Origin of the sequence: Paenibacillus lentimorbus NRRL B-30488 (genome assembly GCF_000411595.1) — a bacterium.
In the GTDB taxonomy this organism is placed as follows: domain Bacteria; phylum Bacillota; class Bacilli; order Bacillales; family Bacillaceae; genus Bacillus; species Bacillus velezensis.
The window spans coordinates 287584-345254 of sequence record NZ_ANAT01000005.1; the positions used below are offsets into that span (position 1 = coordinate 287584).

Annotated in this window: 45 protein-coding genes, 11 pseudogenes and 1 riboswitch (1 of these 57 running past the window's edge); of the genes and pseudogenes, 14 read left to right on the forward strand and 42 right to left on the reverse strand. The window is 45.6% G+C overall.

The window, feature by feature from the left end; all coding sequences use genetic code 11:
* Positions 1-60, forward strand: the 3' portion of a protein-coding gene (locus D368_RS02320; RefSeq protein WP_486129190.1) for an ABC transporter permease. 675 nt of this gene lie to the left of the window's left edge; the window shows 60 of its 735 coding nt (coding positions 676-735); the start codon falls outside the window, past its left edge; it ends in the stop codon at positions 58-60.
* Between the two features lie 318 nt (positions 61-378).
* On the opposite strand, the gene iolJ is transcribed toward D368_RS02320, so the two are convergent.
* The 10 genes and pseudogenes from iolJ to iolA all read right to left on the reverse strand — a co-directional run bounded on the left by iolJ (position 379) and on the right by iolA (position 11655).
* Positions 379-1251: a 6-phospho-5-dehydro-2-deoxy-D-gluconate aldolase gene (iolJ, locus tag D368_RS02325; RefSeq protein ID WP_071392486.1), complete on the reverse strand. Its 873-nt coding sequence runs from the start codon at positions 1249-1251 to the stop codon at positions 379-381.
* A 2-nt stretch (positions 1252-1253) separates the two neighbouring features.
* Entirely contained in the window at positions 1254-2096 is an 843-nt protein-coding gene (iolI, locus tag D368_RS02330; protein ID WP_012118841.1) for a 2-keto-myo-inositol isomerase, read from the reverse strand.
* An 87-nt stretch (positions 2097-2183) separates the two neighbouring features.
* Entirely contained in the window at positions 2184-3053 is an 870-nt protein-coding gene (locus D368_RS02335; RefSeq protein ID WP_014306128.1) for a sugar phosphate isomerase/epimerase family protein, read from the reverse strand.
* 17 nt (positions 3054-3070) lie between these two features.
* Entirely contained in the window at positions 3071-4105 is a 1035-nt protein-coding gene (iolG, locus tag D368_RS02340) for a bifunctional inositol 2-dehydrogenase/D-chiro-inositol 1-dehydrogenase (RefSeq protein ID WP_128574520.1), read from the reverse strand.
* Positions 4102-5421 (reverse strand): MFS transporter, encoded by a 1320-nt coding sequence (locus tag D368_RS02345; RefSeq protein WP_128574521.1) that lies wholly within the window; start codon positions 5419-5421, stop codon positions 4102-4104. Before D368_RS02345 ends, iolG begins: the two co-directional genes overlap by 4 nt.
* A 12-nt stretch (positions 5422-5433) precedes the next feature.
* Positions 5434-6330: a myo-inosose-2 dehydratase gene (gene iolE, locus D368_RS02350; RefSeq protein ID WP_004393234.1), complete on the reverse strand. Its 897-nt coding sequence runs from the start codon at positions 6328-6330 to the stop codon at positions 5434-5436.
* A 15-nt stretch (positions 6331-6345) separates the two neighbouring features.
* Positions 6346-8258: pseudogene (gene iolD, locus D368_RS02355) on the reverse strand (3D-(3,5/4)-trihydroxycyclohexane-1,2-dione acylhydrolase (decyclizing)).
* Between the two features lie 24 nt (positions 8259-8282).
* A pseudogene (iolC, locus tag D368_RS02360) lies at positions 8283-9274 on the reverse strand (5-dehydro-2-deoxygluconokinase).
* 23 nt (positions 9275-9297) lie between these two features.
* On the reverse strand, positions 9298-10113 hold the full coding sequence (iolB, locus tag D368_RS02365; RefSeq protein ID WP_128574522.1) for a 5-deoxy-glucuronate isomerase: 816 nt from the start codon (positions 10111-10113) through the stop codon (positions 9298-9300).
* Between the two features lie 73 nt (positions 10114-10186).
* A pseudogene (gene iolA, locus D368_RS02370) lies at positions 10187-11655 on the reverse strand (methylmalonate-semialdehyde dehydrogenase).
* A 437-nt stretch (positions 11656-12092) separates the two neighbouring features.
* Here iolA and D368_RS02375 point away from each other — a divergent pair.
* From D368_RS02375 to D368_RS02385, 3 genes are all read left to right on the forward strand, one after another.
* Entirely contained in the window at positions 12093-12848 is a 756-nt protein-coding gene (locus D368_RS02375; RefSeq protein ID WP_004393223.1) for a DeoR/GlpR family DNA-binding transcription regulator, read from the forward strand.
* Positions 12849-12925: 77 nt separating this feature from the next.
* Entirely contained in the window at positions 12926-13858 is a 933-nt protein-coding gene (locus tag D368_RS02380) for an aldo/keto reductase (RefSeq protein WP_071392494.1), read from the forward strand.
* A 118-nt stretch (positions 13859-13976) separates the two neighbouring features.
* On the forward strand, positions 13977-15365 hold the full coding sequence (locus D368_RS02385; RefSeq protein ID WP_065180357.1) for a sugar porter family MFS transporter: 1389 nt from the start codon (positions 13977-13979) through the stop codon (positions 15363-15365).
* Between the two features lie 42 nt (positions 15366-15407).
* Here D368_RS02385 and htpG read toward each other — a convergent pair.
* Positions 15408-17242, reverse strand: a pseudogene (gene htpG / locus D368_RS02390) (molecular chaperone HtpG).
* 215 nt (positions 17243-17457) lie between these two features.
* Entirely contained in the window at positions 17458-17706 is a 249-nt protein-coding gene (locus D368_RS02395) for a hypothetical protein (RefSeq protein ID WP_041482137.1), read from the reverse strand.
* A 128-nt stretch (positions 17707-17834) separates the two neighbouring features.
* Here D368_RS02395 and D368_RS02400 point away from each other — a divergent pair, with 128 nt between their 5' ends.
* The gene (locus tag D368_RS02400) at positions 17835-18656 is read left to right on the forward strand and encodes an SDR family oxidoreductase (RefSeq protein ID WP_071392495.1); all 822 of its coding nucleotides are present in this window, start codon (positions 17835-17837) and stop codon (positions 18654-18656) included.
* Positions 18657-18712: 56 nt separating this feature from the next.
* On the opposite strand, the gene D368_RS02405 is transcribed toward D368_RS02400, so the two are convergent.
* The 4 genes and pseudogenes from D368_RS02405 to D368_RS02425 form a co-directional block, all read right to left on the reverse strand.
* Positions 18713-19312, reverse strand: coding sequence for a response regulator transcription factor (locus D368_RS02405; protein WP_007407848.1), 600 nt, complete (start codon positions 19310-19312; stop codon positions 18713-18715).
* Entirely contained in the window at positions 19309-20445 is a 1137-nt protein-coding gene (locus tag D368_RS02410) for a sensor histidine kinase (RefSeq protein WP_004393210.1), read from the reverse strand. Before D368_RS02410 ends, D368_RS02405 begins: the two co-directional genes overlap by 4 nt.
* A 122-nt stretch (positions 20446-20567) precedes the next feature.
* A pseudogene (gene desA / locus D368_RS02415) lies at positions 20568-21618 on the reverse strand (Delta(5) desaturase DesA).
* 222 nt (positions 21619-21840) lie between these two features.
* On the reverse strand, positions 21841-22998 hold the full coding sequence (locus D368_RS02425; protein ID WP_015418578.1) for a TetR/AcrR family transcriptional regulator: 1158 nt from the start codon (positions 22996-22998) through the stop codon (positions 21841-21843).
* A gap of 141 nt (positions 22999-23139) precedes the next feature.
* Between D368_RS02425 and D368_RS02430 the strand changes: the two genes are divergently transcribed.
* Positions 23140-24477, forward strand: a complete 1338-nt coding sequence (locus tag D368_RS02430) for an aldehyde dehydrogenase family protein (RefSeq protein ID WP_015418579.1) — start codon at positions 23140-23142, stop codon at positions 24475-24477.
* Positions 24478-24508: 31 nt separating this feature from the next.
* Here the strand turns inward: D368_RS02430 and D368_RS02435 are convergent, their stop codons facing one another.
* Both D368_RS02435 and D368_RS02440 read right to left on the reverse strand, forming a co-directional pair.
* Positions 24509-25729, reverse strand: coding sequence for an outer membrane protein assembly factor BamB family protein (locus tag D368_RS02435; RefSeq protein WP_108490858.1), 1221 nt, complete (start codon positions 25727-25729; stop codon positions 24509-24511).
* 130 nt (positions 25730-25859) lie between these two features.
* Positions 25860-26279 (reverse strand): DUF5391 family protein, encoded by a 420-nt coding sequence (locus D368_RS02440; protein WP_046560162.1) that lies wholly within the window; start codon positions 26277-26279, stop codon positions 25860-25862.
* A gap of 142 nt (positions 26280-26421) precedes the next feature.
* On the opposite strand from D368_RS02440, the gene D368_RS02445 reads away from it, so the two are divergent.
* From D368_RS02445 to D368_RS02455, 3 genes and pseudogenes are all read left to right on the forward strand, one after another.
* Complete coding sequence (locus D368_RS02445) at positions 26422-26733, forward strand: ArsR/SmtB family transcription factor (RefSeq protein ID WP_007407855.1); 312 nt, start codon at positions 26422-26424, stop codon at positions 26731-26733.
* 78 nt (positions 26734-26811) lie between these two features.
* Entirely contained in the window at positions 26812-27978 is a 1167-nt protein-coding gene (locus D368_RS02450; protein ID WP_128574523.1) for an MFS transporter, read from the forward strand.
* Positions 27979-28047: 69 nt separating this feature from the next.
* Positions 28048-28502, forward strand: a pseudogene (locus D368_RS02455) (RDD family protein).
* 36 nt (positions 28503-28538) lie between these two features.
* On the opposite strand, the gene D368_RS02460 reads toward D368_RS02455, so the two are convergent.
* The gene (locus D368_RS02460; protein WP_128574524.1) at positions 28539-29225 is read right to left on the reverse strand and encodes a VOC family protein; all 687 of its coding nucleotides are present in this window, start codon (positions 29223-29225) and stop codon (positions 28539-28541) included.
* Positions 29226-29523: 298 nt separating this feature from the next.
* Between D368_RS02460 and ahpC the strand changes: the two genes are divergently transcribed.
* Complete coding sequence (gene ahpC / locus D368_RS02465; RefSeq protein ID WP_004393188.1) at positions 29524-30087, forward strand: alkyl hydroperoxide reductase subunit C; 564 nt, start codon at positions 29524-29526, stop codon at positions 30085-30087.
* Between the two features lie 13 nt (positions 30088-30100).
* Positions 30101-31629 (forward strand): annotated as a pseudogene (ahpF, locus tag D368_RS02470) (alkyl hydroperoxide reductase subunit F).
* A 42-nt stretch (positions 31630-31671) separates the two neighbouring features.
* On the opposite strand, the gene D368_RS02475 reads toward ahpF, so the two are convergent.
* The gene (locus tag D368_RS02475; RefSeq protein WP_102422106.1) at positions 31672-32904 is read right to left on the reverse strand and encodes a Fic family protein; all 1233 of its coding nucleotides are present in this window, start codon (positions 32902-32904) and stop codon (positions 31672-31674) included.
* Positions 32905-33042: 138 nt separating this feature from the next.
* Complete coding sequence (locus tag D368_RS02480; protein ID WP_128574525.1) at positions 33043-34389, reverse strand: amino acid permease; 1347 nt, start codon at positions 34387-34389, stop codon at positions 33043-33045.
* A gap of 145 nt (positions 34390-34534) precedes the next feature.
* Positions 34535-34615: riboswitch (glycine riboswitch) on the reverse strand.
* A gap of 298 nt (positions 34616-34913) precedes the next feature.
* Here D368_RS02480 and fbp point away from each other — a divergent pair.
* Positions 34914-36839 carry a fructose-1,6-bisphosphatase gene (gene fbp, locus D368_RS02485; RefSeq protein ID WP_070082638.1) on the forward strand — a complete coding sequence of 642 codons (1926 nt, stop codon included), beginning with the start codon at positions 34914-34916 and terminating at the stop codon, positions 36837-36839.
* 52 nt (positions 36840-36891) lie between these two features.
* Here the strand turns inward: fbp and D368_RS02490 are convergent, their stop codons facing one another.
* The 6 genes and pseudogenes from D368_RS02490 to D368_RS02515 form a co-directional block, all read right to left on the reverse strand.
* The gene (locus D368_RS02490; RefSeq protein ID WP_044052762.1) at positions 36892-37356 is read right to left on the reverse strand and encodes a (2Fe-2S)-binding protein; all 465 of its coding nucleotides are present in this window, start codon (positions 37354-37356) and stop codon (positions 36892-36894) included.
* Positions 37349-38191: an FAD binding domain-containing protein gene (locus D368_RS02495; RefSeq protein ID WP_128574526.1), complete on the reverse strand. Its 843-nt coding sequence runs from the start codon at positions 38189-38191 to the stop codon at positions 37349-37351. The genes D368_RS02490 and D368_RS02495 overlap by 8 nt, the downstream gene beginning before the upstream one ends.
* Positions 38178-40508, reverse strand: a complete 2331-nt coding sequence (locus D368_RS02500; protein WP_128574527.1) for a xanthine dehydrogenase family protein molybdopterin-binding subunit — start codon at positions 40506-40508, stop codon at positions 38178-38180. The genes D368_RS02495 and D368_RS02500 overlap by 14 nt, the downstream gene beginning before the upstream one ends.
* A 5-nt stretch (positions 40509-40513) precedes the next feature.
* Positions 40514-41133 (reverse strand): annotated as a pseudogene (locus D368_RS02505) (NTP transferase domain-containing protein).
* Complete coding sequence (locus D368_RS02510; RefSeq protein ID WP_128574528.1) at positions 41130-42146, reverse strand: XdhC/CoxI family protein; 1017 nt, start codon at positions 42144-42146, stop codon at positions 41130-41132. The pseudogene D368_RS02505 and the gene D368_RS02510 overlap by 4 nt, the downstream one beginning before the upstream one ends.
* A gap of 68 nt (positions 42147-42214) precedes the next feature.
* Positions 42215-43230, reverse strand: a pseudogene (locus D368_RS02515) (FUSC family protein).
* Between the two features lie 245 nt (positions 43231-43475).
* On the opposite strand from D368_RS02515, the pseudogene D368_RS19815 reads away from it, so the two are divergent.
* Positions 43476-43611, forward strand: a pseudogene (locus D368_RS19815) (hypothetical protein); the annotation flags it as partial.
* Between the two features lie 626 nt (positions 43612-44237).
* On the opposite strand, the gene D368_RS02520 reads toward D368_RS19815, so the two are convergent.
* The 10 genes from D368_RS02520 to D368_RS02560 all read right to left on the reverse strand — a co-directional run bounded on the left by D368_RS02520 (position 44238) and on the right by D368_RS02560 (position 52227).
* Positions 44238-45920, reverse strand: a complete 1683-nt coding sequence (locus D368_RS02520; RefSeq protein ID WP_128574529.1) for a hypothetical protein — start codon at positions 45918-45920, stop codon at positions 44238-44240.
* A 195-nt stretch (positions 45921-46115) separates the two neighbouring features.
* Positions 46116-46466, reverse strand: a complete 351-nt coding sequence (locus tag D368_RS02525; RefSeq protein ID WP_128574530.1) for a hypothetical protein — start codon at positions 46464-46466, stop codon at positions 46116-46118.
* 14 nt (positions 46467-46480) lie between these two features.
* Positions 46481-47803: an SIR2 family NAD-dependent protein deacylase gene (locus D368_RS02530; protein WP_128574531.1), complete on the reverse strand. Its 1323-nt coding sequence runs from the start codon at positions 47801-47803 to the stop codon at positions 46481-46483.
* A 338-nt stretch (positions 47804-48141) separates the two neighbouring features.
* Positions 48142-48621: a 23S rRNA (pseudouridine(1915)-N(3))-methyltransferase RlmH gene (gene rlmH, locus D368_RS02535; RefSeq protein ID WP_013354196.1), complete on the reverse strand. Its 480-nt coding sequence runs from the start codon at positions 48619-48621 to the stop codon at positions 48142-48144.
* A gap of 80 nt (positions 48622-48701) precedes the next feature.
* Positions 48702-48872: a CxxH/CxxC protein gene (locus D368_RS02540; RefSeq protein ID WP_004393147.1), complete on the reverse strand. Its 171-nt coding sequence runs from the start codon at positions 48870-48872 to the stop codon at positions 48702-48704.
* A gap of 153 nt (positions 48873-49025) precedes the next feature.
* Complete coding sequence (locus tag D368_RS19820) at positions 49026-49196, reverse strand: hypothetical protein (protein WP_007407875.1); 171 nt, start codon at positions 49194-49196, stop codon at positions 49026-49028.
* Between the two features lie 287 nt (positions 49197-49483).
* Complete coding sequence (locus tag D368_RS19825) at positions 49484-49819, reverse strand: hypothetical protein (RefSeq protein ID WP_486129191.1); 336 nt, start codon at positions 49817-49819, stop codon at positions 49484-49486.
* Positions 49783-50178, reverse strand: a complete 396-nt coding sequence (locus D368_RS19830; protein WP_486129192.1) for a hypothetical protein — start codon at positions 50176-50178, stop codon at positions 49783-49785. Before D368_RS19830 ends, D368_RS19825 begins: the two co-directional genes overlap by 37 nt.
* A 104-nt stretch (positions 50179-50282) precedes the next feature.
* Entirely contained in the window at positions 50283-51467 is a 1185-nt protein-coding gene (locus D368_RS02555; RefSeq protein ID WP_071392509.1) for a hypothetical protein, read from the reverse strand.
* A 10-nt stretch (positions 51468-51477) separates the two neighbouring features.
* The gene (locus D368_RS02560) at positions 51478-52227 is read right to left on the reverse strand and encodes a YiiX/YebB-like N1pC/P60 family cysteine hydrolase (RefSeq protein WP_101562594.1); all 750 of its coding nucleotides are present in this window, start codon (positions 52225-52227) and stop codon (positions 51478-51480) included.
* 180 nt (positions 52228-52407) lie between these two features.
* Between D368_RS02560 and D368_RS02565 the strand changes: the two genes are divergently transcribed.
* Positions 52408-53388, forward strand: coding sequence for an aldo/keto reductase (locus D368_RS02565; protein ID WP_128574532.1), 981 nt, complete (start codon positions 52408-52410; stop codon positions 53386-53388).
* A gap of 29 nt (positions 53389-53417) precedes the next feature.
* On the opposite strand, the gene D368_RS02570 is transcribed toward D368_RS02565, so the two are convergent.
* The 5 genes and pseudogenes from D368_RS02570 to D368_RS02585 form a co-directional block, all read right to left on the reverse strand.
* Positions 53418-53891 (reverse strand): GNAT family N-acetyltransferase, encoded by a 474-nt coding sequence (locus tag D368_RS02570; protein ID WP_017418509.1) that lies wholly within the window; start codon positions 53889-53891, stop codon positions 53418-53420.
* 37 nt (positions 53892-53928) lie between these two features.
* Positions 53929-54063: a hypothetical protein gene (locus D368_RS19835; RefSeq protein WP_004393139.1), complete on the reverse strand. Its 135-nt coding sequence runs from the start codon at positions 54061-54063 to the stop codon at positions 53929-53931.
* Positions 54050-55163, reverse strand: a pseudogene (locus tag D368_RS02575) (response regulator aspartate phosphatase). The gene D368_RS19835 and the pseudogene D368_RS02575 overlap by 14 nt, the downstream one beginning before the upstream one ends.
* 131 nt (positions 55164-55294) lie before the next feature.
* Positions 55295-56185 (reverse strand): arginase, encoded by an 891-nt coding sequence (gene rocF, locus D368_RS02580; RefSeq protein ID WP_007407883.1) that lies wholly within the window; start codon positions 56183-56185, stop codon positions 55295-55297.
* A 73-nt stretch (positions 56186-56258) separates the two neighbouring features.
* Positions 56259-57659 (reverse strand): amino acid permease, encoded by a 1401-nt coding sequence (locus D368_RS02585; RefSeq protein WP_004393132.1) that lies wholly within the window; start codon positions 57657-57659, stop codon positions 56259-56261.
* Positions 57660-57671: the final 12 nt, after the last annotated feature.

Sequence of the window (57671 nt, forward strand, 5' to 3'; positions counted from 1 at the left end):
ACCTACCTCGTTCTCTTGGTTTACGGAATAAGAAGTTTTACTAAACGAGACCTTACGTAGGGTATATACGGTCTAAACTTATGAGAATTCGAGACAAGGTAATAATTAAATCAGGACGAAAGACAAATCTACAAGACTTATAGATTATTATTTTAACTAAAAAGAAAGTTACCGAGGTCATCAATAAAGAAAAGGATAAGAACGAATTCTAGTTTTCATAACTATAGTAAACGAGGGGGCAAGCTGTATACAATTCGCTTGGATTGAAAGGGTCTGTAAAGGTTGAACAGGTTGATTTGATTGTGATACTTTGGTGAAACGCAAGAACGAAATAACCGGAAAGACGAAAGCACTCACGATGTTGTGAGTGCTTTTTCTTCAGCCGACCTGCTGTTTTACGGCTTTACCGGCTGATCCGAACTCTCTCATTTTGCTTCGCACCGTCTCTTCCACGGCTTCAATGCCGGGTGTCATGTAGCCGCGCGGTTCGTACAGATCGCCGTTTTCCTGAAACATGCGGCGTGTTTCGTCTGTCCAGGCTACCATACATTCCGTGTTGATATTGATTTTCGCGTGGCCGAGCGTGATGGCTTTTTTGATCTGATCCTGCGGAATCCCGGATGCTCCGTGGAGAACGAGGGGAATATCAGTCATGCGGGAGATAGCCGCCATTTCTTTAAATCCGAGATTCGGCTCGCCCTGATATTTGCCGTGGACGGAGCCGAGGGCGGCGGCCAGCGCGTCGATATTGGTTTCTTTCACGATCCGTTTACATTCGGCGATATCGGCATAGCGGACCCCGCCGACCAGCCCGTCTTCCATGCCGCCGACCGTGCCGACTTCTGCTTCTACTGAGACGCCGTGCTTTGCGGCATAATCGGCGACTTCTTTTGTCATCGCGATGTTCTCATCAATCGGATGATGGGAGCCGTCAATCATCACTGAGCTGAACCCGGCGTCAATGGCCTGTCTGCAGCGTTCCGCACTGCTTCCGTGATCAAGATGGAGCACGACGGGAACGGTAATCGACATTTCTTCCATTAACGCGCCGACCATGGCGGCAATCGTTTTAAACCCGCCTAAGTAATCGACCAGACGATCGGAAGCCGCGGCGATGACCGGCGATTGCTCCTTTTGCGCCGCTTGCAGAATCGCCTTCGTCCATTGGAGGCCGTTGATATTAAATTGGCCGACTGCATAATGCTCCCGTTTCGCTTCTGCAAGAAGATGTTTCATGGTGACAAAAGCCATGTTCACGCCTCCTTCATGAAGTATTTTGATACGACGGCTTCCGTTGTTTCCTTTGCCGTTTTGATCGTTTCCTCCGCAGTCAGCTTATAATATTCAGGTCTGAACAGCTCTACGGAGACAACATCATTGAATCCGATTTCTTTTAACGCTGACAGATGGGCGTCTAAGTCAATCGCACCCTGCCCAGGCCAGACGCGGTCTTCATCCGTTAAAAAGCCGATCGGAAAGTCTTCTGTATCGTCGATATGATAGATGAAAATTTTCTTTCCGTCCGCCTGCTTCAAGCTCTCAATATTGGAGCCCATCGCGTGGAAATGGAAGCTGTCAAACACCAGTCCGACATTATCGCGGCCGACAGCGTTCACGATGTCATACGCCTGTTCAAATGTATTGACCGTGCATTGCGGGTGGCCGACAAATTCAAGGGCAATGTTTACGCCGTACGGCTCCGCGATATCCGAAAGCTCAGTCAGCACCTCTGCGCTGCTCTTTTTAATCTCTTCTTTCAAGATTTTCCGCTCTGTCACAAGCGGCACGGCCACCACATATTTCACGCCGAGCGTCCTGCAGGTTTCCATCATGCTTTTGAATTCCGAAATGATTTCCCTATAGCCCTTCTCATCACGGTTGTTGAAGAAAACCAGGGCGTTCAGGGCAAGCGGTTTAATGTGATGGGTTCGAAAATATTCCGCCAGATCGGCCAGTGAATGGTCTTTTAAGTATTCCGGCAGCTTATCCATTGTGCGGATTTCAATATAATCATAGCCGTGCTTTTCGCACAGTTCTAAATCCTGTTTCAGGTTTGAATTCTCCAGCGTAGTCGCTTCATTAAAGCAAAGTTTCATGTCAGCCTCTCCCATCCGCATTTTCGATATGAAGGGAGTCCGGCTGGAGGGCATTTTTACTCCGATCCGCCGAACTCCATACTCAGCTTATGCCATACCCAGTTCTTCTTTTAATTTCTTAAGCATGATCCGGCTTGATTCATCCGCTCTTTCGCCGACCCAAGCAAACACGGCGTTCGTTGCAATTCCGTCGAATTTCATCTCTCTCATCTTTCTGAAAATCGTCTCAAAATCGACCTCGCCTTGCCCGATGTCCAAATGCTGGTGAACCGTTACTTTCGCATCAGGCGGATTGACGATGTAACGCAGGCCGTGCGCCGCTTTATGATTAAAAGTATCTGCAAATAAAACATGCGTGAGGCGGTCGCCGGCTTCATCAAACATGGTTTCGATATCGCCTTTGCCGTCATCATAGAAGAACGTATGCGCAGTCGAGTAGACAAGATTGATCCAATCCTTATCGAGCGCGCGGATCATATCCATCGCACCTTTGTGCGTTTCGATAAAATCGTATGGATGGGCTTGAAGGTTGAGTTTAACGCCTTCTTTTTCAAAGACGGGCAGCAGCTCATCCATGGATTTGATGAATTTTTCTTCACTTGTCAACGGATCATACTTTGAACCGCTGAATTCACTGTTCATCAAATCCACTTCAAGTTCAACCGCAATTTCGATCGCCCGTTTCCAGTTGCGCACGGCGGCCTGTCGGCGGTCTTCATCAGGACCCGCCCAGTGGTAAAGCGGAAGAAGAGAGGACAGCTTCACACCTGTATCCTTTAAAAGGCGCTTCAATTGTTTGATTTTTGCTGAATCGACTTTCGGATATTTATAGAAAGGACAAAAATCCTCACGCGGGGACAGTTCGATATATTCGTATCCGAGCTCCGCCGTTTTATAGACCATTTCCTCTAATGTTAAATCATCGCGGTACATGGATGGATCTAAGGCCAGTTTCATTTTTCACTCCCGATCTATTATTTGTTCACAGTCGTAAATGATTGATAGAATGCCGGTTTCTCTTGAAGCGCCACTGGCTCTTTCTGTCCGGATTCCTGAGCTTTTACGCACGCGTCTGTTGTCACCGCGGCAATATAACCGTCCCATGCCGTCGGACCGCTGACTTCGCCTTTTTTCCGGATCGAATCAATGAAGTCCTGAATTTCCACATCATACGCAGCCACAAATCGGCGCTGCCAGTCCATCAGAATATCGGTGCTGAATTTCCCTTCTTTTCTCAAGCTGATGCTTGACGGTTCCGGAAGCTTGATAACGCCGTCTTCCCCGACGATTTCACATTGAATGTCATAGCCGTATTTACAGTTCACGTAGATTTCGGCATTGATGACAATGCCGCCTTTTGTTTCGATGATGACCATCTGCGGATCTTTCAGATGCGGCAGCGCATTTTTTGATTTCTTCGGATAGATGACCTGTACGAATTCATAGTCGTCATTGACGAGCCAGTGGAGAACATCAATTTCATGAACGAGCGTATCGACGACGGCCATGTCCGTTGAATAATTCGATGCGACTGTCGGGTTGCGGTGCGCACAGTGAATCATCAGCGGCTCGCCGACCGCACGGTTGTCGATCGCTTCTTTCAGCTGAACGTAACCGCTGTCATATCTGCGCATGAAACCTACCTGCACCAATCGTTTTCCCGTCTTCATTTCTTCCTCGACAATGCGCATACAGCCTTCTGCCGTTGTCGCAAGCGGCTTTTCACAAAACACGTGCTTGCCGTGCTGAATCGCTTTCAACACGCTGGATTCGTGAGCCGGGCCCCAGCTTGTCACTAAGACGGCATCCACATTTTCAGCAGCGAGGAGGCTGTCGTCATCAGGATAAACCGAGGCGTTCAAATTGAAATGCTGAACGGTCTGCTGCGCGGCCTCCTGATTCACATCTGTGACAGCGGTAATTTCCGCTCCGGACAGCTTATTTGTGATGCGGTTGATGTGCTCTTTTCCGATAGCACCGGTTCCGATAACACCTATACGTAAATTCATTGATCGCCACTCCTTCTGATAATCAAATAATGGTTCTCGTCTTTTTTCCCGCTGCCGTCCTGAGGAGCACCGTACAGTTCCTCCTGTATCTGTTCAAGCGACTTGCCGGACGTATTCGGTGCGAAAACAAGCCCGATGATCATACTGGCCGTCACACATATGAGCAGAATACCGGCCATAAAACCGATGCCGAATTGTGACATGATGACCGGCACAAATAAACTCCAAATGCCGATTGAAATACGGACGAGAAAGAACATGAGCCCTTGTGCTGACGCTCTGTGTTCTGTCGGGAACAGCTCGCTTGCCCACAGCTGGTAGTTCGCCTGCTGGCCGGCTCCGTTATTGATGCCGATCGCTAAAACAAACAAAAGCAGCATCGGGAGCCCCTGAAACGGCAGCAAAAACAGCGACCAGCCGACAACAGCCATAAAGGCGCAGATTCCGAACACCGTTTTCCGATATTGATCTGCAAAAGGCATGAAGATACAGGCGACGCCGAGACCGGTGAAGATAAACAGGGCCATCTGCAGAATGTTGGCCGTATTTGCGGATACGCCGCCGACCTGCTGGTAGATATACGGCATGAAGAATCCCATGACGCCCGCGGCGAGATTCCATACGAGAAACACACCCATTAAAAACAAAATGTTCTTGAAAAATTTCGGCTGAAGCAAGTCAAAATAAGATGTTTTTTTCACGGCGGCAGGCCGCTCTTCACTGTTTTTCCAGGCATCCGACTCAGGTAAACGCTTTCTTATCACATATGTGATCAGGGCGATCACCAATAGATGCGCAAAGACAATTTTATTTCCTAAAAGCCCGAGGTCACCGACCAAAACGGATAACAGCAGAACCACAACGGCTCCGGCGGCCCACGCCACCTGCGCCACTCCGCAATGCCTCGCCCGGTTTTTCTCAGGGGCGTTTTCCGCGATAATGGTCCATGAAGCCGTAATATCCGCTCCTACAGAAATCCCGATAATCATGTATCCGCATAACAGCATGGGAAAGTTGAATCCAAACAAAACCAAACAAATTCCTAAAGCGTAGACGAGCATACTGTTTGTATATACAGCTTTTCGGCCGACCTTATCAGCCAAATACCCGCCGAGCAGCGCTCCGACGGCCGCTGATATCGCGTTTGCGCTGAAGGCGCCGAGCAATCCGATCTGACTGTCGGACAGCTTCAAATAGCTGACCCACATAGATAAACCCGCTGATCCTGCAACGATGGAACCTGCATCAATGTAATTTGCTAATGCTGCGGCGATGGTCCTTTTGCTGAAAGCTGATTCCGCCTTGGCACGATTCATATAAGTCCCCCTCTAATTTGCAGGATCAAGCAGTTCACTGTCGATGTACTTTCTCGCAATCAGCGCGTACTCAAGCGGATTGGCGACTGCCGGGTCTTGTTCGGCTTCAATGACGATCCAGCCTGAATAATCATGACGGACGAGCGTTTGGTACACTTCGGTAAAATCGATGCATCCGTCTCCGGGCACCGTAAAAATGCCCTGTAAAAACGACTGCCTGAATGACTTGCCTTCCTGTCTGCACCGCTCCATAATGTCAAACCGCGCGTCCTTGAAATGAACGTGTCTGATCCGATCCATATGCTTGTTGAGAATCGTCATATAGTCTCCGTCCGAGATATAGGCATGGCCGGTATCATAAAGTAAATGGACATACCGCGGGTCCGTTCCATCCATCAGCCGGTCAACTTCTTCCGCCGTCTGGACGCCTGTGCCGAGATGATGATGAAACGTGAGCTCCAGCCCGTATTCGTCAGCGATTTTCCCGAGACGGTTCAAGCCTTGGCACAGTGTATCCCATTCTTCATTTGAGAAGTGCGGTTTTTTCTTAAATACATCAATATCCAAGCCCTGGACACTGTACGTCTGTTCAGAAACGATGGCGGCATCCGCTCCGACTTTCTGCAAATAATCACAGTGTTCTGTAAATTGTTCAGCCGTTTTTTCAATACCGTCTTGAATGATAAAGCTGCTGAACCATTTCCCCGCAATCCGCAAGTTCCGGAGAGCCAGCTCCTTATTGAGGACGGAGGGTTCAGGGAAAAACCCTCCCACTTCCGTACCTTGAAAACCGGCGACAACAATATCGCTTAACAAATGCTGCAGCGTATTCCCGGCTCCGATCTCCGGCATATCGTCATTGCGCCACCCAATGGGAGCGATGCCCCACAGAATATTTTGTTTGCCCATCGTGATGCCTCCCCTCTAGTACTGCTTCGCAGACTTCAGCTTCATCTCTTTCGCTTCGTATGCGCGCTGAACGCTTTCCTGCCCCGACACTTCCGCCACGCCGACATGCCACCAGCTGTCATAGCCGTCCGTCATCGTTTTCGGCAGAACCTTCATTTCAATTAAAGTGGATACCTCTTGCGTTTTCGCATCTTCAAGCGCCGCTTTCAGTTCTTCAACCGTATTGGCTCTGTATGTTTTAGCGCCGTAGCCCTCTGCCACCTTCGCGTAATCAACGTTTAAAATCTGATTGTCCTCTGTGCGGAACTCGCAAAAATAACTGCCGCTCCCGTGATCCATCTGCAGGTTGTTGATACAGCCGAACCCGGAGTTGTCAAAGAGCAGGACATTGATTTTTTGTTATATTGAAGCGCGGTAATCAGCTCTGAGTGCAGCATCAGAAAGCTTCCGTCGCCGACGAGTGAATAGACTTCTTTGTCGGGATGAGCCAGCTTGAGGCCGAGCGTGCCCGATACTTCATATCCCATGCAGGAATAGCCATACTCCAGATGGTACGTATTCGGGACGTTGGAATGCCATAGCCGCTGCAGATCCCCCGGAAGAGATCCCGCCGAACTGATGACGACGCTGTCTTCAGGAATCGTGTCATTGATGGTCAACAGCGCAGTTGTTTGCGGCAGCTCAGTCTCGAGCGCGTCGGCATACTCGTTTAACACGTCCTGTGAGAAATGGTTTTTAATTTCCGGCTTGAACGCGTCACGTGTAAAAGTGACCTTGCCGAGCCGGTCCCGTTCAGCCAGCCATTCATCTTTCCAGTCTTTAATCGCCGTGCCGAATGCACTTTTATATCCGTCTAATAAGCCGTGCAGCCTGCCGAGCGTCACTTTCGCATCGGCTACGACCTGAAACGCGTCAAGTTTGTATGCCTGCATGCGGCTGACATTGATATTCAAAAATTTTGCTTTGTCAAAATCAAACGCCGTTTTCGAGGATGTCGCAAAGTCCGTGTACCGTGTGCCGACACCGATGATCAGATCAGCCTGGCGGGCGGCTTTGTTTGCGGCGAGTGTGCCCGTGATGCCCATGCCGCCCAGATTGTTGGCAAAATCGGCTTCAACTGTTGACTTGCCGGCCTGCGTTTCGACAAGCGGAATGCCGTATGTTTCAGAAAGCGCGATTAATTCCTCACGCGCGCCGGAGTACTTCGCGCCGCCGCCCACTAAAATGACGGGACGGCTGCTCTCCTTAATTCTCTCCGCGGCGCCTTTCAGCTCACGCTCGCTCGGCTGCATCCGATCAATGTAATGAACACGTTTTTCAAAGAAGCTTTCATCAAAATCAAATGCTTCTCCCTCTACATCCTGAGAAATGCAGATGGTCGCCGGGCCCGCTTTTGCCGGATCTGTCATCACTTCAAATGCCCGGATTAAGCTGCTCATCAGCTGCTCGGGGCGGGTGATGCGGTCCCAATAGCGGGACACGGGCTTTAACGCATCGTTTGTTGTGACGGCGGCGCTGTATTCCTGCTCCACCTGCTGAAGCACCGGGTCAGGCTGCCTCGTCGCAAAGGTATCGGCCGGAAGCAGCAGCACCGGAATATGATTGGCCAGCGCCGTACCCGCGGCAGCCGTCAAGTTAGCGGCACCCGGACCGACCGATGTCGATACTGCGTAAATTTTTCTTCTCAGCATCTGCTTGCTGTATGCCATCGCGGCATGCGCCATGCCTTGTTCGTTTTTGCCTTGATAGACTTTCAGGTGCCCGGCGTCCTGCTCGAGCGCCTGCCCGATCCCCAACACATTTCCATGGCCGAAAATCGTGAAGATGCCCTCAACGAACGGCTCTTCTTTTCCGTCAACATGAATGTACTGCCGGTTCAAGAATTGAATCAGCGCTTGTGCTGTCGTTAAGCGAATGGTCTTACCCACAAACGATCCCACCTTTTATACGTTCTATTTACCGTTAAGACTGTGCTGCGCTTCAATCAGTTCGATGATTTCACCGGCAGCCGGCATTGCTTCTGAGGAGCTGTGTTTGCTGACGACGATGGAAGCGGAAGCGCTCCCGTATTTTAAAGCCGTTTCAATATCCCGGCCGCTGACCAGTCCGTAGATGAAGGCTGACGCATAGGAATCACCCGCTCCGAAGGTCTTCAGCACCTTTGTTTTATAGGCGTGCGCCCGGAAAACTTCCCCCGATCTGCTGTATGCGTATGATCCGTCAACGCCGTGCTTAATGACGACAAGGTCGGCGGAGTGCGCAAACAAATGGCGGACGGTTTCATCGTTATTTCCGCCGCTGCGGTTTTCCATTACGTCAAATTCGTCACGCGTACCGATGACGATATCGGATTGTTCCGCCGCCAGCGTGTAGTACACGGCTGTTTCTTCTGCCGATTGCCATGTATACGGACGGTAGTCGAGCTCAAACACGACTTTTACGTCATGTTTTTTGCGATTTGCACCGCTTTTAAGACGGCTTCGCGCGACGGGCTTTTCGCAAGCGCCGTACCTGATACGAGCAGCATTTTCGCGTTTGCGATGTAGCCTTCATTGACTTCGGACGGCTCTAGATACAAATCCGCCACGTCATCCCGGTACATCAGAATGCTGCACTCTTCGGGACTGAGAATTTCCGTAAAAGCGAGCCCCGCTTTGCGCCCTTCTCTGTCAACGGTCATTTGTGACGTATCAACGCCCTTTTCCTGCATATAAGAAACGATAAATCTGCCGTGCTGGTCATCCGGGATTTTGCCGATAAAACCGGCTTTTAATCCGAGCTTGGCGCTGCCGATCGCAATATTTGCCGGGGAGCCGCCGACATATTTAGAAAACGTCATCGTTTCTTCCATCGGCCGGTTGTATTCCGCCGCGTTCAAATCAATACACGCGCGTCCGATCGCGACAATATCAAACTCTTTTTCTTCATTAAACGTATATTTCATCGTTATCTGCCACTCCTCACTTGTCAGCGTTCCAGAATCCATTCATGGTCCGGATCATTATGAAACTTCCATTTTCGTGTCGGTCCCGCCATTACATTCAGGTAGTAAGAGGTATACCCGTCCGGAACACCAACCGGGTGATAGCCCGCCGGCACGATGACAACGTTTTCATTTTCTGCGGTCATCGTCTCGTCAATCGAGCGGTCGTCCGTGTACACACGCTGGAAGACAAATCCCTGCGGCGGGTCCGTTTCATGGTAATAGGTTTCTTCTAAAAAGGATTCAGCCGGCAGATTGTCTTGGTCATGTTTATGAGGCGGGTAGCTCGACCAGTTGCCGCTGTCCGTGTAAACTTCAACAACGAGAAGGCTGTTTGCCGATGGATCTGAATCGGGGAGAATGTTATGAACGGTTCGTTTGTTTGCCAGCTTGCCGCGATGTTCCACACCGTTGTCTTCCGCTTTAATCAGCTTTGTCGGAAGCTGGTGTTCGGACGGAGAGTAGCACAGCGCGACCCTCGCCCCGCTGACGGCTGTGATTCCAAAAGAGCGGTCATTGGACACATAAACGCTGTCCGTCGGTTTTCTATCAAATACGCTTTCACGGGTGCCGATGCTTTCAAATGTCTGATCATAATCAGTGACGGTAACTTTTCCCGTTACCGCAACGATGCAGCACTCCGTCTTTTTCAAATCTTCTGTATATGTTGAGCCGGAAGCGAGATCAACGACTTTAAATCCGACATATTTGAGGTCTGAATTGGCTGAAGTGACGTCATGTATGATGGTCACACCTTGAGAAATCTCATCGGCCTGCGGTTTGCGCAGCAAATGACTCATGTTTATTCCTCCTTAATGGATGGTAAAAGAAAACCCGGACGGAATCACAAAGCCGTCCGGGCCGGCTGTCTGATCAATTGAAGTCAGGAGACGGGTATCGTGCCGTCACGACTTTTTTACGTGTATAGAAGTCGACGCTGTCTTTTCCGTTTGCGTGCAATGTGCCGAAGAAAGAAGACTTCCAGCCCGAGAACGGGAAGAATGCCATCGGCGCCGGGACGCCAAGGTTGATGCCGAGCATTCCCGCGTCAATATTCTCACGGAAGTAGCGGATCGCGTTCGCATTTGACGTGAACAGGCAGGCGCCGTTCGCAAATTCAGACTGGTTGGCGATGTCAACCGCTTCTTTTAAATTTTTCACACGCATGACCGACAGAACGGGCGCAAAGATCTCATCTTTCCAGATCGTCATATCCGTCGTCACGTTGTCAAAAATCGTCGGTCCGACGAAATAGCCGTCTTCCGTTACATGTTCACGGCCGTCACAAAGCAGTTTCGCTCCTTCTTCGATGCCTTTTTCAATATAGCTGTGCGTGCGGTTTTTGTTGTCCTCGCGGATGACCGGTCCCAAAAATACGCCGTCATCCAGTCCGTTTCCGATCTTGATGTCCGCTGCTTTTTCCTGTAATTTCGCCATAAACTCATCGGCGATTCCCTCTTCAACCGTCACGACCGCGCATGCCATGCAGCGCTCTCCTGCCGAACCGAATGCCGCGCCGATAATGTTTGTGACCGTATCTTCAAGGTGGGCGTCATTTAACACGATCGTATGGTTTTTTGCGCCCGTTAACGCCTGCACGCGTTTCAAATGTTCGCTGCCTTTTTTGAAAACATACTCGCCGACAGGTTTTGAACCGACGAATGAGATGGCTTTAATCTCCGGATGCTCAAGAATGCCGTTTACGACGTCATGCGCGCCGTGCACGACATTGAAGACACCCTTCGGCAGACCGGCCTGTTCAAACAGCTCTGCCAGTTTTTCCGTTAACAGCGGCGTGCGCTCAGAAGGCTTCAGAATGAAAGTGTTTCCTAACGAAATCGCCATCGGAAACATCCAGCACGGGACCATCATCGGGAAGTTGAACGGTGCGATACCGCCGACCACCCCGATCGGATAGCGGTAATTCGCCGCCTCTACATCCGTCGCGATAGAGGCAAGTGAATCGCCCATCATGAGTGACGGCGCTCCCGCTGCGAATTCGACGTTTTCAATTCCGCGTCCCACTTCACCGAGTGCTTCTGTCGTGTTTTACCGTTTTCCAAAGTGATCAGACGGGCAAGCTCTTCTTTGTTCTGCTGGAGAAGCTGCTGATAGTTAAATAGAATTCTCGCACGGCGCGGCACCGCCGTCTTCGACCATGTTTTAAACGCTTCTGACGCTGAGCGGACGGCGTATTCCACATCCTCCCGTGTAGAAATCGGAACCTGGCACATCACTTCTTTTGTCGCCGGATTGACAACGTCTTCATATTGATCTGTCTTACTTTCAACCCATTCACCATTGATGTAGTTTTTCAGTTTTCTGATCTCTGCCATTCTCATTGCCTCCTTAAATAGTAAACATCCTGTCAGCTGGATAATAACGGATGAATATATTCATCTTTTTCATATAAAAGACATGAATTAAACGCTTACAAATGCTAAAATGATGGTGACTCCCAATCTTTTCATGTAAAAGTTGGTCATGTGCCGGATAAAGCAAACGGTTACATCTTTCACTTTTGATTTTACAGGTTATATTTTGGTCATTTCTTGGTTACATTGTAAGCCCAACACACCTTCAAGTCAATCTAAAAAATCAAAATTTTTTCATTATTTTTATCGTACTTTTTTTGAGCGGGAAAACAGGAACTTGGAGAACCGTGTCGAATCGTACGGTGGGAACCCTCTTTTTTATCATTTGTTAAGTAACTATTGATTAACTCTTGGTGTTTATTATATATTTTAATTACTTTAAGAATTCTAGAAGGAGTTTTTTTATGAAACTGATGCGGATTCAGGAGATGGAAGAATACATTCTCAAACACGGAGCCACTTCGCTGGATGAGCTGTGCGAGGTATTCAACGTCTCTAAAAACACGGTCAGACGCGATATTAATAAGCTTGCGGAAAAAGGGGTGATCAAAAAGGTGTACGGCGGCGTGACGTCAGCAGAAAAATCTGTGCTCGTCCCTTTTGAGAACCGCACCATTCAACATCAGGATGAAAAAATCAAAATCGCCCGCTATGCGTCGCGGTTTATCGAGGATCACGATCTTGTATTTATTGATTCCGGCACGACGACCAAATCGATGCTGGAGACGCTTGATCCGGATAAGAATGTAACGGTGTTGACGAACAGCCTTGATATTATTAACGCCGCTTCATCCATGAAAAATATCGACCTGATCATCATCGGCAATAACTACAAGCGGAAGACAAGGTCGTTTGTCGGCATTGATGATCCGAGCACACTCAATAAATACAACATTAACAAGGCGTTCATGTCCGCTACAGGGACAACGATCACCCACGGCCTGACGAATTCCGACTTACTGGAATACGAGGTGAAAAAGAAAATTTCCGAAAAGGCGAACGAAGTGTATCTGCTCGCGGATCATTCCAAATTCGGCAAATCCACGCTTTTGACATACGCGCCTTTCGACCGGCTTCACAGCATTGTCACTTCTCAGCAGCTCGATGAGGAATATACGAAGTATTGCCAAGAGCACCAAATCGACATTCACTTGGCATAGCGTTATAGTTAATAGAGAACGCTGCCGTATTTTTCCGGCAGGCGCTATGATATCCAATTTTTTCAGGGGGCGAAAACATGAGCAAAGTAACAATCGGCAAAACTGACCTAAAGGTATTTCCGATCGGTTTGGGAACAAATGCGGTCGGCGGACACAATCTCTATCCGAATCTGAATGAAGAGACGGGAAAAGAATTGGTCCGGGAAGCGATTAAAAGCGGCGTTACCATGTTAGATACTGCCTATATTTACGGTGTGGGCCGTTCTGAAGAATTGATCGGCGAGGTGCTGAAAGAATATAACCGCGAGGATGTCTTCATCGCCACAAAAGCCGCTCACAGAAAAGAAGGCAATGACTTTGTTTTCGACAACTCACCGGCCTTTTTGAAACAATCGGTCGAAGACAGCCTGAAACGCCTGCAGACGGATTACATCGATTTATTCTACATCCATTTCCCGGATGAGCATACACCGAAGGACGAAGCCGTTCAAGCATTGAATGAGCTGAAAAAAGAAGGAAAAATCCGTTCCATCGGCGTATCCAATTTCTCTTTGGAGCAGCTGAAAGAAGCCAATAAAGACGGCTTAGTCGACGTGGTTCAAGAAGAATACAACCTGCTGAACCGTGAGGCGGAAAAGACTTTCTTCCCTTATACAACAGAACACGGCATCTCATTCATTCCGTACTTCCCGCTCGTATCCGGACTGCTGGCCGGCAAATACGACGAGAACACAACCTTCCCGGAAGGCGACCTGCGCAATGATCAGGCGCATTTCCAAGGGGAGCAGTTTAAAGAAAACATCAAAAAAGTCAACCAGCTCAAACCGATTGCCGAAAAGCACAACGCCGATACGGCGCATATCGTGCTTGCCTGGTACTTGGCGAGACCTGAAATCGATATCCTGATTCCGGGCGCCAAACGCGCGGATCAATTAAAAGACAACGTGAAAGCAGCCTCCATTACGCTATCTGCTGAAGAAATCGCGTTTATTGATAAGCTGTTTTCCTAAGAAAAAACACGCCTTTTTGAAAGGGCGTGTTTTTTTATGTTTATATTTTTCTCTTCGGGGAATGAAATAGTTATCTAAATAAACTATTATGCGTTCCAAAAGATGAGGAGGATCATCTGTGAAGAAAAACACCAAAAAATACCTGATTTACTTTTTCGGAGCATTGGGCGGGCTGCTTTACGGCTATGACACCGGTGTGATTTCAGGGGCTTTGTTATTTATTAACAATGATATTCCTTTAAACACGCTGACCGAGGGATTGGTCGTCAGCATGCTGCTGCTCGGTGCGATTTTCGGGTCCGCCTTAAGCGGGACATGCTCTGACCGATGGGGCCGGAGAAAAGTGGTTTTCGTCCTTTCACTCATTTTTATTATCGGCGCGCTTGCCTGTGCGGCTTCGCAAACCGTCACTATGCTGATTATCTCCCGTGTCATTCTCGGGTTAGCCGTCGGAGGCTCAACGGCGCTGGTTCCCGTTTATCTATCTGAGATGGCGCCGACAAAAATACGCGGAACGCTCGGCACATTGAATAACTTAATGATTGTGACCGGAATTTTACTCGCATATATTGTGAATTACATATTCACCCCGTTTGAAGCTTGGCGCTGGATGGTCGGTCTCGCGGCAGTACCGGCGGCGCTTTTATTAATCGGAATCGCGTTTATGCCGGAATCTCCGAGATGGCTCGTCAAACGCGGCCGTGAGCAGGAAGCCAGACAAGTCATGGAAATGACGCACGACAAAGAGGATATCGCCGTTGAATTGGCGGAAATGAAACAAGGAGAAGCTGAGAAAAAAGAATCTACGCTCGGCTTGCTGAAAGCAAAATGGATCCGCCCTATGCTGCTGATCGGGATCGGCCTCGCCATCTTCCAGCAGGCGGTCGGGATCAACACCGTGATTTACTATGCGCCGACCATCTTTACGAAGGCCGGACTCGGCACTTCGGCGTCCGTTCTCGGCACGATGGGCATCGGTGTCTTAAACGTCATCATGTGTATCACCGCCATGATCTTAATTGACCGGATCGGCCGGAAAAAACTGCTGATGTGGGGAAGTGTCGGCATTACCTTGAGCCTGGCGTCACTATCAGCCATTCTCCTTCTGGCCGGCCTGTCAGCTTCAACAGCTTGGCTGACCGTGCTGTTTCTCGGAATCTATATCGTCTTTTACCAGGCGACATGGGGTCCCGTCGTATGGGTCCTGATGCCGGAGCTGTTCCCGTCAAACGCACGCGGAGCCGCAACCGGATTTACGACATTGATTCTGTCGGCAACAAACCTGGTCGTTTCGCTGGTATTCCCGCTTATGCTGAGCGCCATGGGCATCGGCTGGGTATTCGGAATATTCTCAGTCATCTGCCTTACATCCTTTTTCTTCGCCGCTTACATCGTTCCTGAAACGAAGGGCAGAAGTTTAGAAGAAATCGAAACGCACTTGAAAAAACGGTTCTCCTTAAAGAAGCGCAGCAAACAAAATCAAATTCTTAAACAGCGCACACTGTAATCAAAAAAGGAATCGCCCCCGCTGGGCGATTCCTTTTTGGCGTCATACCATAACTTTGCAGATGTCATTCGTAAACTCGACCGGATCATGGATCGGCAGCCCTTCAATCAGAAGCGCCTGATTGTACAGCAGGTTTGTGTATAAAGCAAGCTTTTCCCGATCTTGTCCGTGCGCGTTCTTTAACGTCTCAAACACCTCGTGATTCGGGTTGATTTCCAGCACTTTTTCCGCTTTGACCTGCTGGCTGTCAGGCATGGCGTTTAACACTTTCTCCATTTCGATCGTCACTTCGCCGTCTGTCGCAAAGCAGACCGGATGAGATTTTAAGCGTTTTGAGGCTCTGACATTCTTGACTTTATCCGCAAGAATCTCTTTCATGCTTTCGAACAGGTCTTTATATTCGTTTTCTTCGGCTTCAGTCTGCTTATCATCTTCGTCACTGTCGATGCCTAAGTCGGCGCTTGAGACGGATTTGAACTCTTTTTCCTCGTAGCTTGTCAGCATTTTGATCGCGAATTCATCAATATCTTCCGTGAAATATAAAATTTCGTAGCCTTTGTCCGCCACCATTTCAGTTTGCGGCAGCTTTTCAATCCGCTCATATGAATCGCCGGACGCGTAATAGATATATTTTTGATCCTCAGGCATTCTGGACACATATTCGTCCAGAGTGACGAGCTTTTTCTCCTTAGATGAATAGAAGAGAAGCAGATCTTTTAAAACGTCTTTATTCGCGCCGAAATCATTATAGACGCCGAATTTCAGCTGTCTGCCGAAAGATTCATAGAAAGATTCGTATTTTTCTCTTTTGTTCTTCAGCAGGCTCTTCAGCTCGGCTTTGATTTTTTTATTGATGTTTTTCGCAATCAGCTTCAGCTGGCGGTCGTGCTGCAGCATCTCTCTGGAAATGTTCAGCGACAGATCCTCAGAATCCACCATGCCTTTTACAAAGCTGAAATGATCCGGAAGCAGGTCGGCGCATTTGTCCATGATCAGCACGCCGTTGGAATACAGCTCCAATCCTTTTTCGAATTCCTTCGTATAATAGTCAAACGGCATGTTTTCCGGAATAAACAAAATCGAATTGTAGCGCACCGCTCCATCGACGCTGATATGCACATGGGTCAGCGGTTTATCAAAACCGTAATGCTTCTCGGCGTAAAAAGCCTCGTAATCCTCATCCGTCAGCTCGCTTTTGTTTTTCTCCAGATCGGCACCATGCTGTTGACCGTCTGTTCTTCCTGAACTTCTTCAAATTCGTTCTCGCTGCCCTCTTTCGGCTTGTTGACCGTCTCTTCCATTTTGATCGGGTAGCGGATAAAATCAGAGTACTTTTTCACGATCGCTTTGATGCGGTAGTTTTCTAAAAACTCATCATAGCTTTCATCTTCTGTGTTTTCTTTTATTTTCAGGGTGATTTCCGTACCGACGGTTTCCTTGTCACACGGCGCGATCGTGTAGCCGGCGGCCCCTTCCGACTCCCATACATACGCCTCGTCACTGCCGAGCGCCTTACTTTTCACCGTGACTTTATCAGCCACCATAAACGCCGCATAAAACCCGACGCCGAACTGGCCGATAATGTCATGGCCGTCTTTCGAGTCATTTTCTTGCTTGAAAGCGAGTGAACCGCTTTTCGCAATCGTGCCGAGATGCTGTTCAAGCTCGTCTTTTGTCATCCCGATACCGGTATCTGTGACGGTGAGCGTTCTCGCTTCTTTATCCGCCGTCACTTTTATGTAGTAATTGTCTTGATCAAACGTTAATGAATCATCGGTTAACGCCTTGTAATAGATTTTGTCAATCGCATCGCTCGCGTTGGAAATTAACTCGCGGAGAAAAATTTCCTTCTGCGTGTAAATGGAGTTAATCATCATGTCCAGCAATCGCTTGGATTCTGCTTTAAACTTTTTTTCCGCACTTCAGATCTCTCCTTTAATTATGCTTTGATGTTATGTAAAATCTTTTCAGCATCTATTTATCATATACAGTGACAATTGTCAACTAGGATTAGCAGATGCATATATTGTAAATTTAACATGTTAATGGATTCATTTCACCCATTTTATCAATAAAAAAGAGAGAATGTTGATCATCCTCTCCTCTCTGCTTCTTTCCGGCGGCCGAATTCCTTCTTCATCCATATGTATGACGGGTAGAAAAACAAACTAAATAAGATAAGAGATCCCAAGTTTCGCAAAGACTCGTGCAGAACATTTCTTACAGTGAGAGGAAACGTGATGTCCTGAAACAGAATAGAGATAACGGAGTAAATCACAAATCCCATAGGAACAATGGCATAACAATAAAACGCTATCTCCTTTTTATGCTGTATCTTCAAAATATGTAAACCCCCCAATGATGTATATACATAATATTAACATATTTAATAGGTATTTAGAAATAAACCTCCATATGTTTATCCCCCTATTCAGCGGGAACAGTTATAAAAAAAGGAGGAATCGCATTATGGGAAGATTAACAGACAAAACCGCAATCATCACAGGGGCCGCGACAGGCATCGGACAAGCGACGGCACGGGTTTTCGCCGATGAAGGCGCCCGCGTGATCTGCGGTGACATCAATGAAAGCGAACTGAATGAAACCGTCAGCGCCATCAGAAAAAACGGCGGAGAAGCAGAAGCCTTTCACCTTGATGTATCAGACGAAGAAAACATAAAGTCTTTTGCGGACGGCATTCAGCAAAAGTACGGAACAATTGATATTCTGTTTAACAATGCCGGTGTTGACCAAGAGGGCGGCAAAGTCCATGAATACCCGGTCGAGCTTTTTGACCGGATCATCGCCGTCGATCTGCGCGGCACATTTTTGTGCAGCAAATACCTGATTCCGCTCATGCTCGAAAAAGGAGGCTCCATCATCAACACCTCCTCCATGTCCGGCCGGGCCGCAGACCTTGACCGCTCCGGCTATAACGCCGCAAAAGGCGGAATCACGAACCTGACGAGAGCGATGGCCATTGATTACGCCAGAAGCGGAATCCGCGTCAATTCCTTATCGCCGGGCACAATTGAAACGCCGCTCATTGATAAATTGGCAGGCACGAAAGAAGACGAAATGGGCGAGGCGTTCCGTGAAGCCAACAAATGGGTCACGCCGCTCGGCCGGCTCGGAAAACCGGAAGAAATGGCGGCTGTCGCGCTCTTCCTCGCTTCAGACGACAGCTCTTACGTCACGGGAGAAGACATCACCGCAGACGGCGGCATCATGGCATACACTTGGCCGGGAAAAATGCTGATTGATAAGAAGTGGAAGGAAGAGACGGAGTGACGGCGAAAAAGAAACAAGCCAGTGCAAAAACACTGGCTGAACAAGCTGAGGGCGGGTTACTTAAACCAGCCCTTTTCCTTTGATCGGGTAATGGCTTCAATTCGATTTTTCACTTCTAGTTTATCCAGAATCATCGAAACGTAATTGCGGACTGTGCCGCTTTTGATGCTGAGGGCGTTTGCGATTTCTTTCGTGTTTTTTCCGTCTGCGACAAGCTCGAGCACCTCTTTTTCCCGTTCGGTCAGCGGGTTTTCTTCACTATAGATGTCCTCCATTAATTCAGGTGCATAGACGCGTCTCCCTTTCATGACGCTGCGGATGGCGCTGACGAGCTCATCGCTCGGGCTGTCCTTGAGCATGTACCCGCTGACGCCTGCTTTTAGCGCCCGCTGAAAATAGCCGGAGCGGGCAAAGGTCGTCAAAATGATGATTTTCACACCGCTGTCCTTGAGTTCTTCTGCCGCTTCAAGACCTGATTTCCCGGGCATTTCGATATCCATCAGGCAGATGTCGGGCGCATGTTTTTCCACGAAATCGATGGCATCCTGGCCGCTTGTGCCTTTGCCGACAACCGTCATATCCTCTTCTAAATTCAACAGCGAACCGAGTGCGCCGAGCAGCATTTGCTGATCCTCGGCAATGAAGATGTTGATCATCTGCTACCATCCTTTTCTTTTGATTTTGAATCATTCGGGATTCTCATGGTCAGCTTTGTTCCTGCGGCTGTATCGATGGCTAAACTGCCGTTTGCGAATTCAAGACGTTCCCTCATTCCAAGCAGGCCGTGCCCCTTTGAAAAAAAGCGGTCTTCTCTGCATTGAAAGCTGCCGTCGTCTTCTACCGTAATGACAACCTCTTTCCAAAGCTGCTGAATGGTGATGCGGCATACTTTGGCGCCGCTGTGTTTCACGACATTGGTGACGGCTTCTTTAATGCACATGCTGACGATGTTTTCATTCAGCAAAGAGATATGTTTGGGCGCTTCTTTTTCTTCATACACAAATTCAATTCCTGCCGCTTCAAGAATTTGCCGAACATTGCCGAGCTCATCCTTCAATCGGATGCCTTTCATCGATGAGACGATTTGTCTGACCTCATTTAAAGAGGTGCGGGCCGTCTGCTGCACGCTTTTCAGCTCAGCGCGGGCCTGTTCAGGGTCCTTATATATCAGCTTTCGGGCGAGGTCGCTTTTCAGTCCGATTAAGGAGAGCTTTTGTCCAAGTGTATCGTGAAGGTCCCGGGCGATACGCTGCCTTTCTTCCAGCTTCACAAGATCGGCAATTCGCTCATTTGCATATTCTAATTTCTCCTCAAGGCGCTCCCTTGCCTTTCTGCTTCGAATGCTGAGCGGAAGCAGGATGGCACTGATCAGTGTAATGACGATAAACGGAATTTGTGTCAAAAACCATTCTTTTTTCAGAACAAGGCTGAAGTTGACGGCAACCGCCGCACTGATGATATGAATGTAATATAAGATGTAAAATGGAACTTTGTCTCGGATATGGCCGATGAAGTAGGCGATAAAGAAGGCGAAATAAATATAACTGAACAGCATGGCTGAGCCGGTCGAAATGCCGATCAGAAGAAGCGCCCATAAGTAAAGCGGCCAGCCTTTTGCAACAAATGCAAAGCGGTATGCCCCAAAGAAAACGAGCGTAAAAATGATGCCGGCCACGATGACAAAGGTAGAAGAGCTTTTAAAAATAAAATAAAAAGGCAAGATGAAAAAAATCGTCCATATATAAGGAGAAATCCCGTTCAGTTTTTGAAATTTAAAATACTTCTTCATCTTTGTTCCACCTTCTGCTGCTTGTGTCTACCATCACTTTATCAAAACACCGCCTTCATTGCACCCTCACGCATGAAGAGAAGGCTCTTTCTGATAAGAGAAAGAGCCAGCTGTGCGCCGTATCAGGCATTTTTCTTTAAAGGTTCTTTCGGCACCGGATGGGGCGCCGGTGTTTTCCGCGCCTCCCGAAAGGTGACAAACTGCTTTTCGTCCTCATCCCACAGACGGAATTTCATGGATTCAAGACTTGTTTTAAGCGTAATGGTCGGTACGTTTTTTAAAGGCTCGTGTCCCTCATGAGCCGCTTCCAGCTTGTAGTTCGGCACTTTCGGGCTTAAGTGGTGGACATGATGGTAGCCGATATTGCCCGTCAGCCATTGCAAAAGCTTCGGCAGCTTGTAAAAGGAGCTTCCTTCTACCGCGGCCTGCACATAATCCCAATGCTCATCGGCTTCAAAATAAGAATCCTCAAACGTGTGCTGAACATAAAAGAGCCAGACGCCGATTGACCCCGAAATAAGGAAAATCGGACCCTGAACAAGCAAAAAGTTTTCCCAGCCGACAAGCAGGCACGTCGCAGCAGCCAATAAGACAATCGCCGCGTTCGTGAAATAGGTGTTCCAGCGCTCCTTGCGGCGGGCGCCTTTTACATTGAAACGGTTTTTAATCAGAAATACGTAAATCGGACCGAGAATAAACATAATAAACGGATTGCGATAAAGTCTGTAGCGTATTTTTGTCCAGGCTGACGCTTCGTTGTATTCCTTGACGGTCATCATCCAAATATCGCCGGTGCCCCGTTTATCTAAGTTGCTGCTTGTCGCATGATGAATGGAGTGGCTTCGCTGCCATTGAAGGAACGGAAACAGTGTCAGAACACCTGAAATAAACCCGAACAGCCGGTTCAGCTTCTTTTGTTTGAAAAAGGATTGATGGCAGCAGTCGTGGAAAATAATAAAGATTCTTGTCAAAAATCCCGCTGCTATAACAGTACAGGCGAGGGTCAGAAGATAGGAGATATTGAGGCTGAAGTAAGCAAGAAACCAAAGGGCAAAAAAATGGCACAAACGTGTTGAAAAGCTGAATGATACTATGCTTTGTATCGGCGCCGGAAAATGCGGCAACCTGCTTTTTTAAAGACGCTTGTTTTTGAGTTGCGGCGTGATTGATCATGAATGTCATGTCCCTTCTTTTTCATTATGATCCCAAGTATAACGGGGCGCCAGACGCTTTTGTAGTAGCAGCCATCATGCCCCGAATATGACATTTGTCATGTTTGGCGGCAGAATGCTGATCAGGCGCCATATGGAAGGTTTCTTTCATATCGGCACTTCTCAAAGAAAACAGCAAAAAAGAACCCGGCCTGTTTTCCGGCCGAGTTCTTTTTCATCATCCTCACAGCAAAATCACCCGATACTTCTTCACATCCAAAAACTGCAGAAACTCCCGGGCCAGCATATCCGGCGCGTGGTCTTTTCCTTCATGAAGACGATATTGAATCAGACCGACGAGCATGGACGCGACATAGTATGCATAGAGCTTTTTGCCCGCCTGAATGTGCAGAGGCTGATGAAGATAAAACGATTGCAGCGCTCTGAACATTTCCGGGATGACGTCAGGCACTTCGGAACCCTCTCTCAGAAAATGAACGAGCGGAAGGCCGTCCGACAGTGCCGAAAAGAGACGGACGAGCGCGGCTTCCGCTTCTTCCACGGAGCAGTCGGCAGGATCTCCTTTTACCGTCAATAATCCGATCAGATCCCGGCATGATTGATGGATGATCGTTTTCAGCAATGCTTCTTTGTTGGCGTAATGGTCATAAAAAGTGGCACGGCGGAGGTTGCTTTGACGGGCAATATCGGAAATCGTAATCGCCGCGTACTCTTTTTTTTCCGCCATTAAGCCGATCATGGCTTCTTGCAAGGCCTGCCTCGTTCGGGTCACCCGGCGGTCGGCGGGCTTTTTTTCTTCTTGTTCCGGCACCCGGCGGCCGAACAGCCAGTAAAACCGTTTTTGAGAAATCAAATCCCACACCTGTCCGCTGATTTCTTCCGGGGATGCCCCGGGCTCCTCATTCAGCCAGTACAACACAATGGCGTACGTGTATAACGCGCGGTAATGAATGTACATATCCTGTTCAGTCGGTGAGAAATCCGCATTGACCGGTGACAGCAGCACATCATGCCGGAACACATCTTTTAAAAAAGCATGAAAGTGAAAATACGGCATTTTATGACGGTCCATCATCGTTTGAAAAAACACCCGATGCCGGTCAACAAAAGACAGTGTCGGATGCACTTTTTGCCATCCGCCCTGTAAATGAAGCACATCTTTATTCTTCAGCGAATCATACAGCGCTTCGCTCAGCCCGTCTTTCATTTCTTCCTCTATATCCTCTAAAATCGCATATTTATCTTCGTAATAAAGGTACAGTGTCCCCCGGCTCACGTGCGCCCGTCCGGCGATGTCCTTCATGGTCACACGGCGGATATCCCGCTCTCCAAGCATGGCCAAAAGCGCTTGTTTGATGTCATTTGTCACAGAATCCGGCATAAGAGACACTCCTTTCATTAGACAGATCACGGCAATTTGTACGGTAACGTATAGATGCGTTTACGCTGTCTTTGCCGCAAAATCACATCACATTATAATAGGCCCTGAAGAAACAAAAAAGCAACCAGAGGAGGAAGACCGATGGATCAGCATATAAAAGCAGACATCAAACGCGTCTTTGCGCTTCAGAAAAAAAATCAAAAAACGCTGCGTGCTTCAACAGCCGGGCAGCGCAGAGAAAAGCTTCAGCGCTTTTTAGATGCCGTCACCGCACATGAAGAAGAAATCATCGAGGCGATCAGACGGGACGTCCGCAAGCCTTATCATGAGGTGAAAAGAGCGGAAACGCAGGGAACGATCAAGGCGATTAAAGATAATATGAACAATCTCGACACCTGGATGGCGCCGAAACGCGTCGGCTCATCCGTCAGCCCCGGCGCTGACGGCGTATTAATGTACGAGCCAAAAGGCCTTACCTTAATTCTCGGCCCATGGAATTATCCGTTTATGCTGACGATGGCTCCGCTTGCGGCTGCCATTGCGGCGGGCAACAGCGCGATTGTAAAGCTGTCCGATTTTACGATGGAGACGAGCCATATCGCCGCGACAGTTATTCGCGAGGCATTTCACGAAGAAGAAGTCGCCATTTTTGAAGGTGAGGTCGATGTCGCGACAGAACTGCTCGACCAGCCGTTTGACCACATTTTCTTCACCGGAAGCACAAATGTCGGTAAAATCGTCATGACGGCAGCGGCGAAGCATTTGTCGTCCGTCACGCTTGAGCTTGGCGGAAAGAGCCCGACGATCATCGACAGCGGCTATGATATGATGGACGCGGCGAAAAAAATCGCCGTCGGCAAATTTGTCAATGCGGGGCAAACATGTATCGCTCCTGACTATCTTCTTATGAAGGAAGATGTACAGGACACCTTTACAGATCTTCTCCAGACCATTGTCAATGCAGGTTTTATGGAGGATGATCATACGGTTGACCGCAACAAATTCACGCAGATTGTCAACGACCGCAACTTTAACCGTGTCAAAGCTCTGTATGATGATGCCATTGAAAAAGGGGCGAAAACGGCGTTCGGCGGTGTATTTGATGCGCATGACCGCACGATTTCTCCGACCGTGCTGACAAACGTCACGCCTGATATGAAGATCATGCAGGAAGAAATCTTCGCACCGATTCTGCCGATTATGAATTACGAAGATATCAGTGAAGCCGTTGATTACATCACTGAACGGGACAAGCCGCTTGCCTTGTATGTATTCAGCCATAATCAGGAGCTGATCGATTATGTTCTGCAGCATACGACGTCCGGCAATGCTTCTGTCAATGATGTCGTCGTTCATTTCACTGACGTCAACCTTCCGTTCGGCGGTGTCAATACGAGCGGGATCGGTTCATATCACGGTGTGTACGGCTTTAAAGAATTCTCTCATGAAAAAGGCGTATTTATTCAAGCCTCTAAATAAAAAAGAATCCGCGCACGCGGATTCTTTTTTATTATTTTTTTGCCCCGAATGCGAGCAGTTTCGTATAAGTGCCAACGTAGAGCGTGCCGTCTTCAGCCAGAACCGGGGAGGAAATGACATTGCTGTCTGTTTGATAGCGCCATTTTTCATTACCGTCAGCGTCAACCGCATAGACGTTTTTATCGTCAGAGCCGAAGTACACATTGCCGTCCGCATCAATCAGCGGCGCCGTTCTCACAGGCCCATCCGTATAGAAAGACCAGTTCATATTACCGGTTTTGCTGATGGAAAACAGCTCGCCGCTTCCGGAACCGATATACACATTGCCGTTATGGTCGATCGCTAATGAAGAGCTGGAGAAACCATTTAACGGGAACGTCCACTTTACAGCACCCGTTGATGTATAGGCGTATAAGTTGCCGTCCTGGTTTCCGGCGTAAACGGTGCCGTCTCTATCAATAACCGGATAGCCTTTAAACCCGTTGGACGTCGTTTTTGACCATTTCACTTGGCCCGTTCCGGAATTGATCGCGTAAAAGATATTATTATACGTTGCCGTATACAGAGTGCCGTTTGACGCTAACACGGGAGCGGAGCCGACCACGCCGTTTGTTTTAAATTTCCACTTTTGCGTCCATGTCGAAGGCGACGTCGGTTTAATCGCATAGATATAGTTATCCAGCGTCGACACATACAGCGTGCCGTCAGAGCCGATAGCCGCATCGGAACTCGGCGCTCCGCTCAGCGGAACCGATGTTAAAATGTTTCCGGTTTCTTTGTCGATGAAATACAGTTTTTTATCGTGAGAAGGAAGATAAATGACACCGTTTGTTCCGAGCACCGGAGTCAGCGTATAGGTCGTCCCGAGGTTTTCCGTCACCCATTTCACAGTACCGTCCGGATGATACGCCGTCAGCTTCCCGTCTTTTGATTGAATAAATACGGTGCCGTCCCCGTCAACCGCGGCTCCCGCACCGTTTTGAGGGGTGGCCGGAACATTCTTTTCCCATTTTAACGCGCCATCGGCAGTGCTTGTAAACCGGCTTTCCCTTGACCAGTTGAACATCGTCGGAGACATCGCCTGCGCGTCATACCGTCCCGCCAAGAAACCGGATGCCGCATGATTTTGTTTAAATACCGTTTCCGCCGCTTGAGCAGCGGCCGGATGCAGCCATTTTGCCCCCGGCAGATCAGAAACCGCCCCCACAGATAAAACCGCAGCAACCGCAGCGCCGGCCGCCAATGTTTTCATTCGCAATGATGCTGTCTTTTTTTTCAATGTCAGTTCCTCCCGTTTCTATTAAAAACTGCTATACCGCTTTCATCATACCATAATCATCCTATGAAATATTTGTATTTTCGGTAGATTTATAGAACAAATGTCACATAGCCTGCTGATGCTTCGGGGAGGATCGAAACGCGGCAATATACCACACCACATTGACGATGAAAGCCGCGCCTGACCAAACGAAAAGGCCGTAATAAAGAGACAGCTCCTGCCCTAAGGAAATTGCGGTCAATAACGCCACCAACAAGACAGCCGCGCAAATGATAAGCCCGATTCCGCAAAAAACGGCCATGATGATTTTCATGCCACGAACACCGAGAATATACAAAATGAGCGGGACCGCATATATAACAAGGATCTGGCCGACGGCGGCCCACATGCCCGCGGAATTAAAACGATTCGCGTTCGGCCCCGTTTCTGCAAGCGGAGAAAGCGAGACGAGGACCGGCAATAAACAAAACATCAGAGCGGAAAGCAAGGTCACTGCAACCGCACCTTTTTTCTTTTGATTCATGTGAATATCCTCCTGACAATAACCCGGCTTTTTTACCGGTAATCTGATAATATGTTATATTTTAGCACGATATTTAGTTATTTTGAGAATGTTTTGTTAAAAACGAATTTACAAATCCAGAAAAATAGATATAATAAACGTTATGGAACCGATATTGATTCATAAAGCGTTATCTAACAAAACACGAAGTGATATTATGACGTGGCTTAAACACCCGGAAGACCATTTTGATGAAAGACCTTATCTTGATCAGGGACTCAGTTTCCGCACCGGAATTTGCGTCGGTGATATTCAGGCAAAGTCAGGGCTTGCGCAGTCCGTCATCTCCAGCTACCTGCTGACGATGCAAAAAGCCGGCCTGCTGGAATCCGAACGAATCGGAAAGTGGACCTATTACAGAAGAAATGAAAAACAAATTAAAGCCTTTGCTGACTATGTTCAGCACCAGCTATAACCATGAAAGGAGGGCTTTTTTTATTCTAACATATCTATTTTTCTATATATGTAGTTATAAAAGGAGGCATACATAACAATGAAAAAAAGCAGCTCCATCTTCATTCTGTTTTTGGCATTAGGGGTTTTCGGAATTATCACGACCGAAATGGGCATTATCGGCGTTCTTCCGCAAGTGGCGGACAGATTTCATATTTCTGCTTCAAAAGCGGGGTGGCTTGTCAGCATTTTCGCGTTCATCGTTGCTGTGTCGGGACCGTTTTTAACCTTGCTTGCTTCAGGTATAAACCGGAAATACATTCTGCTTTTGGCGGTGCTGATGTTTGCCGTTTCAAATGCGGTCTACGCGTATACGGCGCATTTCAGTGTCATGATGGCGTTTCGGATCATTCCGGCTTTATGCCACCCGGTGTTCTTTTCTGTAGCGCTTGCGGCCGCGGCCCGGCTTGTCCCCGCCGGCCAATCCGGAAAAGCCGTAACGAAAGTCTTTTCAGGCATCACCGCCGGCTTTGCGTTCGGCGTGCCTTTCACGTCTTATCTGGCGGATCGTCTCTCCCTTGAAGCCGCCTTCTTATTCGGCGCTATCATCAGTCTCATCGCGTTCACGGGCATTCTTCTCTTTTTGCCATCCATGCCGGTCACAGAAAAAATGTCTTTCAGTAGCCAGCTCGGCATTCTTCGCAAACCGGCTTTGTGGCTCAATATCGCTGCCGTCACCTGTCTCTTTGCGGCCATGTTTTCCGTCTACAGCTATTTTGCGGAATACCTCGGGCGGGTGTCCCATATGAACGGCACACGGGTCAGCTTCATGCTGATGAGTTTCGGGGTGATTATGATAGCCGGGAATTTCGTCTTCGGTGCTTTGTTATATAAAAATATGAAAAAGACTGTCATCCTGTTTCCGCTTCTTTATACAGCCGCCTACTTGCTCATATACGGGTTTGGGACGTCTTGCGCGCCGATGGCTGTCCTCGTCTTCGTATGGGGCGCCGTTCATTCCGGCGGTCTCATTGTCAGCCAGACATGGCTTACTGCGGAAGCAAAGGAGGCGCCCGAATTCGGCAACAGCCTGTTTGTCTCTTTTTCCAACCTCGGCATCACCATCGGAACGGCGGCGGGCGGCTGGTTTATTTCACATTTGGGAATCCATCAGCTGATGTGGTGCGGCATCATGTTTGCCCTTCTGGCTTTCGGGCTGATCATGGGACGCTTGGCATGGGGAAAGAGGCTGCTCGCAGAAGCCTAAGCTCCGTTGCAAAATCCGGAATGATTACGTATAATATTCCAGATTAAAGCAAGGGAGAGAAAAAGATACATGGAAAGACCGGCAGGATTTTGGATTCGGTTTCTGGCTTACGTCATTGATCAAATCATCATAGGAATTCCGATTTTTATCATTCAATTTATGGTCTCTTTTTATTTGCGGCAGGCGTTGCGGCGGCTGACCCCTTCATGACCGAAAATCAGTTTAACATCTCTTTTCTGGTGTTCGGCGTCATCCCGATTCTTGTGAGCTCTTTTGTAATCAGCATCTTATATTTCAGCCTGCTCACGGCCTCAAAGATGCAGGGGACCCTGGGAAAAGCATTGCTCGGCCTTAAGGTCGTCAATGAAGATGGCGGACGCATTTCCATCGGCCAGGCCTTCGGACGCGCTTTCGCTTATATCATATCTAAGCTCATTCTTTATATCGGATTCATCATGGGTGCCTTCGGAGAGAAAAAAACGCTGCACGACATCATGTGCAGCACCCGGGTTGTTTATAAATAATGTCCCCAAGTCCGGGCCTTTTGAGCCCGGGCTTTTTTATGACGGCTGTGCCCTCCTGATGTCAATGCCGCCTTCTCGGTCAGCCTCAATGCGGATCGACCCGTTCACAATGACAGACAGCGGATGGAACTCCGCATGCTGATCAGAAAAAATCCAGCGGCGGCCGCTCGGCCCTAAAAGCAAAAACGCCCCATCATTGTAATCACCCATAAAATGAAACCCGTTTTCCTTAAGAGGCGCGCCGTCTCTCACCGGTATACCGAAACGCTGCAGCTCCTTCCCCGTCGATACCACCTCGGCAGCCGTCAGATTCACCTCGCCGATATTCAGGACGGACTCAATCGAAAAACGTTCCGCGCTTGCCGGCGATGTGCCTCTCGCGATGAATTCCGCCAGATTGTTGGACGGATCTTTGAAATAAAAGGAACGCGCCTGAATATGAGTGAAATACACTTCATCCTCCCCATCTTCCGTTTGAAAAACGACTTTATCCTTTATCCACGCCTTCGCCTCATCAAAACGATTATTCGGAATGTTAAACGCGAAATGATAATTCGGTTGAGAGTGAGAATCGGCGCGCCTGAATTCCAACTCACTTTCTCCCGCCTTGATGGTAAACGAATCACCGGACTCATCAATTAAAGGAAAACCTAACACCCGTTCATAGAAGTGTTTCGTCTCCTCCAACGCACAACTGTACAAAGTAATGTGATTTATTTGCATGATCATACCCCCTTTGGTTTATACTGCCATATAGAGGGGTGGATTCCTACTGTTTCGATTCACCAATTGAGAATCCCCCTTTCGCCCGGCGCTACACATGACAAACAGCGCCAAACCGCTTATACCAGGCGTTTTTAAATGTCTAAAGCAAAAAAAGCAGAAAATAATACCCCATATAGCTTGACAAAAAATAAATGTTATTTAATAATCTATATATAATTAGAATTATTATTGAAAGATAAAGTGAATGCTTTGTCTTTTTAATATATTTCAAATCACATTTCAGGAGGAAGATATTATGTCTTTAATCGGAAAAGAAGTACTGCCATTCGAAGCAAAAGCTTTCAAAAACGGTGAATTCATCGATGTAACAAACGAAGATTTGAAAGGTCAATGGAGCGTTTTCTGCTTCTACCCAGCAGATTTCTCTTTCGTTTGCCCGACTGAACTTGAAGATCTTCAAGGACAATACGCTGCACTGAAAGAATTAGGTGTTGAAGTATACTCTGTTTCTACAGATACTCACTTCGTACACAAAGGCTGGCATGACAGCTCTGAAAAAATCGGCAAAATCACTTACGCAATGATCGGTGACCCATCTCAAACGATCTCCCGCAACTTCGACGTTCTTGACGAAGAAACTGGTCTTGCTGACCGCGGAACATTCATCATCGATCCTGATGGCGTTATTCAAACAGTTGAAATCAATGCAGGCGGTATCGGCCGTGACGCAAGCAACCTAGTAAACAAAGTAAAAGCAGCTCAATACGTTCGTCAAAACCCAGGTGAAGTCTGCCCGGCTAAATGGGAAGAAGGCGGCGAAACACTTACACCTAGCCTTGATTTGGTAGGTAAAATCTAAGGAGTGCATTCCATTGGTACTTGATGCAAATATCAAAGCACAATTAAATCAATACATGCAGCTAATTGAGAACGACATTGTTCTCAAAGTAAGCGCCGGTGACGATGACACTTCTAAGGACATGCTGGCTCTCGTTGACGAACTGGCTTCCATGTCATCTAAAATTTCAGTTGAAAAAACTGAATTAAACAGAACACCGAGCTTCAGCGTTAATCGTACCGGAGAAGACACAGGCGTTACATTCGCCGGTGTTCCTCTCGGCCACGAATTTACATCATTAGTGCTGGCATTGCTTCAAGTCAGCGGCAGAGCGCCTAAGGCTGATCAAAAGGTCATTGACCAGATTAAGAACATCAGCGGAGAATACCGCTTTGAGTCTTATATCAGCCTGACGTGCCACAATTGCCCTGATGTCGTCCAAGCATTAAACATGATGAGCGTGCTCAACCCGAATATCACACATACAATGATTGACGGCGCGGCATTCAAAGAAGAAGTAGAAAGCAAAAACATCATGGCTGTTCCGACTGTTTTCTTAAACGGTGAATCTTTCGGAAGCGGCCGTATGACCATCGAAGAGATTCTCGCGAAAATGGGCAGCGGCGCAGATGCGTCTGAGTTTGCCGACAAAGAGCCGTTTGACGTTCTTGTTGTCGGCGGCGGACCTGCCGGCGCAAGCGCGGCAATCTACACGGCGCGTAAAGGCATCCGCACCGGTGTCGTCGCTGAACGCTTCGGCGGCCAGGTACTCGACACCATGAGCATCGAAAACTTCATCAGCGTCAAAGCGACTGAAGGACCGAAGCTCGCTGCAAGCCTTGAAGAGCACGTGAAAGATTATGATATTGACGTCATGAACCTTCAGCGCGCGAAACGCCTTGAGAAAAAGACCTCTTCGAACTTGAACTTGAAAACGGCGCTGTACTGAAAAGTAAAACAGTGATCCTTTCAACAGGTGCCCGCTGGCGCAATGTCAACGTACCTGGTGAGCAAGAGTTCAAAAACAAAGGTGTTGCATACTGCCCGCACTGTGACGGACCATTATTTGAAGGCAAAGACGTAGCCGTTATCGGCGGCGGAAACTCCGGAATCGAAGCGGCGATTGACCTTGCAGGTATCGTCAATCACGTGACTGTGCTGGAGTTCGCGCCTGAACTGAAAGCAGACGAAGTCCTGCAAAAACGTCTTTACAGCCTGCCGAACGTCACTGTGCACAAAAATGCACAAACGAAAGAAATCACAGGCGACCAAAACGTAAACGGCATTACGTTCGTTGACCGTGAAACAGGCGAAGAAAAACACGTTGAACTCCAAGGTGTATTCGTCCAAATCGGTCTCGTGCCTAATACAGAATGGTTAGACGAAACCGTCGAACGCAACCGCATCGGCGAAATCATCGTCGATAAGAGCGGCGCGACAAGCGTTCCCGGCCTATTTGCCGCAGGGGACTGCACAGACGGCCCGTACAACCAAATCATTATCTCCATGGGATCAGGTGCAACTGCCGCTTTAGGCGCATTTGATTATTTGATCCGGAATTAATGTGAAAGCCGCCATTCATATGGCGGCTTTTTTAAATATGAATTAAGAAGGCAGTATCTCCTCTAAACAATCCTCGCTGATTTTATAAGATTTTGGCCTTCTGCTTACGAGCTCAACAAATCCTTGCTGTTCTAAATAATCCATTACTCTGTTAATTTTATGTCTCGATTTATTTGAGAGCTCCATTAAATCTTGCACCGACAGCGTAACCTGATCATTTACAAATACATTAATCGTGATAATGATATTAAAAATATCACGTTCATCTTTATAATCAGCCCATTGATCGCTATCAATATAGTTCCTAATTCGTTTCAGTTTCATTAAATTAAATTCAAGATCCTCAATAATCCCTTTTTGTCCTGACAGAAGCAATTCCAGCATATCCATTAAATAAAAAGTCAGCTCTCCCCGGTTTAAAGGTGCGGGAATTTCCTCTAATGCCTTATAATACTTATCTTTGTTCTTATTAACTGCGTAAGAAAAAGTGATGGCTGAATATTTTTCTAAATATCGGGACAAATAACTCCCAACGATAAGGCGTCCTGTTCTTCCATTGCCGTCATAAAAAGGATGAATGTATTCATAGTAGTAATGAGCTGTCATGTAACGATACAGCTGAGGATGTGTTTCATCATGAAGATAAGCAATTAAAGCCTCAAGCGCTTCTGTTATCTTCTGTTCAGAATTGACGCCGATATGGGTGGTCATGTTCCCATCGTTCACTTCAACATAGCCTTTTCTGAACAGCTCACCATCCGGCGCATCTTCTGCTCCGATTTCATCTGCGACCAGCTCGTCGTATAATTCCCTAAAGTCATGAATGCTTGTAAACGACGGAATTCGGTCTATAAATTGATATGTTTTCATCAATCCGACAAACCGCTTATGTGAGGGCTCGGATTGTTCTAACGCTTTAAGAGCCTCTTTCAATTCTTTTTTTGTACTGCGAATTCCTTCAATTTCATTATTACTCTGTGCTTCATTAATAATTAATTTATCAAAATAAGGTTTGACGGCAAATTCGGGGAGCTGACTGATAAGGGATGAAATTTTGGAACTGTTTAACAACACTTCATTATTCAGCTTCATGAGACTATGTGTATTTACATAGAATAGCTCAAATGAATCGTCCGTGGGTCGGCCTTTTCGGAACCCCCGTATGTTTAATGATGTTGAATAACTGCCATAGCTGCTTGTTCTCTTTTTAAATTCTTTCTCATATGAATCAGCATCCATTTTATAAAAAAGCTTAGATAACTTCTCATACTTCATATCATCACCTCGCTTAATTTAAAATTATACACTTTTTTAAATTATACAATCATTATAGCCTGATTTCTAACAAATATTCTCGCTTTCCAATCAAAACAAAAACGGCATACTGCATGGCAGTACACCGTCTGAAGCCATTCAATCTGTCTTTCTCCCTCTCGCCCGATAGATGAGAAATAATCCAATAAACCACAGCGGCGTCATCAGCAAAGCCGGGCGCGTCGCATCCGCAAACAGCATAATCACCAGAATGACGGCAAACAGCGACAGCACGGCGTAATTGATAAACGGTGCAAACGGCGCCTTGAAAGACGAGCTTGCGTGTAAGTCCGGACGGGTTTTCCTGTATCTGATATGACAGACAAGAATCACGCCCCACACCCAAATGAAACAAATCGCGCTGATGGTGGTCACGATGCCAAAGGCCGCTTCCGGTATCAATTTGCTTAAAAGAGCACCAGCTGACAGCACAATAACCGATATCCATAATGCGCGGCTCGGCACATGATTTTTATTCAGCTTCGCAAAACTTGCCGGCGCCTGTTTCGTTTTGCTTAAGTTATACAAAATCCGGCTTGTTGAAAACATCCCGCTGTTACAAGCAGAAGCGGCAGACGTTAATACGACAAAATTAATAATTCCCGCGGCCAACGGAATGCCGACCAGACTGAAGGTCTTTACAAAAGGACTTTCCGTTGCATTCAGCTGCATCCACGGGTTAATACATAAAAGAATGAGCAATGCCCCGACGTAGAAAAATAAAATCCGCAATGGAATTTTATTGATAGCGGACGGAATATTTTTTTTCGGATTTGACGTTTCCGCCGCCGACACACCCACTAATTCCACACCGACATAGGCGAAGATCACCATCTGGAACGAAAGCAAAAAGCCTGAAAATCCGTTCGGGAACAAGCCGCCGTGCTCCCACAGATTCGCCGCTGAAACCGTTCCGGTATGCGTTTTGAACCCAATCACCAGCAGAACCACCCCGATGATAATTAACGCGAGAATCGTGACTACCTTAATTAAGGCGAACCAAAACTCCAATTCTCCAAAAATCTTAACCGTTAACAGATTAAGCCCTAATAAAATGAGCAAACAGATAAGTGCCGGAATCCACTGCGGAATATCAAACCAATATTTCACATACACACCGACGGCGATCACATCCGCCATAGCCGTCATAATCCAGCAAAACCAATAGGTCCAGCCGGTGACAAACGCTGCACGCGGTCCTAAATACGCCTCGGCTATATCCGTTAATGATTGGTACCCCGCTTTAGATAACAGCAGTTCTCCCAGCGCCCGCATGACGAAAAAAAGCGCAATACCTACAATAAAATACGCAAAGATGATAGAAGGACCCGCCAGCTGAATCGCCTTACCGGACCCTAAAAACAATCCGGTGCCGATCGTGCCGCCAATGGCGATCAGCTGCACGTGCCGATTCGATAAGTCCCTCTTTAGCTCTCGCTGCTCCACATCTGACTCCTCCTTACCTCTCTAGTGAACGACGAGCAAAAAAAGCCAATAAAAAAAGAGATTGGATGCCCTCCAATCTCATGGTCATAAGAATATCAAATTATATTTGCGCCGCTGACAATCAACAGCATGACAAATACATATTCGGTACTCTTCTGTCCTTTTGCCTGAGATTGTGAACCCTTCGGCGCCGCGGAAAACCCGCGGTCTCTCCAGAAGCCGCTCCTGCTGTAGTGCGACCCACAGCAATCATAGCCTGCTACGTATTAAGTTTCCGATAGAAATAACTATCAGCTAACTTTTTATTTTAATGGAAGTTGAATTCATTGTCAATAGGGGGATGAGCTCACGGCGTTATCCCGGTCCAATTTTCGATGCCTGAAGCGCCGTATTTTCCGTTTTCATTGTCTCAAAAAGGCGTTATGCGGTACTATCATATAAGGTCTAATCATTTAAACATTATGTCATACTTTAAATTCACTTTATCATACAATTGCTCGTAAATAAAAAGGGGATGGACGAGATTGGAAACCAAATATTTAGATCTGCTCGCACAAAAATACGATTGTGAAGAAAAAGTGGTCACGGAAATCATTAATCTGAAAGCGATACTGAACCTGCCGAAAGGAACCGAGCATTTCGTCAGTGATCTGCACGGGGAGTATCAGGCATTCCAGCACGTGCTGCGGAACGGTTCAGGAAGAGTAAAAGAGAAGATCCGCGATATTTTCAGCGGCGTCATTTACGATAGAGAAATTGATGAACTGGCGGCTTTGGTCTATTACCCGGAAGACAAACTGAAGCTGATCAAACATAACTTTGATACGAAAGAGGCATTAAACGAGTGGTATAAAGAAACGATTCATCGGATGATTAAGCTCGTTTCTTATTGTTCTTCCAAGTACACCCGATCCAAATTGCGCAAAGCACTGCCCGCCCAATTTGCTTATATTTCCGAAGAGCTGCTGTACAAAACAGAACAAGCCGCCAACAAGGAACAATACTACTCCGAAATCATAGAACAGATCATTGCGCTCGGCCAGGCCGATAAGCTGATCACCGGTCTTGCCTACAGCACGCAGCGATTGGTGGTCGACCATCTGCATGTTGTCGGCGATATTTACGACCGCGGACCGCAGCCGGATAAAATCATGGAAGAACTGATCAACTATCATTCAGTGGATATTCAATGGGGGAATCATGATGTTCTCTGGATAGGCGCTTATTCCGGCTCAAAAGTATGTCTGGCAAATATTATCCGCATCTGTGCCCGCTATGACAATCTGGACATTATTGAAGACGTTTACGGCATCAATCTGAGACCTCTATTGAACCTTGCCGAAAAATATTACGATGATAACCCGTCTTTCCGCCCGAAAGCGGACGAAAACAGACCGGAAGATGAGATTAAACAAATCACAAAAATTCATCAGGCGATCGCGATGATCCAATTCAAGCTTGAGAGCCCGATTATTAAGAGACGGCCGAACTTTAATATGGAAGAACGGCTGTTACTGGAAAAGATTGATTATGACCGCAATGAAATTACGCTGAACGGAAAAACGTATCAACTGGAAAACACCTGCTTTGCGACGGTGAATCCCAAACAGCCTGACGAGCTGCTAGAAGAAGAAGCAGAAGTCATGGACAAGCTGCTGTTTTCTGTCCAGCACTCCGAAAAGCTGGGCCGCCATATGAATTTTATGATGAAAAAAGGCAGCCTGTATCTGAAATATAACGGCAACCTGTTGATTCACGGCTGTATTCCCGTCGATGAAAACGGCAGCATGGAAACGATGATGATAGAGGATAAAGCTTATGCGGGCCGTGAGCTGCTCGATGTATTTGAACGGTTCTTACGGGAAGCGTTTGCCCATCCGGAAGAAACCGATGATCTGGCGACAGATATGACGTGGTACTTATGGACAGGCGAATACTCCTCCCTCTTCGGAAAACGGGCCATGACAACCTTTGAGCGGTATTTCATTAAAGAGAAGGAAACGCATAAAGAAAAGAAAAACCCGTATTACTATTTGCGTGAAGACGAGGCAACCTGCCGAAACATCCTGAAGGAATTCGGCCTCAATCCGGATCACGGCCATATCATCAACGGCCATACACCGGTAAAAGAAATCGAAGGCGAAGATCCGATCAAGGCAAACGGAAAAATGATCGTCATCGACGGCGGCTTCTCCAAAGCCTACCAATCCACAACAGGCATCGCCGGCTACACGCTCTTATACAACTCCTACGGCATGCAGCTCGTCGCCCATAAACACTTTAACTCCAAGGCCGAAGTACTGAGCACCGGAACCGACGTCTTAACGGTGAAACGATTAGTCGACAAAGAGCTGGAGCGGAAGAAAGTAAAAGAAACAAACGTCGGTGAAGAACTGCTGAAAGAAGTGGCGATTTTGGAGAAGCTGCGGGAGTATCGGTATATGAAGTGAAGAATATGGAGTTCAGAGATAATTCTCTGAGCTCTTTTTTTACGGTTGCGAACTAAGAAGTCCCTTTCCCTGTATGTAAAACGGATTTAACCGCTTCTTCAATCTCCCTGTAACCCGTACATCTGCAAATATTGGACTCCAGCCAATTTTTTATCGTGTCATCACTTGCATTCGGCTCAGTATTCACTAAAGCATGACAATTCATGAGAAAACCCGGTGTGCAATAACCGCATTGAAACGCGAATTTTTCAATAAAAGCCTTTTGAATCGGCGTATTGATCAGTCCTTCAATTGTCGTAATATCCTTTCCTTCCCCTTCTGCCGCAAGCATTAAGCAAGATTTCATCGGTACCCCGTCCGTTAATACCGTACAGGCGCCGCAATCCCCATTTAAGCATCCCGGTTTTGCACCAGTTAATCCGAGACGAAGACGAAGAGCAAATAACAAAGTATCAGCCGGTCTGACCGTCATCTGTCTTTCCTCGCCATTTACTTTCAACGTAATAAGATCAGACATTTGGACCTCCTTCTAATTCCCGTAAGGCATCTAAAATTGTATGTTGCAAGACAAATATTCGGTATTCACTTGAGCCTTCCGTATCATCAAGAACGGGTTTGGGTACATACTGTAAAGACCTGCACGCTCTATCTTCTAATGAATAGCTTTTATCGTTAAGCACAGCCTCCATTTCAGCAGAACGAAACGGAAATGGACATACGCCGCTGAAGGCCATTCTGATCTCATCATCTTTTTTCAGCGCACAGACTGTCACCAATGGATACCCGACATTCCACTGCTGTCTTCTTTTGATACTGACAAACGGCAGGTCAACGTACGCTCGATCGACAACGATATGAAATAGAAAATCTCCTTTTCGCAATTGTATTTCCTTGTTAAATACTTTATTTATAGGATGGTAATGAATCCCCGCTCTCCCTGCAATCCCTAGCAAACTATCAGAAATCAGCAACGGCAGCACGGCCTCACGGTAGTAGATGCCCCCGCAAATGTTTCCGCCCAGGCTGATCTTATTTCGAGTCGTCCGATCGGCTATTTCACTTACTGTTTTACTTAATAGCGGAAATGGATTTTCTTCCTCCAGTTTCGTTAATGACACGCCCGCTCCGATCACCAGATAACGTTCATAAAAACGGATGGCGTGAAATTCCGGAAGCGCGTTCATATCTATCACCGCATCCGTATAGACGATATTCAGCCTTCCTAACGTGATAATTTCCGTGCCGCCGGAATAATACATTGGTGTTTTCTTTTCGGCCGCAAGCGAGTGAAATAGATTGATTGTTTCTTGAATGGTCTTCGGTTTAAAATAGTCAAAATCAAACGGTATCATCTTTCCACCCCTCTTGCGTCCTCCATAATTGTTCGGGAATGAGAGGAAGTTGATTCAATTGGACACCTAAAGCGGCGGAAAGGCAATTTCCCAATGCGGCCGGCATCCCCAGCAGTCCGTGTTCCCCTCCGCCGCGCGCTCCATAAGGCGCAATCTCATGCGGGGTTTCAACAAATTCAATGATATATTCAGGCTGCTCTCCATAGTGAAGGGGGCGGTATGTTCTAAGCTGAGGATTTAATACTCTGCCATATGAATCAAATACAAATGTTTCTCTTCCTCCGAATGCGATTCCCATACTCATCCCCCCCATCACTTGACCCCTTGCAGCTTTTTCATTCAATACTGTTCCTATATCCACAACAGAATAGGCTTTTGTAATCCGATACGTATAATCCCGTTTATCCAACTCAACTTCAATTCCCTGAGCACCGACAGCCCACTCGGGTCCCGGCTTTCCTCTTCCCGTTTCCCGGTCTAAATTCGTCATCCGGGTTAATGTGTAATTGCCGCTCGCAATGATTTGGCCGCCAATGGTATTTCCATTCGGAAACGTATATCCGTAAGCAATGTCTTTTATGTCAACATGTACAGAAGGATGATCTATAAAATAAACCTTTCCGTCGGCCACTTCCAATTCCTCGACAGGAACCCGCAACACACATGATGCCGCGTCCTTCAGCTTTCGAATGGCTTCCTCCGCTGCATTCAGTACGGCTTTTCCGGCCATTAACGTCCCTCTGCTCCCCACGGTTTTCCAATGCTCGGGTGTTGTTTGTGTATCTACAAGCATTTTTACGTGAATTTTGCTTATATCCATTTTCATTCGTTCCGCCAGGATTTGGGCTAGCACTGTTTTTGTCCCTGCTCCAATTTCCACTACCCCTGACATCAAATTAATGCTTCCATCGGGATTAAAGGTTAAAATCACTCCGGACGTTGCATTTGTATCAAATGTTGAGGTTTTCCAAATACAGCTGATTCCCTTCGCCCGTATCTTCCGGCCGTCGATTTCAATTCGCTGTCCCTCGTCCCAATTCATTAATTCCTTCAATCTTTCAATACATTTCGGTACATTTCCGACCGTGCTTGAATTGAGAAGAACTTGAGTCGGTGTGGTGTCACCGGGGCGAATGGCATTTTTATAGCGGAGTTCTAACGGGTCCATGTTCAGCTTTTCCGCCAATACATCCATCGTCCGCTCAAAAGCAAATAACACTTCAGCATGGCTGTAGCCCCTGAATGCACTTGGATATGGATGATTCGTATACATACAATATGAATCACACGATATATGGTCGATAGCGTACGGACCCGTACAATCAACCACCGCAGCCCGGCTGATGTCCACTCCTTTATCAGAGTATGCTCCGCCATCAAATAAAAGCTGAATGTCCGCCGCCTTTAAAATTCCATCCTTTGTGGCCCCTAATTTGACAATGGCATCCAATCCTACATGAACGGGAGATGTGATCATATCCTCTTCTCTCGTATTAAACAATTTGACGGGCCGGCCTCCGACTGCTTTTGATGCCAAATAGGCAATCACCTCTAACTGAACGGCTGCTTTTCCCCCGTACGCCCCGCCTACTAAAGGCGTTTTGACGATAACCTTTCCGGGTTCAATTCCAAAATACCACTGCATTAATTTTTTAATGGCAAAAGGAGCTTGAGAGGATGTGGTAATGATAATCTCCTCATCCGCCCGAATTTCAGCGATCGAGCATCTTGTCTCCATCGCAGCGTGATCAGAAGGGTTAAAGGAAATCTGGAATTCTGCTGTCACATCACTTTCCCTAAATCCGTCTTCAATATTTCCTTTTCTAACCTTATCCAGGTTTGCGATATTTGTCTTCGGAACCGGGAATACACCTTTTGTCTTCTCATAGCGGTCCGCATGTTCATGAACGAGCGGCGCATCCTTTTGAAAGGCCTCACGGGGGGAATTGACGATGGGAAGAGGTTTATAGGATACTTTGATGGCATCCGCGGCCTTTTTAGCTGTAATCGGATTTTCCGCAACAACAACAGCAACCGGCTCACCATGGTATCTGACCCTTTTGTAAGCAATCGGCGATCTGTCTTTAATTTCCTCACCTGCAAGCGGAAAAGGTTCATCCCCCAATATCGCTCTCACACCGGGAATCTTCCAAGCTTCTGAAAAGTCCATCGACACAATATCGGCATGAGCATATGGACTGGTCAGCATTTTTGCGTGCAACGTCCCTGTTTCTTGAAAATCATCCGTATATTTCGCTTTACCCGTCACTTTTTCAAGGGCCTCTTTCCGAATGACACTCTTCCCGATATACTCCAACTCATTCACTCCCCGAATTTATTCAGCAGCAGCGTATAATCTTCAACTGTATCGACGTCATAAAAAAGCAAAGGGTCTTGAAAGCTGATCATTTTTCCCGCCTTGATCATACTTTCACGGATCACATGCCGGGCGCCCTGATCTCCCTTTAACTGATGCAATACCGGGAAACATTGATTTGAGAATAAAATAGGGGGCATAGGAAGATGCTGATTTTCAGCGGCGATAAATAAATAGCGGCGCTCCTTTTGATAGGAATCAATTAACGTATTGATGATATCTGAGGTGACAAACGGCTGATCTGCAAGGAGAATGATAACGGCGTCAGCCTCGTACGCTGCCGCTTTTTGTAAACCGCATAGTATAGAATGGCCTTGGCCCTTACCCGCTTGCTCACATTCTGCCTGGCTCCACTTATTTGACATAGGGGATAAAAAGAAAATTCCGAAAGCCAATGCAGTGAATCTCCCTTTCCCGTAATAACGAAAATATGATCTAATTCAGATAACAAAGCATGTTTAAGCGCCATACTTCCGAGGGAGACGCCATTGAGAACTAAACTTCGCTTATCCGTCCCCATGCGTCTGCTTGTACCGGCTGCCAGATAAATGCCTGCTGTTTTCATAGGCGAGACCTTTGTTTTCGCATTTCTTTAATCATCTCGCCGACAATACTTACAGCAATCTCTTCAGGGCCTTGTGCCCCGATGGGAAGGCCGATAGGGGAATGAATATCTGCCGGAATCTCTGCCCCGCCTAACAGCCGCTCCGTGCGCCTTCTGGGGCCTAAAACGCCTTTATAAAACACATTCTCGTTTTTTATTGTATGTAAAATGATTTGATCTTTTTGAAAGCTGTGCGTCATAATGACAACAAAATCCCTTTTTGTCATGCTCAGGCCTTCCATGACTTCTTCCGGCGCTCCCGTTATCAAATGGCCGGCTTCAGGAAAATGCCCGTGATGACATAAGGCGGGACGCCAGTCAATCACCGTCACATGAAAGCCCGCACGAGCCGCCAACGAAACTAACGGCCTCGCATCTTCTCCTGCTCCGAAGACATATAAACAAGGTTTTGGCACCATCTGATGGATAAAAAATAAATCAGAGGTATGTTCATCCCTTTTGATTCCCTTTTCCGTCTGTCTCAGTTGTTGAATACACCCCGGTTCCATCACATCCCCGGTTCCAAACACGCTGCCGTCTTCAGCGATATACAGATCTTCCTCCGGCTCTAACGTTTCAGTGAATCGTTTCAGTCGGGTCACAGACTTTTTTTCATCTAAGCATGTCTTGACTGTCATCAGGTGTCGTTCCAATTCCCCTTTTACAGGCTCAAGCAACACCGTCAAAACACCATTACAGCCAACGCCCTGTCCCCAGGATAAATCGTCTTCCGCACTCATATCAAAGCGGACAATCAACGGCTCTCCCGCAGACCAGACCTGCTCTGCCCTTTCAACGAGATCTTCTTCCAGACAACCGGCGGATAACATGCCGACTCTTGTTTTGTCCTCTAAAATCAGCATGGAGGCGCCTTCTTTCTTATAAGCGGACCCCTCTGTTTGAATAATGGTAGCCAGTACCTTAGCTTTTTTAGAAGTGGCGATGACATCCAAAATCCGGTGTATATCATCCATTTCATGTCCCCCGTTTTACCTGATCATATCTGCATCTGTATATCCGTATTCTATAATTCCAGAAAACATTACAAACGCTTCAGCAATTTCTTCGTTTCTAAAAAAAAAGAGTCTTTATAGACCTTATGACCGGGCGGCGGTTGCGACAGCAAGTCGGAGCGGAGAGATTCCAATAACACGTTCTGTTCCTTCTGTTTCCGATTGTCTGTTTCACCCTCCTGTATGCCTTTAAAACCCGCAAAATATTCACTTAACACTTGTAAATTATTCCCCAGCTCCCTTTTGTCACTTGAAGATAAAGCTCCTTCTTTTTCCCATTCTTTTAACGTTTTCACTATATTTGACAGATATTCAAATCCGGCGTTCAACTTTTGCATCTCTATTTGATAGCTTGAAATGATGTTTTTATGTTTTTTCTGACGGGGTTGAATTTTAAGCTGTCAGAGGCTGTTTGCAGCATCTCTTTTGTCATATGCAGCTCCTGCAGAAGATGGTTCATTTTATATTCCATAAGATTCCCTTTTCCTTGTCCCCACTCTGATTGCACCCATTTGGAAAGGTCTGAAAGTGTGCCGGAAAGCTGACGGGCCAATGTTTGAAAAGAGTCCGCTGCCTTTTTTGTGTAGTCGGGCGGAAAAAGGAACATGTGAATCAGAATCGCGATGATGACGCCGATCACCGTATCGATGATTCGGTCGAATGCATAATCTTTAGAGTTCCGTTCAAACGTAAAGACCAATAAAATGGTGAGCGCTACCTGATGCAGAACCGTTACATCTATTCGTAACCACTTCGCTATGTAAGTACCGCCTAATAGGAACAGCCCCAGCATCCAGCCATTCATTGGCAAGTGACTGACAAGAAAGGACGTTAGCATGATCCCAATCGCAGTTCCCGCAATACGATGAAAAGAAAAGCGAATCGACTGATCTATCGTTGGCTGCAAACATAAGATAACAGACAGAGGCGCTAAATAGGGGTGATCAGAGCCCGCCAGTTTTGCCGCTTCCCAAGAAACCGCAGATGCAATCGCCATCTTCCAAACCAAAGATGTTTTGTTTTGGATTTTTTCACTTTTCATCATACGCCCCCTCCTTTCAGAAACCTTTTCCACTAGTTTTCCGTGACGGAAAGGGATTTATACTGTTGTATGGGAAATGCGGAAGAAGCTGTTGTTCAAAAGGGGGTTCTTGAATGACAGCTTCTGTTTGGGGAGTGGGAAATATCGGTAAGTGATGTATTATTGCATTATTGAGGACTTCATGCAGTAAATGGGCTTTAAGAAACATGGGGCGGCAGGTTGTTCGGGACGGGAGCTACAATCAATTTAAAGAAAGCGAAGGAGAAGATCCGATCAAAGCAAACGGAAAAAAATGACTTCTCCAAAGCCTGCAACAGACATGGGTTATACAACTCCTACGGCATGCAGCTCGTCTCCCACAGCCACTTTAACCCAAAGGCTGACAGCTTTATATTATTAATTGTTGAAAATTGGGTCGGAGTATCCCGTAGTTAGAAATGAGATTGAAGTGCTCGTTTTTCTTATTCTAGTGCCTGCTCCAAAATTATCAGTAACATATAATCCAATACCGTACCAAATGAAAACAACACTAATAATAAAGGCAATTGTTGCTCCTACTATTGCTAGGTAAAATCCAATAAAAACAATCTTAGAAACAACATATTCAGAAAGGCCCCTATTTTGGCAATTCCTTGTTGAAATTGAACTGATCACAAGAGGGAAAATCATCTTATTATCGACCAAGTTCAATAGTAAATCCAAAATAGTAAATTTTATTAATGGAGAACTATAGGGTCTTATTAATTCAAATAATGGAAAAGCTGACGAGGGCAATATAGCCACGTCAGCCTTTTCTTTTGATAATATAAATTTCTTCTATTTGTTATGGCAATCTAAAAACCCACCAAAAAGAACGATATTTCAAGTTTGGTTCTTGAATAGATTTACCTTAAAGTTCAAAGAGGAAAACCATTAGATCAACTTATTTCGTTTTGAAAAAAGAAATCGGTCTAATTATGGTAGATATAACCATAGTTAATATATCGTCGGAAAAACTATTCAGTTTATCTTTAATATTTTAGATACCTTTTTTTATGATTTTTACCAGCGTTATATAGTATTTCACGTAAATTTGATTTTAACGGTTCTTTGTTTATTTCTAACAAGGGTAGTAACTTATTTTCAACAAATTTTTCGGTAGATATATTTCCTAATATATCATTAAAGTTATTCATTTTCCTACTTCTAAGTTTTCCCAACAAGAAATCTATTGCATCTTCTGATAACCTGTCAGTTGTTACACTTGAAATTTGACTTATTACAAATTCTGACAAAAAGTCCCTATATTCACAGTTCTCTAAATTAAATAACCGTAATATCTTTTCTTGTACATCTATATCGGTATTATTAATAATAAATTCGCCAGTAATCATTAAATAATAATCATTATCTTTTGTCTTAAGTGGCAATTTTTCTAGTAGCAACTCAATAGTAGTAAAAGATAATTCTAATTTGTATGTTTTTGAGTTTTCGTTAAAATAGTTTCTGAAACTCTCCAATATCCTATGAATATCTTCAAATTCACATACTTGAATAAATTCTTCCAGCAGTTTTTCTTTACCTTTCCAATTAAGTTCCTTAAATCTCCTCAAAATATTCAGATTATCAGTCTGAATTTTATTCATAATTATATTTCTATACTGATTCCAAAACAATTCCTCTTCTTCTCTTCTTATACAGTATAGTAGAGCTAATTTGTTGACCCCAATTAGAAATTTATGTTTCTGTTTAAAATAGTCCCTAATTTCGGGAAAATGGGATAAATCGTTTAATACTTCTAACGCCCATTCTCCCTCTTCTTCAAGATTTAAAAAAGTAATAATATTTTCTATAAATCTATCGCGATATATTATTTCCTTATTAAATTCAATTTCAGTAAACCTTAAAAACATGTGAATTGGGAAAATAGCCTCTTTATTCCCTTTTTCAATAAGCGAAACCAATACTTTTAAAGAGTCCTCAGATTCTATGTCCTTTAATACTGTACAAAAAATAGACAATTGAATATTATTTAAATTTTCTATAGAACCAAAAATAGTATTTAAATCCTCAAAATTAAAGTTACTCAGAACTTTTTCCAACCCCTCAAGTAACCCCATAACTTCATCTTCATCATCGAAATCATTTAAGTAGTTAACTAATTTTTTGACTTCATCTATTTTTAATTCATCTTTTAAAAGGATTCCTAATGTTTGTCCAAAGTTAAAATCATCTCGATGTGCAAATAATGCATCATAAAACATACTTTTATATTTATAACGATATAAATCATCCAACAGATTTGCTGCTGAAGCTCCCAGCAAATTACCTAAGAAAAATAATTTTTCTAATAACGGTATATGTTCGTCACTTACCGGTAAATCAGTTAAATGATGCGATAATTGCGTGTAATATTCAAAATTATAATTACTACTATTATTTAATATGTATTCAAGAATTTCTTGAATAATTCGCCCTCGGTCACTATCAAGGTACTTTACCGCCTTAATTGATAGAATAATATCTCTTTCGAATATTTGATTAATAAAACTATTCCCCTCAATCTCTTCCAGAAAACCTATTGTTAAAAATAAAGCTTGATCCCACCTTGTATTATTTAAAATATGTTCTATCATACTAGGATTATTCTTATAAAGTCTTGACAACTCCCTAGCTGCAAGAAACTCAGTAATGGACTGATGGAAGAATGACATATTTGAGCCTGCTGAGGTAATAAAAATTCCTTTTTAATTAACCAGTTAATAAACTGATTAGTATAAGTAAACTCATTCTTCATGTCTTTTATCTTTTGTTCTGTGAAAATTTTTACAACATCGATGTGTATTTTTTCATGTCCTTTATCAATTGCATAGTAGCCAAGTTCCGACAAATTATTTGCCAAATTTAGTTTAAATCCAAAAATCCGCTTCAAACTCTTTGTTTAGATTATTTAAAAATGAATTTAAAATTGTGTAAGGCGTTGAATTAGCATTAATTTCAATCTTATCTTTCTTCCATAGATTAAAATATAAAGGTTTCTGTAAAAGCCTAATAACATCATTTGAATATACATAGCCACCTTCTAAATTACGTTTAACAAAATTATAATCTATCATTTCTAGCCTATAGTCTGAATAGTTGAACTTATCTAAGCCTTCATCGGTTCTTGACGATATTATAATAATATTATCCTTAAATTCCTTTTCAATTTTTAAAATATCTTTTTCATAGAGCTTCTTCTCAAAAAGAGTCTTTGGCATTTCATTAAATGAGTCTAGCAAAAAGGTAATATTAAACTTTTTTTAATAAATTCTAAATTTATCCCTAAAGGTAACATTGATTCAATCATTTCAAATATGTTACCTGTATAACCCTTTAAATCAATATATATTGGTAATGTTAATTCTTTAATGTTGTTTGCATCGTTTAATATAACATCCCTTAATGTCTCTAATTCTTTGACCGCACTATATTTTAAATGAAATGTTTTCCCGCTACCGGGATCTCCTAATAGTATTGCATTATGTTTATATTTAATTAACTCTTCTACTCTGATGTATGGTTTAAATTTTCTGTTATCACTTGATATTCCCATTGGCAGCAAATCAGTATCATTAATATTTAACTGTAACCTTTGACTCTCTATAAATCTTAATACTGATATAGCTTCAGTATCAGTTAAAAATCCCTTTACTGAATTTTCAGTATAATCATTCTCAATTTCTTCACTTGCTTCCTGTTTATCTCTTAGTAATTTGATTAAATTTAATAAATTTGAATGATCATTACTTCCATCCTCTTTTTTAAGAGTCTCATAACTTATGATTCTTATTCCATAATTCTCTCTCCAATATTCGATTTCTTCTGGTTTGACATCAGGTAAAATCGCATAATGCTCCGAAGGACTTTCTTTATAAATATTTTTTATCTTATCTTTAATAAAAAGAAAATCTGGGTCTCTTAAACCAAACCCCCAAAAAATTACTGGCCTTGTCATAAGGAGGATTTCTAAAGTTTTTAAAGCCGCATTATCCCCGCCATACAATTCCTGGTAATGTTCTCTACTAAGTATAACGCTTTGAATATCGTTTATATCACCATGAACCTTAAAAACAAAATCGCTATATCTAGATTGATTTAAAGAAGCAAGTTCAGGTAGATGCCTATTTGTAACAACATCAAAGTGGGTCTCTGTTTTAAATTCTTTTAAAGCATCTTCCAATAACTGATCATAGTTAGTAGTAATAAAACATCTTGGACCTAGTGAAGTAATTTCTTTATGTATATTATGGGTTTTAGCAACCCCAACTCTACATGCTTTTTTTATAAACTTTTTAAATAAAATATTATTCATAGAACTTAAGCCTATACTCGCTGCTGATAACAAATCATCATCAGCCTTTTCTCTAATAACCTCACTTGAAGGCAGACCTTCTTCTTCAAGAAAATCCGCTAACTCTAAAATTAGCCCTTTCCAAGTCGGCAATCCGGACCATAGAGAAATACCAGATCCAATATATAATACTGTATCTTCTTGCTTTAATACCTTTCGTAGTTTGTTAAACAAGGGACTAACTATGATTTCTTTTAGGCTCATACCATCACCATCCCAATAAATAGGGTCTTTTTAATAATATTCTGTAAACACAAAAATTAATTTACCTATATTATACCATATTAATAAAGTCAAAAGGGTACCTACTATCATCGCATAACTTTTTAATCACAGATGAAGTGGTTTTACTATAAAGGGAACTATCATATTTGAAGGCTGTTCAAAAAAAACAAGTATTAAAGAATGCATGAAATTTATTTAAAGTATTTAGATACTTTTTAGAGGAGTAAGGATAAATCCTATCTCCTCTTTAGCTTTTAAATAAAATAGCCCTAAGTATTGCATATTAGCGTTTTGTTAGTCATATTCAAAAACCTCATCTACTTATGATAAGGCTCCCCACGATTAATCCGAAACGCCCGATAAATTTGCTCCACTAAAATCAGACGCATGAGCTGATGAGGAAATGTCATTTTTGAGAATGACAGTTTGTCGTCTGCCCGTTTCATGACGGCGTCGCTTAGGCCGAGTGAGCCGCCGATGACGAAGGTGATTTTGCTTTTTCCATATGTCGCCAGCTTATCTATTGTATCGGCCAGTTCTTCGGATGTTTTCATTTTTCCTTCGATGGCGAGGGCGATGACGTGGGTGTCCGGGCTGATTTTGGCCAGGATGCGTTCGCCTTCTTTGTCTTTGACGATTTTCATGTCTTGGTCGCTCAGGTTTTCCGGAGCTTTTTCGTCCGGGAGTTCGATGATGTCGATTTTTGCGTAGGCTGAGAGTCGTTTTTTGTATTCTTCAATGCCTTGCTTGAGGTATTTTTCTTTTAGCTTTCCGATGGTCACAATATTGATATTCACAGGTCATCCCCACTTTAGAAACAAGTTATTCATATATATTGTCCACAATTGTGGATATCTTTTCTGTATTTTGTGTAGGATCATTCGTTCCCTACTAGATATGTTGCAGTGTCCCCACATAATTCACAGGCTGTGGATAAACTGTTAGTATGTTCGATTTTTCTGATTTCGGGCGGAAGCTCATGATCATCTATGTACATGTCCAGCACGGTTTCGATATGTTCTTCACAAGAATAATAAGCGGTTTTCATTGTTACATCCTCCGGTTTTCTTTTGCGCGCGGCAATTGTTCTCTTCTCAATATAACCTATTTATACACATGTTAGTAGTGCTTCGGGCTGAGTTTTATCCACAATTCGGCAAATCACGCGCAAAAAGAGCCGGTGTTTTCAGCATCCGGCTCTTTACGTGTTTTCTCTTTTTTCTAAGCGAAGGACGAACAGAATTCCTAATAGACACGCCAGCAGTGTAGAGCAAACATCAATCCAGTCCGGCTTTCCGCCGTTTAAAAAAGAGTTGGTTATCACGGAAACCAGGAGAATGGTTACGGTCACCGCGGCAAGCTTTTTCTTCATCGGCTCCCTCCTAAATTCCTCTATCTCTATGTTCAGTCGGCTTTTCTCTTGTTATATAGCCTTATCATAAGGGTCACAACGATATATACAATCATAATCAATGCCCCGTTGCTCATATCAGGGTATCCAATCAACATATTCATTATGACAAAAACAATGGTTATACAAATGACGGACAACAATAAGAAGATACTGAATGATTTCAAATGAACACCTTCTTTCTTGCAGTAACGTTTCATTATAAAAAGCTTACCAAAAGCGGCAAGCTCTTTTCAAATCTGCATATTTCAACCAAAGAATTGTTCGCAAATTTCTTTAGCACCTGCTTCGCCAACTCCATTTTCAATTGCTAAACATAAGGGCGAGCACACTACTGCGCCGACAGCACCTCCGACAGCCATACAAGCACCTGCGCAAGCAATACTAGATCCCAGCCCCAGCATTTTTGTGACTAAATCGTTACAGGACTCCAATTTTGATTTTGTCGGAGATGCTTTTTTGACAGAGTTCAATAAAGCATTATTCCCCTTGCCTTTTAATCCATCTTGATTAAAATCTTCATTAATAATTTCTTTATCTCCAACTCTTAATTTGAAGTTTCCTTCTTTTTTTCTTTGTCCCATTTTCCTTTACCCTCTACTGATAAAACGATTTGCTCAGTGTTTAAATTAATATACCTCTGCGCAAATGAATGATTTTGTTGATCTTCATAATGAACCAATGCAATCTTATGATCTTTATTATTTAAAACAGTAACAAAGACTTCTGTTTTATCCATATCCAAATCATCTCTGTCTTTGACGATATCCAAAGCTTTTTGTCTGTCTTTTTTACTTCCTTCAGACTTAATCGTTTTATCACAGACAGGGCATGTGATTTCATCTTTTATTGTCTTTGTACTAATAGCTTCTGTCACACCTGAAAAACTGAACATAAAAACAAAAATAACTACTCCCACAAACCATTTGAAACGTTTTTTCACTATATATCCTCCTTTTATTCAGTCTACTACTCTATATCCTCAAACGATTACAAGTAAACCAATAAAAGGTTTTTTGTTTATATAATCCAAAGTTTGTATTTTCATTATGATGACTGCTTTTCCTTCTCAAACCCCTCCATCACCTGCACATCATACAGCTTGAGATGGCTTTTCGGCGTGACGATGTTTTTTAAGTTTGGGATGGTCAGGTCGTTCAGTTTTTTGCCCGTTTTCAGGTCGAAAGATTCGATTTTGGCGGGCTTTTTGTAGCTGTACGTGAACAGATACAGCTTTCCGTTTTGATGGGTCAGCTCCTTGAAGTCGGCTTTCATTCGGGATGCGGGGAGGGTGAAGGCTTTTTTGCTTTTTCCGGTCTTAGGGTTGATGCGGTAGACGGTTCCGAAGCCGTCAACGAAATAGAAGCTGCGCCGCTCCATGAAAAAGCTTTTTTTGAAGCTGAACGGCATGGAGTCATAGATCGTCTGTTCGTCATTTTTATAAGCGGCGATGTCATACGTTTTGATGGCGCCGCTGTTTTTCATGACTTTCACCATTTGATAGATGTAATCGGCTTTTTCTCCTCTGGTAACAAAGCAGACGGCGCTGTCGTCCGCGGCGAGCTGGGATTCGACAGACGTGCCTTCTTTATACGTCCATGTCGCGATTGAGTTTGTATGGAGCTTTTCTTTATCGGCTTGAATGTCTTGGACGTGATAGCCTTTTTCGTCATCTGTCGGCGTGAGCGCGAAAAGATGATCTTTAAAAAAGCCTGAAGCACGGATGTAGTGCGGGATGACGTCTTGCTTCCACTTGCCGTCCATCTGGCGGTACAGCTCTGAACGGTAGCTGCCGCCGCTCTTGTCGTAGCCCGAATTATACAGCGTGTAAAAGCCTTTCGCCCGTTCGATATATCCCGCGCTGTCTCCCGTATGCTGGTACGCTCTTTTATACGTGTGAAGGCCGTCCTGAACGGTGTAGATTCCTTTTTTGTCCTCCAGCAGCACGCTTTCGTCATGCACTTTGGCCGATCCGAGCTCAAGCCCCTTCATTTGATAAGAAGAAAGCCGCCCTTTTTCATCGGCGAAGAGGGCGTAGCTTTTTCCGCCGCCGAACGTGTCTTGCTCAGCCGCAGTGGAGAAATACAGCAGCGCCTCTTTATCTTTCAGAAAATCAGGGTCATTTAATGTGTCTCTCGCAACCTCCGCAGGATCTTCCGTGGGGAAATAGAAGAAGCATAAGACCGCTGCGGCGGCGATGATCACTAAGGGTATCGAGATGATTTTTTTCACGTTGTTCTCCTTAGTGAATGGTCAGGATCGTGGTTGTGTAGGACGAGCTTGTGATGTCGCGCGGGTATACGCCTAAGCCGCCGTTAGAGTCGATATCAATCCCCGCTTTTAAAAGGAATGCCGACCACAGCAATTTTGAGCAGTTTTTGGCGCCTTCATGGCCCGTATTTCTGTTATTGACGAAGTTGAAGGAGTACTCATCACCCACTCTTGATACAGCCCAGTCAGCGGCGGCTTGTTTTTGGGCATCAGTAACTTTCACGGTCTGGACGATTGAATTGTCTTCGACTTCTCTGCCGTTATAAGCAATCTGGCGGACGCCGTCTCCCGGCACGGATTCGACAATTTTATCAGCGGATGAATACATGCCGACATGCCCGTGATTGTAATAAGCCGTGTATGAGTTCGTGTAATAAATATTGCCTTTTGTGCTTTTCGGGAGTTTTTTGGTTCCTGACGATCCGCCCATCGCAGAGAGTCCGTATTTGGAAGCGATTACATTTCCTTGCACCTTGTCTGCCGTGATTTCTTGATGAAACTGCTTGAGAATAACTTCTGTTGAAACATGCTTCTGTTTGGCAAGCTCTTTGGCGGATTGGAGAACGTCTTCAGGAGTCGTGCCCTGCTGAAGGTCTGCGATTTCTTTTGCGTAGCGCGGTATTTCTGTTTCTTTCGCTTTTACATTCAAACCGGAGAACGACAGAACCATGGTGAATGACAGGGCAAACGGGAGGACGGCTTTGAACAGCTTTTTACACATTGACTTCGCCTCTTTTCTTTAAGGTTAATTTTTCCACGTTTTCATTATATGACGAAATTGTGATAAAAAATATACAATTTACAGATTTTTAAAAATTTTATAACAATATGTAAATCATATACATAAATCATTTTCAAATATCAGGAAATCCGGTTATCATACAAGAAAGGGGGAGGACATATGAAGGACAGAACAATCGGTTCGATGCGGGTTTCCGCAATGGGGTTAGGGTGCATGGGCATTTCGGAATACTATGGCAGCCAGAGTGAGGAAGAGTCGATTTCCACACTGCATCATGCCGTTCATCTCGGCGTGAATTTGTTTGATACGGCTGATCAATATGGATTGGGTGCGAATGAAGAACTTGTCGGCAGAGCGCTTGCCCCATTCAGAAAGGAGCTGTGCCTCGCGACGAAATTCGGTTATGTCCGAAGCGAAAAGGGTGAGTTTATCGAAATTAACGGACGGCCCGATTATGTGAAAAAAGCGTGTGACGCCAGTCTGAAACGCCTTGGGACGGATTATATCGACCTTTATTATCTGCACAGGGTTGATCCGCGGGTGCCGATTGAAGAAACTGTCGGCGCCATGAAGGAGCTGATTGACGAAGGAAAAGTGAGGTATATCGGATTGTCAGAGGCTTCCGCAGAAACGATCAGGCGCGCCGTCCGCATTCACCCGATTGCCGCGCTTCAATCGGAATATTCTTTATGGAGCAGGGAAGCGGAGGAGCATGTGCTGCCCGCCTGCCGTGAGCTCGGCATCTCATTTGTGCCTTACAGTCCGCTCGGCAGAGGTTTTCTTTCCGGAAAGATGACGTCGACCGATCAGCTGGATGCCGATGATTACAGAAGAAGAACGCCGAGATTCCAGGAAGACAATTTGGCGGTGAATATAGGGCTCGTCCAAAAGCTTACCGCCATTGCCCGGGAAATGAATATCACCGCGCCTCAGCTTGCGCTCGCATGGGTTCTCGCAAACGGCGATGACCTCATTCCGATTCCGGGTACAAAAAAGAAACACTACTTGGAAGAGAACCTCGCCGCTCTCGACATTGTGCTTCCGGAGGATGTGAAGGCGCGGTTGGATGAGATGTTTCCGATCGGAACGGCGGCCGGCGAGCGTTATCCGGAACACATGATGACATTGTTAGATGAATAACAAAAGAGGCCCATCGTGCGGGCCTCTTTTCATGACAGCTTTTTGCTCATGATGACATCCGTCTCCAGAAATCCCGTCTTCTCATACAGCTTCCGCGCCGTTTCGTTATGAGCGAACACATGGAGAGAAATCTTGCGGACACCCAGGTCTTTGGCTTTGTCCTCCAGCCTTGCGAGCGCCTCTTTTGCATAGCCTTTGCCGCGGAAAGGCGGATGAAGGCCGAAATCATAAATAAATGCGTCCTGCTGCGGGTTGTCCGGATCGGCGTGCAGCCACAGCCAGCCGGCATTTTCCTTTCCGTCCAATGTCAGCGTCCATAAATAGTGATCGGCCGTCTCCAAGCCGTCAGGAAGCAGGTCTTCAAACGCCAGTTCCGCTAATTCCGGCGCTTCGTCAGGCAGCCACGTTCCCGCTTTTACCTTTTCTTCAGCGTAATGCTTGGTTGAATGAGCGAGATAGGACTGAAACTCTTGTCCTGTCATCGGCTGCAGCGTGATAGCCATTGAATCACTCCTTACACGAAAGCGGTATCATGCAGTATTATCCGAAGGCTCCGTTTTCCGCCGGTTTTATGATTTGGTCGGCTTGTGCCGTTGAACCAGTTTGCGCAAATAATCCAATCGAAATGAGACTTGCCAAGGCTGCTGAGAGTACAATGAATTTACATGTTTTCATTACGAATCCCCTCCGTTAATCTCAAAATTTGGTCATTGGCATCAATTGATTCCTGAAAATACTTCGCCGCCGGTTTGTATTTCTCCTGTTTTTTAAAATGCGCCGCGGCCTGATACGACAAATCGGAAACGTCACTCCACAGCTCTTTCCTTCTTAACTCGGCGAAAGCTGATTCAAGCGCTTCTTCATTGCGGTCAATAAAGACATGCTGTAAGATGCGCAGCTTTTGGGTGTATACGGGTTCGTTTTTTCTTCAGCTGCATTCAGCGCTTTATGCAGCCAAAACCGGCCCTCATCCGTCTTTTCCTGCTTCAATAACACTCTGGCCAGCATGTACAGACTCCGGACCGAATACGCTGATCGCAAATGCTCCTTTTGATCAAGAGCCGTTTCAAACTCGACCCGCGCCTCCTCCAGTTTTTCCTGTCTTTCATAGCAAATGCCTGCGTTAAAGTGGGCGAGCGCTTCAATATGCGGATCGCCCGCTTTGGCGGCTTGATGAACCGCCGTCTGCAGGAGCTCTTCGGCTTTCTGATAGTGAAACAAGTCCATTCTGTTACAGCCGATCACCATTAAACACTGTGCTTCTCTGACCGCGTACATTTCATTGGCTTTGTAGATCTCCAACGCTTTTTCCGCGTGGTTCATCGCAAAGTAGTTTTGGCGGATTTCATAGTAGGCAATCGCCACTTGATAATTAAACTCGGCTCTTTCAATCTCATTCGGTATGTGCCGGAGCCTGCTTTCAGCAATCCGGTAAAAATTAATAGCGTTCATAAACCGTTTACGGTAAAACTCGTGCATTCCGGAAAAGAAATAATAATAGTATTGAATCATCTGGTCTGTTTTTCTTTATCGGCGTTCAGTTGGATCGTTTTTAAAATGCCGTCTGTTTTCTCATACTCTTCCATCAAAAGCTTATAGCGGGAATCAATTAAATTAAAATAAAGGAGCACCGTTTGATTTTGTGTCATATTTTGCAGATCCGTAAGCAGTTGTTCTCTTAACGCCTCAGCCGATTCAGTGTTGTGCTTTTTGATTTCCTCATACCAGTCACTGATTTTTTTCGCAACTGTTTCGTGGGCCATCACTTCAGCCATCTGTCAGGACACCTCCCTTTCCCATTTTGTGTAATAAATATATCATATTTACAGGTCCAAAAAGAGGGTGGCAGCCCGCTAGTTTCCTCGTGGCAACAAAAAAAACCTCCGCAGGTGCGGAGGCGCATATTTTATAATAGTTTTTTTCCTAACAAAGATTCTACCAGCTCGACCGCTGTTTTGCCGGTTTTGTTTTTGTGATCGAGGATCGGGTTGACTTCGACAAATTCAGCTGAAGTGATGATGTCGGCATCATACAGCATTTCCATTGCCAAGTGGCTTTCACGATAGCTGATGCCGCCGACGACAGGCGTGCCTACGCCGGGTGCGTCGCTCGGATCAAGGCCGTCTAGATCAAGGCTGAGGTGAACGCCGTCACAGTCTGACAGGTAGTCAATGGTTTCTTCAATGACCTTTGTCATGCCGAGGCGGTCAATCTCATGCATCGTATAGACTTTCATGCCTGTTTCCTTAATGTATTCACGCTCGCCTTCATCAAGCGATCTCGCGCCGATGATGACGACGTTCTCCGGCTTGATTTTCGGGGCATACCCGCCCAGATTCACCAGCGTGTCGTGCCCGACGCCGAGGCTGACGGCCAGCGGCATTCCGTGAATATTGCCTGACGGCGATGTTTCCAGGGTGTTTAAGTCGCCGTGCGCGTCGTACCAGATGACGCCGAGCTGTTTATAGTGCTTTGCCGTTCCTGTCAGCGTTCCGATCGCGATGCTGTGATCGCCGCCCAAGACGAGAGGGAACCGCTCATTCTCAATGACGCTGTCCACCTTTTGGGCGAGCTGCTCGTTCCCCGAGAGCACAGAGTTCAAATTTTTCAGCTCTTCATCATTTTTGAGTTTTTCACGATTGACGGGGATGTCGCCTAAGTCTTCCACCGCATACCCCATGTCAGATAACCGTTCAATGAGATGCGCGTAGCGGATGGCGCTCGGGCCCATGTCCACTCCGCGTCGTGCTTGTCCTAAATCCATCGGCATTCCAATAACTGAGATATTCTTGTTCATCCGTTTTTCCACCTCAACATGTTGTATGTTGTCCTGTGCGGGTTTCTCAAAGATGACTTGGACACGAAAAGATTTAAAGCTCTATCTGTTTTTCTGACTGCTTATGCTTTTTTACATACAGATGATAGACGATAACGCACACCGCCATGAACGGGATGCCGCAATAAAGGGCGAGCCGCTGTTCTGAATCAAATGCGAGGCTGATCAGAACGACCGTGTTTAACGTCAGCCCGATAATAGGCAGCACCGGGTACAGCGGTGTTTTAAACTTCAGGTCTTCCACTTTGCCGCCTTCGCGGATATATTTCCGTCTGAACATCAGCTGTGACAGGGAAATCGTAATCCAGCCGACCTGCGCGCTTAGTCCGGCTAATGATAAGAGAAACATATAAACGGTTTCCGGCGCTGCCACTTTAGACAGCAGGGACAGGCAGGCGACGGCCAGTGTCACGATCAAAGCGTTCATCGGCACGCCGCGTTTAGTTGTTTTGCCGAGCGATTTAAAGGCTTGTCCTTCGTTCGCCATGGCATATAGGATACGCGTCGATGCAAACAGGCCTGAGTTGGCCACTGAGAGCAGCGCAATTAAGATAACAAAGTTCATAATATCGGCCGCATATGGAATACCGATTTGTTCAAACACCACGACAAACGGGCTTTCGACCACTCCCGCCTGCTTCCACGGAATCATGCCGGCAATGACGATGATGGAGAGAACGAAAAAGACAAGGGTTCTCCATACCGTCTGCCGGATAGAGCGCGGAATTGTTTTCTCGGGATTTTCACTTTCTCCCGCGGCAACCCCGATCAGCTCCGTTCCCTGGAACGCGAAGTTTACGGTAATCATCGTAATAAGCATAGCCTTAATGCCGTTCGGAAACAATCCATCCTCATAAAAATGAGAGAAGAAAGGAGCCTGCTCGCCGTGTTTCATGTCGATCAGGCCGAACATGGCGGCGCCGCCCAAAATAATAAACAGCAGAATGACTAAAATTTTAATGCCGGAAAACCAAAATTCCGACTCAGCGAACGCTTTTGTGGTAATCGCGTTCAAAAGAAACATCAACCCGACAAACACGAGGCACCACACCCATACGGGAACATGCGGAAACCAGCGGAGCATCAATTGTCCCGCAGATAAAAACTCAATGGCGCATGTCACCGCCCAGCCGAGCCAGTACAGCCAGCCGAATGCGAAACCGAAAGCGGGGCTGATGAATTTGGTTGCGTACGTCTGAAACGACCCTGATACGGGAAGGGCAACCGCAAGCTCGCCTAAGCAGAGCATTGTCAAAAACATAATAAAACCGCCGACCAGATAAGACAGAACCGCGCCCAGCGGTCCCGCCTGGTTAATTGTAAATCCGGTACTCAGGAAAAACCCGGTGCCGATCACTCCGCCTAATGAAATCATAAACAAATGGCGCGATTTCATTGTGCGCTGAAGCTGATTCTCTTTTTGATTTGTATTCACTATTCTGCACCC

What these genes read in the sequence shown, in the direction of transcription:
- iolJ (WP_071392486.1), bottom strand. Translation starts at nt 1,251, where the DNA reads ATGGCTTTTGTCACCATGAAACATCTTCTTGCAGAAGCGAAACGGGAG.
- iolI (WP_012118841.1), bottom strand. Translation starts at nt 2,096, where the DNA reads ATGAAACTTTGCTTTAATGAAGCGACTACGCTGGAGAATTCAAACCTG.
- D368_RS02335 (WP_014306128.1), bottom strand. Translation starts at nt 3,053, where the DNA reads ATGAAACTGGCCTTAGATCCATCCATGTACCGCGATGATTTAACATTA.
- iolG (WP_128574520.1), bottom strand. Translation starts at nt 4,105, where the DNA reads ATGAATTTACGTATAGGTGTTATCGGAACCGGTGCTATCGGAAAAGAG.
- D368_RS02345 (WP_128574521.1), bottom strand. Translation starts at nt 5,421, where the DNA reads ATGAATCGTGCCAAGGCGGAATCAGCTTTCAGCAAAAGGACCATCGCC.
- iolE (WP_004393234.1), bottom strand. Translation starts at nt 6,330, where the DNA reads ATGGGCAAACAAAATATTCTGTGGGGCATCGCTCCCATTGGGTGGCGC.
- iolB (WP_128574522.1), bottom strand. Translation starts at nt 10,113, where the DNA reads ATGAGTCATTTGCTGCGCAAACCGCAGGCCGATGAGATTTCTCAAGGT.
- D368_RS02375 (WP_004393223.1), top strand. Translation starts at nt 12,093, where the DNA reads ATGAAACTGATGCGGATTCAGGAGATGGAAGAATACATTCTCAAACAC.
- D368_RS02380 (WP_071392494.1), top strand. Translation starts at nt 12,926, where the DNA reads ATGAGCAAAGTAACAATCGGCAAAACTGACCTAAAGGTATTTCCGATC.
- D368_RS02400 (WP_071392495.1), top strand. Translation starts at nt 17,835, where the DNA reads ATGGGAAGATTAACAGACAAAACCGCAATCATCACAGGGGCCGCGACA.
- D368_RS02405 (WP_007407848.1), bottom strand. Translation starts at nt 19,312, where the DNA reads ATGATCAACATCTTCATTGCCGAGGATCAGCAAATGCTGCTCGGCGCA.
- D368_RS02410 (WP_004393210.1), bottom strand. Translation starts at nt 20,445, where the DNA reads ATGAAGAAGTATTTTAAATTTCAAAAACTGAACGGGATTTCTCCTTAT.
- D368_RS02425 (WP_015418578.1), bottom strand. Translation starts at nt 22,998, where the DNA reads ATGCCGGATTCTGTGACAAATGACATCAAACAAGCGCTTTTGGCCATG.
- D368_RS02430 (WP_015418579.1), top strand. Translation starts at nt 23,140, where the DNA reads ATGGATCAGCATATAAAAGCAGACATCAAACGCGTCTTTGCGCTTCAG.
- D368_RS02435 (WP_108490858.1), bottom strand. Translation starts at nt 25,729, where the DNA reads ATGAAAACATTGGCGGCCGGCGCTGCGGTTGCTGCGGTTTTATCTGTG.
- D368_RS02440 (WP_046560162.1), bottom strand. Translation starts at nt 26,279, where the DNA reads ATGAATCAAAAGAAAAAAGGTGCGGTTGCAGTGACCTTGCTTTCCGCT.
- D368_RS02445 (WP_007407855.1), top strand. Translation starts at nt 26,422, where the DNA reads ATGGAACCGATATTGATTCATAAAGCGTTATCTAACAAAACACGAAGT.
- D368_RS02450 (WP_128574523.1), top strand. Translation starts at nt 26,812, where the DNA reads ATGAAAAAAAGCAGCTCCATCTTCATTCTGTTTTTGGCATTAGGGGTT.
- D368_RS02460 (WP_128574524.1), bottom strand. Translation starts at nt 29,225, where the DNA reads ATGCAAATAAATCACATTACTTTGTACAGTTGTGCGTTGGAGGAGACG.
- ahpC (WP_004393188.1), top strand. Translation starts at nt 29,524, where the DNA reads ATGTCTTTAATCGGAAAAGAAGTACTGCCATTCGAAGCAAAAGCTTTC.
- D368_RS02475 (WP_102422106.1), bottom strand. Translation starts at nt 32,904, where the DNA reads ATGAAGTATGAGAAGTTATCTAAGCTTTTTTATAAAATGGATGCTGAT.
- D368_RS02490 (WP_044052762.1), bottom strand. Translation starts at nt 37,356, where the DNA reads ATGTCTGATCTTATTACGTTGAAAGTAAATGGCGAGGAAAGACAGATG.
- D368_RS02495 (WP_128574526.1), bottom strand. Translation starts at nt 38,191, where the DNA reads ATGATACCGTTTGATTTTGACTATTTTAAACCGAAGACCATTCAAGAA.
- D368_RS02510 (WP_128574528.1), bottom strand. Translation starts at nt 42,146, where the DNA reads ATGGATGATATACACCGGATTTTGGATGTCATCGCCACTTCTAAAAAA.
- D368_RS02520 (WP_128574529.1), bottom strand. Translation starts at nt 45,920, where the DNA reads ATGTCATTCTTCCATCAGTCCATTACTGAGTTTCTTGCAGCTAGGGAG.
- D368_RS02525 (WP_128574530.1), bottom strand. Translation starts at nt 46,466, where the DNA reads ATGCCAAAGACTCTTTTTGAGAAGAAGCTCTATGAAAAAGATATTTTA.
- D368_RS02530 (WP_128574531.1), bottom strand. Translation starts at nt 47,803, where the DNA reads ATGAGCCTAAAAGAAATCATAGTTAGTCCCTTGTTTAACAAACTACGA.
- D368_RS02540 (WP_004393147.1), bottom strand. Translation starts at nt 48,872, where the DNA reads ATGAAAACCGCTTATTATTCTTGTGAAGAACATATCGAAACCGTGCTG.
- D368_RS19820 (WP_007407875.1), bottom strand. Translation starts at nt 49,196, where the DNA reads ATGAAGAAAAAGCTTGCCGCGGTGACCGTAACCATTCTCCTGGTTTCC.
- D368_RS19825 (WP_486129191.1), bottom strand. Translation starts at nt 49,819, where the DNA reads ATGGGACAAAGAAAAAAAGAAGGAAACTTCAAATTAAGAGTTGGAGAT.
- D368_RS02560 (WP_101562594.1), bottom strand. Translation starts at nt 52,227, where the DNA reads ATGTGTAAAAAGCTGTTCAAAGCCGTCCTCCCGTTTGCCCTGTCATTC.
- D368_RS02565 (WP_128574532.1), top strand. Translation starts at nt 52,408, where the DNA reads ATGAAGGACAGAACAATCGGTTCGATGCGGGTTTCCGCAATGGGGTTA.
- D368_RS02570 (WP_017418509.1), bottom strand. Translation starts at nt 53,891, where the DNA reads ATGGCTATCACGCTGCAGCCGATGACAGGACAAGAGTTTCAGTCCTAT.
- D368_RS19835 (WP_004393139.1), bottom strand. Translation starts at nt 54,063, where the DNA reads ATGAAAACATGTAAATTCATTGTACTCTCAGCAGCCTTGGCAAGTCTC.
- rocF (WP_007407883.1), bottom strand. Translation starts at nt 56,185, where the DNA reads ATGAACAAGAATATCTCAGTTATTGGAATGCCGATGGATTTAGGACAA.